Origin of the sequence: Bacteroides hominis (genome assembly GCF_033042785.2) — a bacterium.
Lineage (GTDB): Bacteria > Bacteroidota > Bacteroidia > Bacteroidales > Bacteroidaceae > Bacteroides > Bacteroides hominis.
In genome coordinates this window covers 4,550,782-4,608,452 of sequence record NZ_CP178829.1, presented here as the reverse complement: position 1 = coordinate 4,608,452, position 57,671 = coordinate 4,550,782, and the positions used below count along the sequence as shown (strand labels likewise).

Below are 57,671 nucleotides of genomic sequence, written 5' to 3'. Positions count from 1 at the left end.
CCAGATGACTGAGACTGAGAAGGCGCATTGGAAAAGTGTCGGATACTTCTTTCGTTCATACCGCTATTTTTCATTACTGTCTGCTTACGGCGGCGTACCTTGGATAGACCGAGTATTAAGTGATAATGATACAGAGTTGATCAACGGTCCCCGTGCTTCCAGAGACGAAATCGCGAAGCATATTCTTGAAGATTTGCAATATGCCGAGCAGCATATCAACGTCAATGGTGATGGCAGTAATACGATTAACAGAGCCGTCGTACAGGCATTTATGTCCCGTTTCTGTCTTTTTGAAGGAACATGGAGAAAATATCATGGGTTGAATGATGCCGAAACTTTTCTGAAAGAATGTAAACGGGTGTCTGCCGAGGTTATGAACAGCTATCCTGAAATTTGCAGTAACTACGATGATCTGTTTTGTTCACTCGACCTGAAAGATGTACCGGGAGTCATACTCTATCGGGAGTTCTCGAATGCGGAAAACGTAGTACATGATACCAGCATTCAGGGAACAACCGGATCGTCCTACTATAACCCGACTCGTGACTTGGTGGACAGCTATCTCTGTTCGGATGGGAAAACCCGCTGGAACAGTCCGTTGTTCCAGGGAGATAAGGATATGTACAGTGAGTTCAGTTGCCGGGATCATCGACTCTGGCTGCAAGTGACTCCTCCATACAGAATTGACCGATCGGCTTCTACCGATGCTTGGGGGAATAAGTGGGAGTTTACCGATGTCGCTAAGGACAGGAGCTTTATCGATAGCCTGAATATCCGGTTGGGAATAGGGTATGGAAGCGGCAAAGAGAGACAGAAGACGTTACCTTTCCGCCAGGGTTATGACGGAGGTATTCTGGGAGCAGTTCCGCATTTCGATTTCTATTTGGAAAATCAGCCTTGGTACAAATCGGCTTTCGGGTATAATAACTGGAAGTATTATTGTACTTATTTGTCGATGGGATCGCAGCGAAATGAAGAGACCGATATGCCCATCTTCCGGGTAGAAGAGGTGATGCTGAATTATGCTGAAGCAACGTGTGAGTTGGGTGAATTCGATCAGTCCGCGGCCGATCAGACAATTAATAAACTGCGTATCCGTGCTAACGTGGCACCTATGAAAGTGGCGGAAATCAACGCCGCTTTCGATCCTAAGCGCGATCTGGGCGATCCTGCTTATCCGGGTGACTATGCTGTCAATCCTTTGTTATGGGAGATTCGCCGCGAACGGCGTATCGAGTTATTCTCCGAAGGGTTCAGGTTCGACGATCTGCGGAGATGGAAGAAGTGCCATTACGCGTTAAAGAAGAAGTTGGGTATGTATGTCAAGACATCGGACTTTCCCGCTGGAACGAAGGTGACGATTGACGGAGGTGGCGCAGAGGGATATCTTGAATTCCATCCTGTACAAACCCATACTTGGCCCGAATATTATTACTTGAATCCTATTCCACGTAATGAAAGGGTGCTGAATCCTCAGCTTGCTCAAAATCCGGGTTGGGATGACGGAGTAGAGTAGCCCCTTCCTGATTGATAAATGGTTTTAACCGTGTGATAAGAAACTGTCCCGAGAAATTCTTATCTTTGGACAGTTTCTTGTCACACTATAAATACTATGTTTAGATGAAATACCTGATTTTAATACTGCTTTTCCTCGGTTCGCACGCCGTCCGTCTGTGCGGACAAACGATCTTACCTACACCTGATTACCTCGAAAAAGCCAATGGACAGTTGCAACTCCAAGGCAAGATACGGATGCATGCTCAAGATGCTTCCGCTTCTTTCCTGCATTTGTTTTATGAAAAACTGATACCGAAAAGTGCCGTGGAATGGTGTAGTGAAAAGGGGCACAGCCAAATCTCCTGGGAGAAAGATGCCACACTTCCCGCAGAGGGTTATCGCATTCTTGTTACTCCCGAGAAAATGACTGTTCGTGCGGCAGATAACGCCGGTTTTATTTATGCCGTTCAGAGCCTGAGACAATGGGGTACACGGGAAGGGGACAAACTTATATTTCCTTGTGCGGAAATCACTGACTTTCCACGGGTGAAATGGCGTAGCTTTATGCTGGATTCGGGACGCCAGTATCAAAAGGTCTCTACCATCAAGAAATATATCGATATGGCTTCGATGCTGAAAATGAATTATTTTCATTGGCATCTGACCGAGGGTCTCGGTTGGCGTATCGAGATAAAACGCTATCCGCTTTTGACACGGATCGGAGCTTTCGTAGGACAGGGACCGGAGCAACAGGGATTTTATTCCCAGGAAGAGGTAAAGGAGATTGTCAGCTATGCGGCAGACCTCGGTATCACGGTTGTTCCCGAGATCGACATGCCCGGACATGCGGAGGCCGCACTTAATTCGTATCCGCGGTTGGGATGTTTCAACATTCCGGTGAAAGTGCCCCAAAGCGGTTTTACACAGAATATTTTTTGCGCCGGCAAAGACAGTACACTCACCTTCCTGCAGAATGTACTGGACGAAGTGTGCCGGATGTTTCCATCCGCTTATATTCATCTCGGAGGTGATGAGGCTCCTAAGGGAAACTGGGATAAATGTACGGATTGTCAGGCACGGATTGCGAAAGAAAAACTGAAGGACAGCCATGACCTGCAATTATGGTTTTCGGCTCGAATGGCAAATTACCTGAAACAGAAAGGACGGAAGGCTATCTTTTGGGGCGATGTGATTTATAAGGATGGTTATCCGTTGCCGGATAATGTGGTTATACAGTGGTGGAACTGGAGAGGGCACAAGGATCTGGCTTTGAAGAACGCTGTCAGGCATAATTACCCGGTGATTTGCGGTACGAACTATTACAGCTATCTGAACTTCCCGCTCACTCCTTGGAGGGGATATACCAAAGACCGCACTTTCGATCTGGAAGATGTGTATCTGCATAATCCCTCTTACAGGCCACGGGAAGAAAACCCGCTTATCCTCGGAATGAGTTCTGCACTGTGGACAGACGATGGAGTAACGGAAGATAGGATCGACCGTCGTGTCTTTCCGCGTATTCTTGCGCTTGCCGAACAAATGTGGTATTCCGGCAAACCGTTGAGTTTCGATGAGTTTTACGGTAAAGTTCTTCTGAAGCAACCATGGTTCGAACAACAGGGGTATTCATTCGGCCCTGCCTTGAAAAAGGAGGTAGACGTAAATTATAAATGGGATTAAAAAAAGAAACTTAGCATGAAAAGAATAGAAATCTATATCGGACTATCCGTATTTGCTTTATCGGCAAAAAGTCAGGTTAAAGAATCTCAACCCAATATCATCTATATTATCATGGACGATTTAGGGTATGGGGATATTGGTTGTTATGGTTCCGGAAAAATAGAAACTCCGAACATAGACCAGCTGTGTAAAGACGGCATCAGTTTCACCCAGCACTATACCGGATCGCCTGTTTCGGCACCGGCACGCTGTGTACTGATGACAGGTATGCATTCGGGACATGCACAGATACGGGCCAATGATGAAATGGCATACCGGGGAGCCATCATGAATTATGACTCCATGTATGTGCATCCGAATCTGGAGGGACAGTATCCTCTGAAGGCCAATACAATGACTATCGGAAGGATGATGCAGCAGGCGGGATATGTCACCGGATGTTACGGGAAATGGGGGTTGGGTGCTCCGGGATCGGAGGGCACTCCCAATAAACAGGGATTCGACAGTTTTTACGGATATAACTGCCAGCGGCAAGCGCACAGTTACTATCCGGCCTTTCTGTATAAGGATGAAGACCGTGTATATCTGAACAATAAAGTGCTCGACCCTCACACTGCCCGGCTGGATCCCGGAACAGATCCCCGCGATGAAGCCAGTTATGCCAAATTTTCACAGAAGGAGTATGCTAATGATCTTATTTTTGATGAACTGATTTCGTTTGTCGGACAGAACAAGAAGAAGCCTTTCTTTTTGATGTGGACTACTCCGCTTCCGCACGTGTCATTACAGGCACCGGAGAAGTGGGTGAAACACTATGTCGAAAAGTTTGGAGACGAGGCGCCTTACACCGGGAAAGCCGGATATATGCCTTGCCGGTATCCACATGCGACTTATGCTGCCATGATCAGCTACTTCGACGAACAGATCGGTAGACTGATAGAGAAACTCAAGGCAGATCATTTGTATGATAATACCATTATCATGTTCACTTCCGATAACGGTCCAACCTTTAACGGCGGAAGCGATTCACCGTGGTTCGATAGCGGAGGCCCTTTCAAGTCGGAGTATGGCTGGGGAAAATGTTTTGTTCATGAAGGGGGAATACGGATACCTGCCATTGTTACCTGGCCCGGAAAGATCAAACCTTCCACTCAAAGCGATCACATTTGCGGATTTCAGGATGTAATGCCTACTTTGGCGGATATTGCGAAGGTTGATTGTCCGCCGACTGACGGAATCAGTTTCCTGCCCACTTTGCTCGGCAAGACCGGACAGCAGAAAGAACATGCATATCTGTATTGGGAATATCCCGATCCGGTGATCGGTCTGAAAGCCATTCGTATGGGTAAGTGGAAGGGAATTATCGACAATATCCGGAAGGGAAACTCTACAATGAAGTTATATGATCTGGAGAAGGATCTCAGGGAAGAGCACGATGTGGCAGGCGAATATCCGGAAATTGTCCGGAAACTGACGAAGTTGATGGAAGAGTCGCATACCGAACCGGAAAACCCTAAATTCAGGTTCTGACCGGCTACGATTGCCCAATACTACGATTTTTTTTACTCTTATTCTGTCTCTTTGTGCGGATTTTGATATACTTTTGCTCCGCCTAATAATGAAATAGGATAATGGAACAATACACATTCAGTATAGCGGGTGGCGTAGCACGCAACCCGCTTGTACGTTTGGCACAACCTGTCACAGCACAAATCGCTGCCGGCGAACACATTGCTATCGTAGGTCCCAACGGCGGAGGGAAGAGTTTGTTTGTAGATACGCTTCTGGGTAAATATCCCTTGCGTGAAGGTACGGTGAAATACGATTTTTCTCCTTCTTCTACTCAGACAGTATATGATAACGTGAAATACATTGCTTTTCGTGATACATACGGTGCAGCAGATGCTAACTATTATTATCAGCAACGCTGGAATGCCCACGATCAGGAAGATGCCCCCTCCGTGCGGGAGATGCTGGGGGAAATCAAAGATGAACGGCTGAAGGAGGAATTGTTTGAACTCTTCCGCATCGAGCCGTTGTTGGACAAGAAGATCATTCTCCTTTCCAGTGGGGAGTTGCGCAAATTTCAGCTGACTAAAACTTTGCTGACTGCCCCCCGGGTACTGATAATGGACAATCCTTTTATTGGTTTGGATGCACCGACCCGTGAACTGCTTTTCTCCCTGCTCGAACGCCTCACCCGGCTGTCGTCTGTGCAAATCATCCTTGTGCTTTCGATGCTCGATGATATTCCTTCGTTCATTACCCATGTGATTCCGGTAGAAGACTTGACTGTGCTTCCGAAAATGGAACGAGGGGCTTACCTGGCTGCATTTCGTGTGACCGATGTAGCCGTGACTCTGGACGTATTGCAACAACGTATAGCCGGATTGCCTTATGACGGAACCAACTATGATTCCGGGGAAGTGGTAAAATTAAATAAGGTCAGCATCCGTTATGATGACCGTACCATCCTGAAAGAACTCGACTGGACTGTCCGTCGGGGCGAGAAGTGGGCATTGAGCGGAGAAAACGGTGCCGGCAAATCTACGTTGCTTAGTTTGGTTTGTGCGGATAATCCTCAGTCGTATGCCTGTGACATCAGCCTTTTCGGACGCAAGCGGGGTACAGGTGAAAGCATTTGGGAGATAAAAAAGCATATCGGTTACGTCAGTCCCGAAATGCACCGTGCCTATCTTAAGAATCTGCCGGCCATTGAGATTGTAGCTTCCGGGTTGCATGACAGCATCGGCTTGTATAAGCGTCCACAGGAAAGCCAGATGGCCACCTGCGAGTGGTGGATGGATGTGTTTGGCATTGCCGCTCTGAAAGACAGACCTTTTCTTCAACTCTCGAGTGGTGAACAGCGCTTGGCATTGCTGGCCCGTGCTTTCGTGAAAGATCCGGAATTACTTATTCTGGACGAACCGCTGCACGGACTCGATACGTACAATCGCCGGCGGGTGAAAAAGATCATCGAGGCCTTCTGCTGCCGTGAAGATAAAACGATGATTATGGTAACCCATTATGAGTCGGAACTGCCCTCTGTCATTACCGATCGCCTTTTTCTAAAGAGAAATCGTTGATATTCAAACACAGAGCACACAGAGTTATCTCTTACTTCGAAAGAATGGTCTTTTGCATTCTCTGTGTACTCTGTGGCAAATTTACAACTCACTTTCATCATTTTTAGGTATTGACTGTTCCTTTTACTTTCGTGAACTTTGTACTCAATACAAATGTTCTATAATAAACACCTAAAGAAAGGAGAGTTGAATGAAAAAGATTGTGTTGCTCCGTCATGGAGAAAGTGCATGGAACAAGGAGAACCGTTTTACCGGCTGGACCGATGTCGATCTGACAGAAAAGGGAATTGCCGAGGCCTGCAAAGCGGGTGAACTACTGAAAGAAAATGGATTTAATTTCGATAAAGCTTATACTTCGTACCTTAAACGAGCGGTGAAAACGCTGAATTGTGTGCTCGACCGGATGGATCAGGACTGGATTCCGGTGGAGAAGAGTTGGCGTCTGAATGAGAAGCATTATGGCGATCTGCAAGGATTGAATAAAAGCGAGACGGCTGCCAAATACGGTGACGAACAGGTACTTATCTGGCGCAGGAGTTATGATATAGCTCCCAATGCCCTGTCGGAAGACGATCCGAGAAATCCACGTTTTGAGAACCGCTATCGGGAAGTGCCCGATGCAGAACTTCCCCGGACGGAATCTTTGAAAGATACCATCGACCGCATCATGCCTTATTGGAAATGTATCATTTTCCCGAATCTGAAAACCGCTGATGAAATTCTGGTGGTTGCCCACGGCAACAGTTTGCGGGGCATTATCAAGCACTTGAAGCACATCTCCGATGAAGAGATCGTGAAACTGAATCTGCCGACTGCTGTTCCTTACGTATTTGAATTCAGTGACGAACTGAATCTGGAAAAAGACTATTTCCTGGGTGACCCCGAAGAAATCCGGAAACTGATGGAAGCGGTTGCCAATCAGGGAAAGAAAAAATAAGATAAGAGGAAACCCCTCATTACGGAATAAAAATGAATATTATTCACCACAGAGTACACGGAGGACACAGAGTTTTAATCTCTTGTTTATTAAGATGTTTAAGAGAAAGATATTCTCTGTGTTCTCTGTGTACTCCGTGGTGAATAAAACTCAAAACCATTACAATTATGAATAAAATTATAGAACTATTGGGTAATCAGGCTGAATACTACCTGAACCACACTTGTAAAACCATTGATAAATCACTGATTCACGTGCCGTCACCGGATACGATCGATAAGATATGGATCGACTCGGACCGTAACATACAGACCTTACGCAGCTTGCAGACTTTGCTGGGACATGGTCGTCTGGCAAATACGGGATATGTGTCCATTCTTCCTGTCGACCAGGATATTGAGCATACAGCCGGAGCTTCGTTCGCTCCGAATCCCATCTATTTTGACCCGGAAAATATTGTAAAACTGGCCATTGAAGGCGGATGTAATGCCGTTGCTTCTACTTTCGGTATTTTGGGGGCTGTTGCCCGTAAGTATGCTCACAAAATTCCGTTTGTAGTGAAACTGAACCATAATGAACTGCTGTCTTATCCCAATTCGTATGATCAGGTGTTGTTTGGCACCGTCAAGGAGGCATGGGAGATGGGAGCGGTGGCTGTGGGAGCTACTATCTATTTCGGTTCCGAGCAAAGCCGTCGTCAGTTGGTAGAGATTGCCGAGGCTTTTGACTATGCGCATGAATTGGGCATGGCCACTATCTTGTGGTGTTATCTGCGCAACAATGATTTTAAGAAAGACGGGGTAGACTATCATGCTGCCGCCGACCTAACCGGGCAGGCAGACCGTCTTGGAGTTACCATTAAAGCGGATATTGTGAAGCAGAAATTGCCTACTAATAACGGTGGCTTCAAAGCAATTCATTTTGGAAAGACAGACGAAAGAATGTATACCGAACTGACTACCGATCACCCGATTGATCTTTGCCGTTATCAGGTAGCCAACGGATATATGGGACGTGTCGGTTTGATTAATTCCGGTGGCGAATCACATGGAGCTTCCGACCTGAAAGACGCTGTTGTTACGGCGGTAGTGAATAAACGTGCCGGTGGTATGGGGTTGATTAGCGGACGTAAAGCTTTCCAGAAACCGATGAAAGAGGGAGTGGAATTGCTCAATGCCATCCAGGATGTATATCTGGATGCATCTGTCACCATTGCTTGATTGAGTTTGATTGTTAGAATGGAGAATGGGGTATGGCTGTGTCGTACTCCATTTTTTATTCAGTGAAGTTATATTCGGATAAGAAATATGCTGGGTCCGAAAGGGTGTAGCTATCCGAGGCATAGGGTGTAGCCATGTACTCCGGATGGTTATACCCTATGCATCGGATGGCTACACCCTATTGCTTTTTCCTTATTTTCTCTTTATACTGAGTCGGTGTCTCTCCTGTATATTGCTTGAATGAAGTACTGAAATAACGGGATGTTGTAAATCCTATTTTTTCCGCTATCTCTGTAAAGGTGAGATCGGTGGTTGAGATCAGTTGGATGGCCTTTTCCATGCGGAATTTATTGATGTAATCGTTGGCGCCCATGTTGGTCATGGCCTTTAACTTGTTGTAGAGTGAGGCACGGCTCAATCCCATTTCCGTACAGAGGAAGGTGACGTCCAGTTCGGGACTGTCCAAGTGGTCGGTGATTAGCCGGTTCAGTTTTCGTAGGAAAGTCTCGTCCGGTTGGCTGAGTTCGCTCTTTTCCTCTTTGGGGATATTTTTAATGTCGGTGTCCGTTTTACTTTTCTCTCCGTTACGGAGCCGGTTTCGTATCAGCTCTACGATTTGCAGTTCTCTTTCACCCGTCTCGGTGAACGAGGGGAGGAGTTCGTTGCTGACATTGACAAGGAATCGGATTTTTTCTTCATATTCCTGTAACTCCCGCTCTTTTAGTTCCCATTTCAACCGGTTTTGCCTGCGGCGCAGAATGGTGAGAATGACGGCAGCAATAGCACCCGATGCAATAAGCAATACACAGATGATGAACCATCCGCTCCGGTACCAGGGAGGTAGTATGGTGAGTGACAGGATAGGACGGAAGGGAGTCCAGTCGCCATTCTTGGTACTGCATGCGGCCAATATCCGATATTTGCCTGCCGGAAGTGAACGGATAATCAGTTCCGGATCGTACGACTCAATCGGTTCGTCGTTCAATCCTTCTATCTGATAACGGTATCTTTTTTTACGGAAAATATCTTGTTCGTGGGACATTATGCGTAAGGTTATGGTCCGGCTGTCCTGCGGGAGGGTCAGTTTCTCCGGCTGTCCTGTTATCTGCTTAATGGCCGGTTCGCCGTTTATGTATACGTCGGTCAGTTCCACTTCCGGAAAGTCGGATGGAGCTGTCGAAAAACGGTTATCGATGCAGAGCAGTCCGTTTGCGCCTCCCATATAAACTTCTCCCTTGCCGGAGACAAGCCGGGGCTTTGCCAGATATTCATTCGGAATAACTCCGTCCGATTCGCCGAAAAGGATGAACTTCCGGGATTGCAGCATCCAGGCAAACAACATGTGGTCTGCCCCGATCCATACTTTTCCCCGATGATCGCAAATGACCGAACTCACTTCACCGAACAGGGAAGTTGGCAACGGATGATACCGGTTGGTCGACGGCGTATACTGTCCCAGTCCGGTGTTGCTGCCAATCCAGAAATCACCTTTCTCGTCCATCGAAACAGAATATAATAATGTATCGCCCGTACAGCTGAAAAGTCTTTTCAGACAGTTGTTTGTCCGGTCCAGTTCGTAGAGGGTACGGCTGTCGTTGAGGTAGGTGAAACGCTCGTTGTGGGCAATGGCATTCATGCTGCCGGCAATCTCCATACCTTCTTCTTCATTCACTACGCGTATTTTCTGCGAGCCGGTGTCGTATCGGTAAATATGTCCTGCCAGCAAGAGGACGCTGCCCGGTTCGTCCTGATAGACATTTACCGCCATTCCGCTGTAGTAGAGATATTGTTTGAGGCGGGGATGGTCGATGGTCAGTAACTGTTGCTCTCCATTCGCTTTGTTGTAAACAAACAATCCTTTTGAAAAGACAGAGAGTAAGAGCGTTTCCCGGGTGAAACCGGCGATAGAGACTACTTTGTCTCCCCAGGTAGACCGGTCGTGACGGAACTCTTCCGTGTCGGGGTCAAGACTGTTGATACCTCCGCCGTCTGTACCGATCCAGATCCGTCCGTCCGATTCGTCCTGATAAAGACTCAGTACGGCGGGATCACTCAGCCCTTTGCTACTTCCAGGAAAGACATCGGTATAGGTCTTCATGGATACTTCACGGATATTGATCAAACCCTTGCGAATGCTTCCGGCCCACATATTGTTATAGGTATCGTTGTAGAGCGATAGGATAGAGTTGACGGGAAGTGAATAGTTATCTCCGGGAATATGTTCAAGAACGCTGATCTGATGGTTGTCCGGACGTATGATATTGATACCTCCTCCGTCTGTTCCTACCCAGATGTGCGAGTCCCGTTCGGCTATGCTAAGCACCACGTTGTTGCTGAGGCGGGAGTTTGCGGTAGTGTACGAGGCTAACAATCTGCCTTCGGGACTGAAGCAGCGCAAGCCTTCATTGTAGGGGGCCACCCAGATGCGGTTGTGCGAGTCGATCAGAAGTGCCATGATCTCTTTCCCACAGTCGAATGGAGGGAGACGGCGTTCTCCCGAACGGAGATTGATCAACCTGAGACCTTGCCATCGGCTGCAACATAGCAGCGTCTCTTCGTCCCATCGGCTGATGGCGGAGATGGCGAAGTAAGGGTCGGAACTGAAGTCCAGCAGAAGTTTTACGGAACGGTTTTCGTAATCGTAACGATAGATGCGGTTGCGGCCGCCGAAGATCACCCCCTGTTCCGTCAGGCAAGCGGAATAGGCGAGGATGGAATGTCCCTGTTCGTCTTGTGGAGTTGTAAAATCGTCGCTTTGCCTGCGATACTGCGCTATTCCGTCATCGGTCAGTACCCAGATGTTGTGTTGATTGTCTTCAATGATCTGATGGATGTAATTGTGTGGCAACGAGTGTGCATCTTCTTTCCGGTGGATATATTTCTTCAGCTTTTCTCCGTCGAACCTTCCCAATCCCGCATTGGTGCCTATCCATACGAAACCTTTGGGTTCGGTATAGACACATCGCACGGTAGAAGGGAGTCCCTCCTTCAGGGAAATCTGTTTATAGTAGTAATGGCCGGCTTTCAGCGGGAGGCAGCAGACTGCCAGAAGTATGGTCAACCAACAGAGAAAGCCGGTATATGGGTTGTTTTTCATGGATGCATATCTATCACGTTAACGGCAAAAGTAACAGTTTGCATAGACGTGACCAAAAAAATGGAAATAAAATCTTATCTTTGCCGAAATGAATAACATTAACCACAGAGTACACAGAGTCCCATAGAGCCTATCTTCTATGCTTCCTTCCTCTATGGAACTCGGTGTGACTCTGTGGTGAGCAAATCAAAACACTATGAACAAAAGATTATTATTCCGTTTAGCTCCCGGTTTGTTGGCCGTTGTGCTATTCTGTGCCTGTCGCCCCGCAGTTATTGAAAAGGGGAATCTGGACGTAATTCCTCAGCCGCAAGAGATTGTCCTTGCCCAAGACACTACACCTTTTGTTATCAACCACAGTACTACGATCATCTATCCGGCAGCTAATGAAAAAATGCATCGTACTGCCGATTTTCTGGCTACCTTTATAAAAGAGATGACCGGAACCGAAGTCCGTGTGTCCGATAAAGAGAAGGGCAGTAACGCCATTATCCTTGCTGTAGATACGACAATGACTCACCCCGAAGGTTATAAACTTGAGATCACCCCCGAGAAGGTTCTTCTCACCGGAGGCAGTGAGGCCGGAGTATTCTACGGTACCCAAACCATCCACAAAGCCCTTCCGATTCTGAAGGACGGAAAAGTGGCGGCAGCTCTTCCTGCCGGGACGGTTACCGACTTTCCCCGTTTCCGTTATCGTGGATTCATGATCGACGTAGGTCGCCATTTCTTCCCCGTCAGCTACCTCAAACAGATGATTGACCTGATAGCATTGCATAACATCAACTATTTCCATTGGCACCTGACCGAAGACCAGGGGTGGCGAATTGAAATCAAAAAGTATCCCAAACTAACGGAAATAGGTTCCAGACGAGATTCTACCATTATTGACTGGGAAACCAAGAAGTTCGATGGAAAGCCTCACAGTGGTTTCTATACACAGGATGAAGCCCGTGAGATTGTCCGTTATGCGGCCGATCGCTTCATTACGGTAGTTCCCGAAATAGACCTTCCGGGACATACTACAGCCGCTCTGGCTTCTTATCCGGAACTGGGTTGCACGGGTGGTCCCTATAAGGTGCTTTGTTCATTTGGTGTATTTTCCGATGTGCTTTGTGCCGGTAACGAACAGACACTTCAGTTTACTAAAGACGTGTTGGACGAGATTATGGATATTTTCCCTTCCGAATACATTCATATCGGTGGAGACGAGTGTCCGAAGAGCCGTTGGGAGAAATGCCCTAAATGTCAGGCTAAAATTAAGGAACTGGGTATCAAAGCGCTGCCTAAACATTCGAAAGAGAATCAGTTGCAGACCTATTTCATGTCTGAGCTGGAGAAAGAGATCAACGCCCACGGACGCCGTATGTTGGGATGGGACGAAGTATTGGAAGGCGGTCTGACCCCGAATTCTACCATCATGTCATGGAGGGGTATTCAAGGAGGCATCGAAGCTGCGCGCCAGCATCACGATGTCATCATGACTCCTATCCAGCGGCTCTATTTCAGCAATCCGCGCATTAATAAGATGACCGGATTCGAATGGATGAATCGTGTATATAACTTCGAACCTGTTCCTGCCGAACTGACCGATGCCGAAAAGAAGTTTGTAATCGGTACTCAAGGTTGTATCTGGACGGAGTGGACTGCCGATTCAACCAAGATGGAGTGGCAGATTTTACCTCGAATGGCTGCTTTGTCCGAAATACAATGGACATTGCCGGAACATAAAAATTTTGACCGTTTCATGGAACGTCTGCCTGAGATGTTGAAGATTTATTCCGACCTGGGGTATGGCTACCGGAAAGATGTCTTTGCGGCAGATACGGTGGCAGTGAAGCAATAACTGCAAGTTATTAATAATTATAGAGGGCACAGAGATTTTCCATTGAAAGAAATTATCTCTGTGCCCTCTGTGTATTCTGTAATGAAGTAAAAGGTTTCTTCTTATTTTTCTCCCGGTAACAGTGGGAAATTAGGATTTGGCACATGTGCAGCCTGCATGATGCCTTTCAGTTCGGCCACTTTTTCCGGGAACTGGTTCAGTACATTGTGGCGTTCCGACGGATCGGAATTCAGGTTGTAGAGTTCGAAATACGGGTTTTTGCCGCGAACGTTCATGTGAACTAACTTCCACGGGCCTTTACGTACGGCCTGGCGTCCGTTCATCTCCTGGAACTCAAAATACAGATATTCGTGTTCTTTCTGTCCTTTGCGGTTTTCAAGTAGTGGTAACAGACTCACACCGTCCATCTGTTGGTTCTTGGCTTTCGGGTTCAATATTTCACGGAAAGTGGGCATTACATCCCAGAACGAACACATGAAGTCGGTTTGGGTGCTGGGTTGTACACGTTCCGGCCAAGAGATGATCATCGGTACACGGATTCCTCCTTCGTAGAGGTCGCGTTTATATCCGCGCCAGATGCCGTTGCTATTGAAGAAGTCCGGATCGGCTCCGCCTTCCATGTGCGGTCCGTTATCGCTGGCAAAGATGATGATGGTGTTGTCATAGATACCCATATCTTTCAGCTTCTGTACAATCTGGCCTACATATACGTCGAGGCGGTAAACCATGGCTGCAAACGTTGCGTGAGGGTAGAACTGAGAGCAGTATCCGCCTTTACGGAATGCCGGGTTACCCGGTTCGGTGCCATGGAAAGGCTTCTCGGGATACTTGCCGCGGAACTTTTTGATAATGCTGTCTTCGGGCACGATCAGTTCGGCATGAGGGATGATGGTAGGATACCACATGCAGAACGATTCTCCGCTTTTTCCCATCCGGTCAAGGAAGTCGAGTGCCTTTGAGTGGATCAGGTCTTGTGAGTAAGTACCTTTGCCATACTGCACATCCAGTGTGTTGTCTTTCAACTCTACTCGTTTGTCATTGTCCCACAAGTGATCGGGATAGTAGCTGTGTGCCAGCAATTGGCAGTTGTAACCGTAGAATTCGTCGATTCCCTGTTTTTTCGGATCGCCTGTAGAGCCGATGAATCCCAGTCCCCATTTACCGAAAGCGCCGGTTTTGTATCCTGCGTTCTGAAAATCGTGGAAGATGGTCTGTGCATCTGCCGGCAGAGGGAATTGTCCTTCCGGATCGAGTTCGACGTTACCACGGATAGCCGTATGTCCGCTATGAGTGCCTGTCAGCAGGCAAGAGCGTGAGGGGGCACTTACCGTTGTTCCCGAATAACATTGGGTGAAGCGCATTCCTTCCTGGGCCAGTTTGTCGATGTTGGGAGTTTCGAACTTCTCTTGTCCGTAGCAACTCAGGTCACCGAATCCGAGGTCGTCGGCCAAAATGAAAACTACGTTCGGCTTTTTGGGGTCCTGAACTTTTTTCTTTTGTGCAAACGCTTGTTGTGTTCCGGCCATGCCGACAAGCAGCGCACTGCTGAGCAATAATTTTTGATTCATAAAAAGAGTTTGTTGATTAGGTTTGTATTTAGTTCATTCAGTATTGGTTTTGAGTTTTATTCACCACAGATTACACAGATTTCCACAGATAAATGATTTATTTCATTGAGAATTAGATTAAAGAATCTGTGCTAATCTGTGTAATCTGTGGTGAACTCGATTCGTTTCTATTCCATTTTGTCAGGCTTCTATGTCTGCAAATATACAAATTTCAGTTAAGACTCGTTCACGACAGGCTTCCGATTTTGTCTATCCGATGTTCAAAAACGTCTATAAATGCCCTTTTTATTCCATTATTAGACGTTTTCAGAAGAATCATAGTTGTTTTTGAACTCTATGGGGTGTTAAAACTCTTTATATTTGTACCACTAATTAATCCCTAATAGAAAAACTACTTTATGATGAACAACCTATCTTCCGGAATTCTCTGCTCGCTGACAGGTGCGGCGGCAGTAGCTTCTTTGGCTTCATGTGCCACAGGCAAACAGAAAGAAGAGCAAAAACCCCTGAACATTGTTTATATTATGACGGACGACCATACGGCACAAATGATGAGCTGCTACGATACCCGTTATATGGAAACTCCGAACCTCGACCGTATTGCCCGTGACGGCGTGCGTTTTACAAATTCCTTCGTTGCAAACTCTCTGAGCGGTCCCAGCCGTGCTTGTATGATCACAGGCAAGCATAGTTGTGCCAACAAGTTTTATGACAATACTACCTGCGTGTTCGACAGTGCCCAGCAAACTTTCCCGAAACTGCTTCAGAAGGCCGGCTATCAAACTGCACTTGTAGGCAAGTGGCACCTTGAGAGTCTGCCCTCAGGATTCAATTATTGGGAGATCGTGCCCGGACAAGGTGACTATTATAACCCCGACTTTATCACTCAGGACAACGACACCGTTCACAGACATGGGTACATTACCAACCTGATTACCGATGACGCTATCGATTGGATGGAGAACAAACGTGACGAGAGCAAACCGTTCTGCCTGCTGATTCACCATAAAGCTATCCACCGCAACTGGATGGCGGATACCTGTAACCTGGCTTTGTACGAAGACAAAACCTTCCCGCTGCCCGACAATTTCTTTGACGATTACGAAGGCCGTCCGGCTGCCGCAGCGCAAGAGATGAGTATTGTGAAGGATATGGATATGATTTATGACCTGAAGATGCTTCGCCCCGATAAAGATTCACGTTTAAAATCGCTCTACCAGAGATTTCTGGGACGTATGGACGAAGGACAACGTGCGGCATGGGATAAATTCTACGGTCCGTTGATCGATGACTTCTACAAGCAGAATCTAAGTGGGAAGGAACTTGCCAACTGGAAGTTCCAGCGTTACATGCGTGACTATATGAAGACAGTGAAGTCGCTGGACGACAATGTGGGACGTGTGCTTGACTATCTTGAAAAGAAAGGATTACTGGATAACACCCTGGTAGTCTACACTTCTGACCAGGGCTTCTATATGGGCGAACACGGCTGGTTCGACAAACGCTTCATGTACGAAGAATCGATGCGCACACCGCTGATCATGCGTATGCCGAAGGGCTTTGACCGTCGTGGCGACATTACCGAAATGGTTCAGAACATCGACTATGCACCTACGTTCCTTGAATTGGCCGGTGCTCCCGTTCCTGCCGATATTCAGGGTGTATCTCTGTTACCGTTGCTGAAGGGTGAACAACCCAAAGACTGGCGGAAGGCACTGTACTATCATTTCTATGAGTATCCCGCCGAACATATGGTGAAACGCCATTACGGGGTACGTACCGAACGCTATAAACTGATTCATTTCTACAATGACATCAACTGGTGGGAACTTTATGATATGCAGGCTGATCCGACGGAGATGCATAATCTGTACGGGCAGAAAGAATACGAACCTGTAGTGAAAGAACTCAAAGAGCAGATGCTGCAACTTCAGGAACAGTATAATGATCCGGTACGTTTCTCGCCGGAGAGAGATAAAGAATAAGTGGAAATCCCGGATATATGAAACACATTATAATATGCATACTCCTGCTGACGCTCTGCCCCCTTGCGGCGTTGCAGGCCGATGACTTAACACAAACAGTTTCTATAGTCCCCTGCCCGGTACAAATGGTATCGGGCACCGGGCATTTCCGTTTTTCGGGAGGTACTACGCTGGTTGTGGAAAATGCCGAACAGGCGAAAGTGGTACGGAATTTTATAAACCTCTTCACCAAAGCTGCCGGGTTTACTCCCGTACTGAAAACGGGAGAGATGAAAGGCGATGTACGTTTCGTCACCGACAAGTCATTGAAAAGCGAAGCCTATCGGTTGGATATCATTCCAGAACAGATTACGGTCAGAGCATCGGATGTGAAAGGGTTTTTCTATGCCTTGCAGACCATCCGCCAGTTGCTTCCTCCCGATATTGAAAATCATCATACAGTCAATGCACTGTGGACGGTTCCTTGTTTGAGCATTCAGGACGAGCCCCGTTTCGGTTACCGGGGGCTAATGCTTGATGTTTCCCGCTTTTTTCTTCCCAAAGAATATGTGTTGAGAATCATCGATTGCATGGCTATGCTGAAGGTGAATAAACTCCATTTCCATCTGGTGGACGATAATGGGTGGCGGCTTGAAATTAAGAAATATCCCCGGCTGACCGAGGTCGGTGCCTGGCGGGTGGATCATACCGATGTGCCATTCCATTCGCGCCGGAATCCGTTGCCCGGAGAACCGACTCCCATCGGTGGCTTTTATACCCAGGAGGATATGAGGGAGATGATAGCTTATGCTGCCGACCGTCAGGTAGAGATCATTCCCGAGATAGAGATGCCGGCACATACCAATTCGTCACTGGCTGCTTATCCGCATCTGGCTTGTCCCGTGGTAGACCGGTTTATCGGTGTATTGCCCGGTCTGGGTGGAGACCATGCAGGAATCATCTACTGTGCCGGAAACGATAGTGTATTCACTTTTCTGCAAGATGTCATTGATGAAGTGGCTGCGCTTTTTCCTTCACATTACATCCATCTGGGTGGCGACGAAGCGCAGAAAACTTATTGGAAAAAGTGTCCTCTTTGCCAGGATCGTATGAAGAAAGAACACATTGCCCATGAAGAGGACCTTCAAGGCTATTTCATGAAGCGGATAGGCGACTATGTGCGCAGTAAAGGTAAAGAGGTGATGGGATGGGACGAGTTGACAAACAGCTTCATCCCCGAGGGAGCCGTTGTCTTCGGTTGGCAAGGGATGGGCAACGCTGCCCTGAAAGCTGCTGCGCAGGGACATCGCTTTGTGATGACTCCGGCCCGTGTGATGTACCTGATCCGTTATCAAGGACCGCAATGGTTTGAACCACTCACTTATTTTGGTAACAATACGCTGAAAGACGTTTATCAATACGAACCTGTGCAGAAGAATTGGAAGCCCGAATATGCTTCGTTACTGATGGGCGTACAGGCATCGTTATGGACGGAGTTCTGTAACCGTCCCGAGGATGTGGACTATCTCGTCTTCCCCCGTCTGGCAGCACTTGCCGAAGTGGGATGGAGTCGCCCGGAGCAGAAAAACTGGGCTTCGTTTCTGAAAGCGCTGGATCGTTATAACGAACACCTTGCCGTCAAAGGGGTGGGATACGCCCGTTCTATGTACAACATACAACATACGTCTACTCCAGTTGATGGTACATTGCAAGTGAAACTGGAGTGCATGCGTCCCGATGTGGAAATCCGTTATACAACCGATGGCGCCGAGCCGGGAGCAGCTTCTGCTCTCTATACTCAGTCACTCATGTTCCGTACCGCACAGACCTTGAAGTGTGCCACTTTTGCCGATGGGCGGCAGATGGGAAAGACCCTCGTGTTGCCTTTGTCATACAATAAGGCTACTGCGAAACCGGTATTCACCCGGGGGGCTTCCGGTGTTCCGGTTTTAACCAACGGAGTGCGTGGCAGCTTGAAACAAACCGATTCCGAATGGTGCTCGTGGACAGACAATGATAGTATTTCTTTTACGATAGATTTGCAAAAAGAAGAAAATATCCATACTTTTACGCTGGGTTCTATTACAGTGTACGGAATGGCTGTGCACAAACCGGAGTCCGTCAGTGTTGCGTTGTCTTCGGATAACATTAGTTTTACGGAAGTGGGAGAGAAGCGATTTACTCCCGAAGATATTTTCCGTGAAGGAACTTATGTGGATGATTTGAAATTCGATCTGGGAGCGGCAAAGGCCAGATATGTGCGCGTTACAGTTCGTGGAGCCGGAAAATGTCCTCCTGATCATGTGCGTCCCGGACAGGAAGCGCGCGTCTTTTTTGACGAAGTTATGATCGAATAGGATCCGTATTTACCTTTAAAAATCAAAGGGGGATGTGTCAAAAGTCTTCTGTGGCGAGTTTTGACACATCCCCCGAGAAAGATAATTGAATATTAAATACCTGATAAACAATGAACAAACCTATCAAACTAACCTTTCTACTGATACTGGCCTGTCTGGTTATGGTGCCCGCAAAGGCGCAGAAGACTCCCGAATGGCAGAGCCAATATGCGGTAGGCCTGAACAAGTTGGCCCCTCACACCTATGTGTGGCCTTACGCAGATGCTGCCGATGTGAAAAAAGGGGACTATGAACAGTCTCCCTATTATTTGAGCCTGAACGGCAAATGGAAATTCCATTGGGTGAAGAATCCCGACCTCCGTCCGAAAGACTTTTATAAACCTTCGTTCTATACCGGAGGGTGGGCAGACATTAATGTACCCGGAAACTGGGAGCGTCAGGGATATGGAACTGCTATTTATGTGAACGAGACTTATGAATTCGATGATAAGATGTTCAACTTCAAGAAGAATCCTCCTCTCGTACCGTTTGAAGAAAACGAAGTTGGCTCTTACCGCCGAACTTTCACTGTGCCTGCCGGATGGAAAGACCGCCGGGTGGTTCTCTGTTGTGAAGGTGTCACCTCTTTCTATTATGTATGGGTGAACGGCCATTTCCTCGGTTACAACCAAGGCTCAAAGACGGCAGCCGAGTGGGACATTACTGACAAGCTGGAAGAAGGCGAGAATACCGTCGCACTTGAAGTCTACCGCTGGAGTTCGGGCTCTTACCTGGAATGTCAGGATATGTGGCGTTTGAGCGGCATTGAACGTGATGTATATTTATATAGTACTCCGAAGCAGTACATTGCCGACTATAAAGTAAATGCCACCCTCGAGAAGGAGCGTTACAAAGATGGTATCTTCGGACTCGATGTTACCGTTGAGGGACCTGCCAATGGAGCGGTATCTGTAACTTATACTCTGAATGATGCAGCCGGACGTCCCGTACTTTCGGGCGAAATGCCTGTCAAATCACGTGGGTTGAGTAACTTCATCACTTTCGGTGAACAACGCTTGAAAGACGTGAAGGCTTGGAGTGCCGAGCACCCCAATCTCTATACGCTCGTGTTGGAACTGAAAAATGCGGGAGGACGGGTGACGGAAGTTACCGGTTGCGAAGTGGGTTTCCGTACTTCGGAGATCAAGGACGGACGTTTCTGCATCAATGGTGTACCTGTGCTGGTGAAGGGAACCAACCGGCATGAACATTCGCAATCGGGACGTACTGTCAGCAAAGAGCTGATGGAGCAGGATATCCGATTGATGAAGCTGCACAATATCAATACCGTGCGTAATTCACATTATCCCACTCATCCGTACTGGTATCAGCTTTGCGATCGCTACGGACTTTATATGATCGACGAGGCCAACATCGAGTCGCACGGTATGGGATACGGTCCTGCTTCGCTTGCCAAGGACAGCACTTGGCTGACAGCACACATGGATCGTACACACCGTATGTACGAGCGTTCGAAGAACCATCCTGCCATCGTCATTTGGTCGTTGGGTAACGAAGCCGGAAACGGAATTAACTTCGAACGTACCTATGACTGGTTGAAATCGGTAGAAAAGAATCGTCCCGTTCAATACGAACGTGCCGAGCAGAATTATAACACCGATATTTATTGCCGGATGTACCGCAGTGTCGATGAAATCAAAACCTATCTGGCACAGAAAGATATTTACCGTCCGTTCATTCTTTGCGAATACGTGCACGCCATGGGCAACAGCGTAGGTGGCCTGAAGGAGTATTGGGATGTGTTCGAAAATAATCCGATGGCACAAGGCGGTTGTGTGTGGGACTGGGTAGACCAGTCGTTCCGTGAGATAGACGCGAATGGGCGTTGGTATTGGTCGTATGGTGGGGACTACGGTCCCAAAGGAGTTCCGAGTTTCGGTAATTTCTGCTGCAACGGGTTGGTAAGCGCTGACCGTGTCCCGCATCCGCACTTGCTTGAAGTGAAAAAGATTTATCAGAACATCAAGTGTACCTTGCTCAATAAGAGCAATCTGACCATAAGAGTGAAAAACTGGTTCGACTTCTCCAATCTGAACGAATATATCCTGCATTGGCAGGTGGTGGGCGATAACGGACAAACGGTCACAGAAGGAACAAAAGAAGTGAATTGTGCGCCACATGCTACGGTTGATATGACATTAGGAAAAGTTGTCTTGCCTGCCAATGTGCGTGAAGGATATCTCAACCTGAGCTGGACTCGTAAAGAAGCTTCACCGATGGTGGGTACTGATTGGGAGGTGGCTTACGACCAGTTTGTATTGCCCGGAACAAAGAACAGTACGGCTTATCTGCCTGCCAAGGCCGGACAGACTGCTTTTACGCTGGATAAGGCGACTGGTGCTTTGAACTCTTTTACACTGGACGGGCAGGAATTGCTGGCAACTCCTGTTACACTGAGTCTTTTCCGTCCCGCTACGGACAATGATAACCGCGATCGCAACGGTGCTTATCTTTGGCGTAAATCCGGACTCGATCAGCTGAGCCAGAAAGTGGTGTCACTGAAGGAGAGCAAGAGTACCGCTACTGCACGAGTAGAAGTCCTGAATGCGAAGGGAACTAAAGTGGGGGATGCCGATTTCATTTACTCACTGAATGCTGCCGGGGCTTTGAAGGTGAAAGTGACTTTCCGTCCCGATACGGCTGTGGTGAAATCAATGGCACGCCTGGGGCTGGCCTTCGAGATGAACGATACGTTTGGCAATGTGGCTTATCTGGGACGCGGTGATAACGAGACTTACGCTGACCGTATGCAGTCGGGCAAGATAGGGCTGTATCGGACTACTGCCGAAAGGATGTTCCACTATTACGTGACTCCGCAGTCTACCGGAAATCGTACGGATGTCCGCTGGATGAAATTGGAGGATGAAGCCGGACAAGGAATCTTTGTCGATTCGAACCGTCCGTTCCAGTTCAGTGTCGTTCCGTTTACTGACGATGTGCTGGAGAAAGCCCGCCACATTAACGATCTGGAACGTAACGGCCGTATCACTGTTCATCTGGATGCCGAACAGGCAGGTGTAGGGACAGCAACCTGTGGTCCCGGTGTACAACCGCAATACCGTGTGCCGCTGACGGAGCAGAGTTTTGAGTTCACGCTGAGAGGAGTGAAATAGACAGAATATTTAACGTGGAATAGAAAAGGATACGGTTTACCACAGAGTTTCAGAGAGTTTTTAAGTTCTTGTTAATAGGATATTGAAGAGAGGAAAATCCTTTGTGAGAGACTCTGTGTTACTCTGTGGTAAATCAAACTTAAAACAATACATTTATGAAGAAACTTATTTTATCGACGGTTCTGCTTGCAGCTATCTGTACAGCCGGACAGGCCCAAAAAAAAGACGACTACTATGTGAAGCACGTGGAATTTCCGCAAGATGCTACCCTTGAGCAGAAAGTCGATATGGCAGCGCGTCTTGTACCTACTCCGCAACAGCTGGCGTGGCAACAGATGGAACTGACTGCTTTCCTCCATTTTGGTATCAATACTTTTACCGGGCGTGAGTGGGGAGACGGAAAAGAGGATCCCGCACTCTTCAATCCCTCCGAACTTGATGCGGAACAATGGGTGCGTTCACTCAAAGAGGCGGGTTTCAAGATGGCTATCCTGACCGCCAAGCATCATGATGGATTTTGCCTGTGGCCTACCAGGACTACTAACCACTCCGTGGCCTCTTCTCCTTGGAAAGGCGGAAAGGGTGATGTGGTGCGTGAACTCCGTGATGCCTGTGATAAATACGGTATCAAGTTCGGTGTTTACCTCTCTCCCTGGGATCGGAATGCATCTTGTTATGGGGATTCTCCGAAATACAACGAATTCTTTATCGAACAGCTGACTGAACTGCTTACCAATTATGGTGAAGTACACGAAGTCTGGTTCGACGGAGCCAATGGTGAAGGTCCCAACGGAAAGAAACAGGAATATGATTGGACCGCCATCCTCTCTACCATCCGTCGTCTTCAACCCCATGCAGTGACTGCCATTATGGGTGACGATGTACGATGGGTAGGCAACGAACGCGGACTGGGACGTGAAACGGAGTGGAGTGCCACCGTATTGACTCCGGGCACTTATGCCCGTTGTGAAGAGCAGAACAAAGCGTTAGGTGTAAAAGCGACTTCCAAAGATTTGGGCGGACGCGACATGTTGGTTAATGCCAGAGAACTCTTCTGGTATCCTTCCGAGGTGGATGTATCGATCCGTCCGGGATGGTTTTATCATCAGCAGGAGGACGGTAAGGTGAAGAGCCTCAAGCATCTGACCGATATTTATTTCAAATCTGTGGGTTACAACTCAGTGTTGCTACTCAATATCCCTCCCGATCGGCGCGGACGCATCAGCGATGCCGACGTTAACCGTCTGAAAGAGTTTGCCGACTATCGCAAAGAAATTTTTGCCGATAACCGTGTGAAAGGCGGATTGAAACCATGGGCTGCCAAACCGGGTGATACCCATACCTATCAGCTGAAACCGAAATCGGAAATCAACGTGGTGATGCTACGTGAGGATATCTCGAAAGGACAGCGTACAGAAGCTTTTACTGTCGAGGCACTGACTGCCGGAGGATGGAAGGAGATAGCCAAAGGTACTACCGTGGGTTATAAACGTCTGATACGTATTCCGGCTATCGAGGCCACTCAACTGAGAGTGAAGATTGATGCTTGCCGTCTGACGGCTAATATCAGCGAAGTGGCTGCCTACTATGCCCGTCCGTTGGAAGAGGCGTCTGCGAAAGAAAATTGGAACGATCTGCCTCGTGCTGCATGGAAACAAGTGACTGCCTCTCCGTTGGTGATTGATCTTGGAAAAGCCGTAGAGATGGCAGGTTTCGTATATGCTCCTGCCAATGCGGAAGCGAAGCCGACAATGGCTTTCCGTTATAAATTCTATGTAAGTACCAATGGTGAAGACTGGAAAGAAGTGCCGACTACCGGGGAGTTCAGCAACATTATGCACAACCCTGTTCCGCAGACCGTTTCGTTCGGCAACAAGGTCAGTGCCCGCTACATCAAACTCGATGCCACTACACCGGACGCTACTCCGGCAAAGGTCGCTTTGAACGAAATCGGTATCCGTTTGCAGAAGTAAGTCGTTCTATTGAACAACTGCTCCGGGTTATCTGTTTGAATATAAGATATTAAACACTATTAGGTATGAAATTCTTTATTGATACGGCTAACTTGGAGCAAATCCGGGAAGCACACGATTTGGGAGTCTTGGACGGAGTAACGACTAATCCTTCTCTGATGGCTAAAGAGGGGATAAAAGGAGTCGGGAACCAGCGGAAGCATTACGTGGAGATATGTAACATCGTGCAAGGCGATGTCAGTGCCGAAGTGATCGCTACTGATTACGAAGGAATGATTCGGGAAGGAAAAGAGCTGGCAGCCCTCAATCCCCACATTGTGGTGAAGGTGCCCTGCATTGCCGACGGCATCAAAGCCATCAAGCACTTTTCCGAACAGGGCATTCGCACCAACTGTACGCTGGTCTTTTCTGCCGGTCAGGCTTTGCTGGCTGCCAAAGCGGGAGCTACGTATGTTTCTCCTTTCGTAGGACGCCTGGATGACATTTGTGAAGATGGTGTCGGACTGGTTGCCGATATTGTGCGGATGTACCGTTTCTACAATTATCCTACTCAGGTGTTGGCGGCCTCCATCCGTAGCACCAAGCATATTATGGAATGTGTGGAAGCCGGTGCCGATGTGGCGACTTGCCCGTTGAGTGCCATTAAGGGGCTGCTGAATCATCCGTTGACAGATGCCGGGCTGAAGAAATTTCTGGAAGATTATAAAAAGGTAAATGGATAAGGATTTCTGGTAACAGATGAAGCTGGCTGTATTGAAAATACCGTTTTTCAATACAGCCTTTTTTATTTGGGCTAAACCTAAAGCCCATTCAGATGTTATTTTGATAAAGTGAACATGTTAAAATAAAGACGATAGTTATGATAGATTTAGGAAGTTGGATGAATAAAATCCTTATAGGTTGGGGAGTGGACCCGAAAATAGCGAATACCTTTGATGAAACGATTATTGCCATCCTGATGATTTTTATTGCGGTCGGACTGGATTATCTTTGCCAGGCCATTTTTGTGGGTGGAATAAAGCGTCTGGCACGGCGGACTCCTTATAAATGGGATACATTGATGGTCAAACATAAAGTGATTCACCACCTGATCCATATTCTGCCGGGTATTCTGATGTATATGCTTTTGCCTATGGCATTTGTACACGGAAAGACTTTGTTGCTGGTTTCGCAGAAAATTTGTGTTATCTATATGATCTTTGCCTTGTTACTGGCTCTCAACAGCAGTCTGCTGATGTTGCTGGATATACTCAATGGAAAAGAAAAGTTGAAGAATCGTCCGATGAAAGGCTTTATTCAGGTATTACAGGTTCTTGTCTTCTTTATTGGCGGCATTGTGATTGTCTCCATAATTGTCGATAAATCTCCTGCTACGCTGTTCGCCGGGTTGGGGGCTTCTGCCGCTATTCTGATGTTGGTCTTTAAAGATAGCATTCTGGGGTTTGTGGCAGGCATTCAGTTGTCTGCCAACGATATGATACGTCCCGGTGACTGGGTGACCATCCCTTCAACCAATGCAAACGGCATTGTGGAAGAGATTACATTGAATACCGTTAAGATTCAGAATTTCGATAATACTATTTCTACCGTTCCTCCCTATTCTTTGGTGAACGGCTCGTTCCAGAACTGGCGGGGAATGACGGAATCCGGAGGACGGCGGGTGATGAAGAGCATTTTTCTTGATCTGACAACTTTGAAGTTCTGCACCCCCGAAATGCTTGATACCTTTCGCAAAGAGATACCTCTGTTGGCAGATTATCAGCCGGAGGAAGGAGTGGTGCCTACAAATTCGCAAGTATTCAGGGTATACGTAGAACGTTATCTTTGCAGTTTGCCTGTGGTAAATCAGGATCTCGACCTGATTATCAGCCAGAAGGAAGCTACTGAATACGGGGTACCTATTCAGATTTATTTCTTTTCACGTAACAAGGTTTGGAAAGAATATGAACGTATCCAATCCGATATTTTCGATCATTTTTTTGCTATGGTACCCAAGTTTGAACTGAAGGTATATCAATATTCGGATTGATTGGTTTCGAAATCGGTATATACAGGTAAGTGATCACTGTATCCTCCCTGGTATTTCATTCCGATGTAGGTGCGGAAAGGCTGCATGCCTCCGTATTTTTCATCTTTTATCAGAAGGAAAGGCAAACGCAGTACGCTTGCCTTTTTTTCCTCGGTAAAAAGCGTACCGGAAGTATCAAGCAGCGTACCGGATACAATCAGGTGATCCAGCAATCCCCATTCACCCTGATATTTATAGGAACCGAAGTTACGGTTCTTGGCTTTTCGCGCCAGTAAGTGGTACAGTTGTTTATGGTCAGGATTCTCTTCGGGAGAAAGGGCTTTCAGGACTTGTTTTACAGATTTGTCAGTGGGATAATCATTAAAATCTCCCATAATAATCAATTTGGCAGAACGGCGGACACACATTAGGCTGTCTGCCGCATTTTTCAGTTTTTGTGCCGCAAAAAGGCGATAAGGTTCTGATTGACGTGCTCCGCCCGAGCGGGAGGGTAGATGTGCCACTAATACATCCAGTGTATCACCTGTCAGCAATAATCCGCTGACGTGCAGGATATCCCTTGTCGGACGATGATTCTCAAAATTGCCGACAGGGATGGAAGAACAGGTAAGGAGTTTGAACCGGTCGCGTTGGTAAAGCAGTGCTACGTCGATACCGCGCTGGTCAGGAGAGTGTGTCATCACATAACGATAATCTGCCTCCTTAAGTGGAGAATAAAGCGTGAGATCGCGCATAACCGTATCATTTTCCACTTCACACAATCCTATCAATACCGGAAAGTTCCATTCTCCGACTGCTGCAAGAGTGCGGGCCACATTATCTATCTTCTTTTTATATCGGCTATAGCTCCAATGCCGGAGCGAATGGGGCAGAAACTCCCTGTCATTTTTGAGTGAATCGTGCCGGGTATCGAAGAAGTTTTCGGTATTCCAAAAGACGACACGAAAAGGAGGCTGATTTTGTGCAGAAAGAAAAAGTGAAGTGGAGGAAATCAGCAATAAAAAGAAAAGACGGAGCATAGATTTTAGTTCTCGTTTTGATTCACCACAGAGCACACAGATTTTTAATTTTAGAATTATCAAGTGAATTCTTCTTTGTGTCCTCTGTGGTGAAATTGATTTAGTTCTTTGCCGGAATATGTGCCAATACATCCAACAGATGCTTCCAGAATTTATCTACTGAAGGAATATGCATCCGTTCGTCCGGAGAGTGGACTCCTGTCAATGTAGGACCGAAGGAAATCATGTCCAATGCAGGATATTTATCAAGGAATAAACCACATTCCAGTCCGGCGTGAATTGCTTTCACTTTGGCATCTACACCGAACAGACGTTTATATGACTCTTCAGCTACTTTCAGGATTTCCGAGTCCGGATTGGGTTTCCATCCGGGATATCCGTCACCCCAAGTCACTTGCGCGCCTGCCAAAGTAAATACTGCACGTACAGTGTTGGCTACATCGTCGCGTGAAGAAAGAATGGAACTGCGCTGGCTGGTTTCGATACGGATAGTATTTTCCGGTTTCATCTTGACAGATGCCAGATTGGTCGATGTTTCCACCAGACCCGGGATGTCATGGCTCATGGCATAAACTCCGTGCGGGCAGGCATACAACGAAGTGATCAGGCGATAGGCTGTACTTGGGTCGATAGCCCAGTCACGACGAGGTTCCGTTTCAAGAAGAATACTCAGATCCGGTTCTATCTTATGAAGTTCGTCTTCTATTTCTGCAATAAAGACATTCAAGGCTGTGCGCACATCGTGCTTATAATGTTCCGGTACGGAGAATACAGCTGAAGCTTCACGCGGAATGGCATTTCGCAGGTTACCTCCGTTGAATTCGAAGAGGAAGAAGTCTTCCTGATAAGTATTCTGCATCAGGTACAGGAAGCGATTCAGAATCTTGTTGGCATTGCCGCGTCCCAGATGGATATCTCCACCGGAATGCCCGCCTTTCAGACCTTTCACGGTGATATGGAAGCAAAGGTGGCTGATGGGTGTCATCACCGTTTCGTATTTGAATTGGGCAACCGAGTCGATACCACCTGCACAACCGATGAAAAGTTCACCTTCATCTTCCGAGTCGAGGTTTAATAGGATTTCCCCGTTCATGAACCCCTCTTTCAGGGCAAAAGCACCGGTCAGACCTGTCTCTTCATCTACAGTGAACAGACATTCGAGAGGACCGTGCTCAATGCTGTCGTCGGCCAGAATGGCCAACTCAGTAGCTACACCGATACCGTTGTCAGCCCCCAGAGTTGTTCCTTTTGCCTTCATCCATTCCCCGTCAATCTCCGTTTCGATAGGGTCGGTCAGGAAGTCATGCTCCGTATCGTTATTCTTTTCGCACACCATGTCTACGTGTGATTGCAAGATCACTGTCTTCAGGTTTTCTTTACCCGGAGTAGCCGGCTTCTTGATAAGTACATTACCGGCTTCGTCCACTTTTGTCTCTAAATTATATTTTTCTCCGAACGCTTTTAAATAAGCGATTATCTTTTCTTCCTTCTTTGAAGGACGGGGCACCTGGCAGATTTCGTTGAAGAAGTGAAATACGCCGGCCGGTTTCAGTTCTGATTTTTCCATTCTCTTTTCTTTTTATGGAATTAAAAATTCAATTTTAACCCCTTATTGCTAAATATGGTTAATTTGCTTGCGAATTTTGAACCCGTTTCTCTTTTTTTATGGTAAAAAAGGAGGCTTAGTCAGTACAAAAGTCTATATTTGCACCCACAAAATTAATAGAAATGCTCTATACAATACTGATAACTCTGTTAATAGTTGCTATTTGCCTTGGTTTATTAGGCATAAAAGTCTTCTTTACAAAAGGCGGAAAATTTCCCAACGGGCACGTCAGCGGCAATAAAGCGTTAAGGGAGAGAGGCATAAGTTGTGCACAGTCTCAAGATCGGGAAGCACAAAAGAAACGGCGCTTTTCTATTGATGAAATTGAGAAAACCTTAAACGATAGTATGAACTAATTAATTAAAAAACTATATTTTACAAGTATGAAGAGAATGAATTACCTCATTAACGGATTTGCTGCTCTTGCATTCCTCTTTCTTTTTTCACAATGCGCTGGTAAAGCCGACAATGCTGCTCCCGCTGCTTCCGGAAATGCAAATGGCACTTCTGGTCTGAAAATCGCTTATGTAGAAGTAGATACATTGTTGTCTCAATATAATTTCTGCAAAGATCTGAATGCTGATATGATCAGTAAGGAAGAGAACAGCCGTATGGTATTAAATCAAAAAGCTAACGAACTGCGTAAATCACAGCAGGAATTCCAGAAAAAATATGAAAGCAATGCTTTTATTTCTCAGGAAAGAGCACAACAGGAATATGCACGCTTAGGTAAATTGGAGCAGGATTTGCAGGCATTGCAAAACAAACTGGCTACCGAAATGGCATCTGAAAATGCTAAAAACAGCCAGATTCTGCGTGACTCTATCAATGCTTTCCTGAAAGAATACAATAAGACTAAAGGTTATAACCTGATTATCAGCAATACCAGTTTTGATAATCTGTTGTATGCCGACAGCACACTGAACATCACAAAAGAAATTGTAGACGGACTTAACGCAAGATATGCTCCTGTGGGTAAGAAGTAAAATCCGGTTTATCATATTATGAAATAGGAGAGGCAATTCTGAAGAGGATTGCCTCTTTTTGTCTTTAAGATTATCTCTCGATTTATAGCTGTCCGTTCGATATTTTATATTATTTTGCAACAAGAGTGAAAAACAGAATACAAATGAGAAATCATTGGAGTGAAAAAATACGAAGATACCTGCAAAGTCCTTATCCGGTTGTGTATCAAAGATGGAAGGTGGTATTGATTTCTTCGTTGGTCGTATTCCTTATATTACTGGTTTTACAGCCTTTCGGAATATCGGGCATTGAGGGGCATAAGTTTTGGATACTTTTGGGCTTTATGGGTGTGACAGCAGTATTTCTGAGCATCCCCGTGTATCTTTTTGCCTGTCTGTTTCCGGAGTTTTACAAAGAAGAGGGGTGGACTGTATGGAAACAGATAGTCAATCTGTTGATGGTAATCTTATTTATTGCTGTCGGTAACTGGCTTTATTCAACATTTGTTTTTGGCTGGGGGCTGCGTTGGGATGTCTTTTGTGTTTTTGCATTGTTCACTTTGGTTATCGGACTTTTCCCTACAGTACTTTTCATTTTATTGAATCAAAACAGGTTGTTGGCTATCCATTTAGAGGAAGCGACGGAGATGAACCTCCATTTACAGCGGCCAGTATCTGCGACGGAATCTATAGAAACAACTGAAATAGTTTCTTTGCTTTCGTTCCAGGGCGGTACCAGGGAATCTTTGGAATTGGACTCTAAGGACTTGTTGTATATAGAGTCCGATGGAAACTATATCCGGGTGAACTATCAGAAAGGAGGCAGAAATATGCAGTGTCTGTTGCGGACGACCATGAAGCAGGCGGAGGAAGTAACCGGTGGGTCTCCGTTGGTGGTGAAGTGCCACCGTGCTTTTTTGGTCAATCTCCGTAAGGTGGTAAAGGTTAGTGGAAACTCACAGGGCTACCGTTTGCTTTTGGAAGGTTGTCCGGAAGAGATACCTGTATCACGGGCCTATTCCAAACAGGTTAAAGAGCTGATGGAAACTATAGTCGGCAAATAACCGTTGGTCACAAAAAGATGCAGTTCGTCACATAGGACGAGCTGCTTGTCACATATCCGGGCTGTCTGTCCCGGATATTTTTTTGCTTGGAACCGATCCTTTATGTTTGCCGGTGAAAATGTTAGCAAACAGACCACAATGAAGAGATTCTATGTAACAGTGATTGGAAGCTTGATGCTTCTCCCGGTTTCACTCGTAGCCCAAAACGTAACTACGGATACCATTTTTTTCACGACTTTAGGTGATAGTATATTGTTGGACGAGGTAGTCGTCAAAGCACATAAAACTCCCAGGGCTAACAGCCGCTGGAGCGATTTGCGACCGGTCGATCTGGTAACGGTAGGAGGAGCTAACGGAGATTTATATCGGGCTTTGCAAACCCTTCCGGGGGCTCAAATTCAGGGTGAAAGCGGTCGTCTGTTGGTGCGTGGCGGGAGCAGTAACGAAACACAGACCTATATAGACGGCATGCATGTGTTGAATCCTTATACTACAACCGGAGCGGATACTCCTGCACGAGGACGCTATTCCACTTTTATGTTCAGTGGTGTCAATCTGGCTTCCGGCGGACAGTCACAGGAGTATGGAGAGGCCTTGTCTGCTGTACTTCCTCTGGAAACCAAGGACCATAGTACGGTCAATAAACTGGGGATGAATGTTTCTACCGTCGGGTTGGGAGGAGGTGGTACGCGGGCTTTCGGGCACTCTTCACTTTCGCTGAATCTCGATTATCAGAATCTGTCACCTTATTATCGGGTTTATCCTTCCCGGACTGATTTCAAGCAGCCATACGGTATGTTTTCCGGTGCTGCCCAATATCGGTACACGCCGGATGAAAGGACTGTATTCAAATTATATGCAGGGTATGACCGTACTTCCTTTTCGAATTATGCAGATGCAGACCGTCATCTCTTCGGTTTGGGTGAAAACAATGTTTATCTGAACACTACCTTCCGCAAACGTGCCGCTTCCGGTTGGAATTGGTTTTTCGGGGCTGCGTATTCTTTTTATGACCGGCGAGTGGGAGGTACAGTGACAGGCGGGGATGCATGGAGTGAGCGGCAGCAGGAACTTCATTTGAAAGTCAGGTCCTTCCGGCAATTTACTCCTTGGCTACGTCTGGATGCGGGAGTTGAAACTTTTATCCGGTCATATCGGGATTATTATCGGTTTGAGTTGCTCTATGATGAAAACCGTATGTACCCCACGATCTGTGCAGGATTTCTTTCGTCCATTTTTTATCTGTCGGAACACTTCAAAACAGAACTGTCTTTCCGTCCGGAGTATGTTTCATTGAACCGGCGGATGAACTGGTCTCCCAGAGCTGCTGTCAGTTATGCGTGGAATCGTTTGTCAATCTCGGTTGTGGCAGGACAATACACTCAATTACCGGAAAATAAATACCTGATAAAAAACACTGCTTTGCCCTCTAATATCTGTAGGCAGACTCTCTTCAGTCTCCAATACGAACAGAGCGGGCGATTTTACAAAGCGGAGTTTTATTACAAAAATTATAAAAGGCTGGAATTGTCTGTTCCCCAAGGTATGGTTCCCGATGGATACGGATATAGTAAAGGCATTGACCTATATTTTTGTGACAATGCCCTATGGAAGAATTTTGAATACCGTTTGTCCTATTCTTATAATCTTTCAAAACGGAAATACCGGGAATATACTGAACTGACCGTTCCGCAATACGCTACCCGTCATAATGTGTCATTGGTACTGAAATACAGTGTTCCCCATCTGCGAACCATCTTCAGCGTGACCGACCGGTTGGCAAGTGGGCGTCCTTATCATAATCCGGAACTGCCGGGGTTGATGAATGATGAAGTAAAACCCTGTCATTCTTTCGATTTGGGTATCACTGTGCTGGCGAGTAAGAAGGTTATCGTACATGCCTCTGCCACTAATCTGACGGGGCGTAAGAACGAATATGGACGGATTAACGGACAGGCCGTCCGTGCTTCCAGTGACCGTTTCTTCTATCTGGGAGTTTATATCACTTTAGGTAAGAAAGTAGCTTATGATGTTTCTAATTTTTAAATATTTACCATTATGAAAACAATGATTATTTTGCTGTTTGCAGTACTAACGAGTGTGTCCGTAGCGGGTCAGAATCTGACATTGATTGTCAAAGACGTGGAGCATGTGGACGGATCTGTTTACGTGGCTATCTACTCTTCCAAACAGACCTTTATGAAGAAGCCTGTTTTCGGTTTGCGGGTAGGAGTGAAGGACCGGACGATAGAGATACCTTGTAAGGGAATTCCTGCCGGTACTTATGCCATTTCCCTCTTTCAGGATGAAAATGAAAACGGGAAGTTGGATACCGGTGCATTCGGGCGTCCTTTGGAAAAGTTCGGGTTCAGCAATGATGCCGAAGGAGTCTTGGGAGCTCCTTCGTTTGAAAAATGCTGTTTTGAACTCAAACGGGACACTACGATGGTTATTCATTTAAAGTAGTGTATCATTCGGTTTCAATTGCTGATGCAAGTGGAAGGTAGAGAGGAAACTTTGAAAAAGGGGAGCTCTTTTTTATTTAGAGAGCTCTTTCTCCTCTTCCTGCGGAATGCGAAAAGCTGTATAAAGTTCCAATATAGCTGCTATGGTGAGGCAGGCAATCCATTCGTTGCCGCGTGTGGTGAACATGAATGCACCTGTCAGTATCAATGCCAGTGCGCCGAATATCTGCTGAATGCGCAGGCGGCGGAGTGTTTTGCTTTTTGCCCGGAGCGGAGTGTTGACCTGGGCCAATGCCACAAAGCCTGCCCCGATGGTATATATATAAGGTGCATACACCCATCCGGTGATAAAGACGGCGGCTCCTACGAGAGCCATCACGGCGCCTACGGCGAAAAGTGCGGGTATCAGTTGTTTCATTCGTTCTCGTCAAATACGTAAATGTCTTCGTTGGGCTTTTTCATCAGATATTTTTCGCGCGCTATCTGTTCGATGGCTTCAGGATTGGTGCTCAACTCGTTGAGGCGCTCCGTGTTTTCTTCATACTCTGCGCGGTATTTATCAATCTCTCCCTGCAAGCGGCTGATTTCGCGTGCATAGCCGATGCGGCGGATCATACTGTTTTCGTCCAAAAAGCCGATGATGACTCCGAATGCCAGGACGGTGATCCAGTATTTATGTCTGCCTATAAACTCCCAGATTGTGATTAATTTGCCCATGATTTTCTCATTAATTCCAGATGCAAAGATAAAACTAATAACTTAAAACGTAGCATTTCCGCTCTAAAACTTATTCCGCTTCCTTTTTTCTCCTTGCACTTTTTTGCGTACATTTGCACAAACTCAAAAAACAGAGATCATCCGGAATATGGAAAACTATATCGTATCCGCCCGTAAGTATCGTCCTTCCACCTTTGAGTCGGTCGTGGGGCAACGGGCACTGACCACTACACTGAAAAATGCTATCGCCACCCAGAAACTGGCGCATGCTTATCTGTTCTGCGGACCGCGCGGAGTGGGTAAAACTACTTGTGCACGTATCTTTGCCAAGACCATCAACTGTATGAATCTTACGGCAGATGGCGAAGCCTGCAACGAATGTGAGTCGTGTGTCGCTTTCAACGAGCAACGTTCGTACAACATTCATGAATTGGATGCGGCGTCCAACAACTCGGTAGACGATATTCGCCAACTGGTGGAACAGGTGCGTATTCCGCCACAGATAGGTAAGTATAAAGTGTATATCATTGACGAGGTACACATGCTGTCGGCCTCGGCTTTCAACGCTTTCCTGAAGACATTGGAAGAACCTCCCCGCCATGCCATTTTCATTTTGGCTACAACGGAGAAGCATAAAATCCTTCCCACCATTTTGTCTCGTTGTCAGATTTACGATTTTAACCGTATCAGTGTGGATGATACCGTGAATCATCTGTCTTATGTGGCATCGAAAGAAGGAATCACGGCCGAACCTGAAGCCTTGAACGTGATTGCGCTCAAAGCGGATGGAGGTATGCGTGATGCACTTTCCATATTCGACCAGGTAGTAAGTTTCACCGGAGGTAATATCACCTACAAGAGTGTGATTGAGAATCTTAATGTGCTGGATTATGAATACTATTTCCGCCTGACAGACTGCTTCCTTGAAAATAAGGTAAGTGATGCTTTACTATTGTTCAACGATGTACTGAACAAAGGATTCGACGGTAGCCATTTCATCACCGGACTTTCATCACATTTCCGTGATTTGTTGGTGAGCAAAGATGCTGCTACACTCCAGTTGCTTGAGGTAGGTGCCAGTATCCGCCAACGTTATCAGGAGCAGGCACAGAAGTGCACATTGCCGTTCCTGTACCGGGCCATGAAACTTTGCAATGATTGTGATATGAACTATCGTACCAGCAAAAATAAACGTCTGTTGGTGGAACTGACCTTGATACAGGTTGCTCAGCTTACCGTTGAGGGGGATGACGGCAGTGGTGGGCGTGGCCCTAAACAAGCCATAAAACCCGTCTTCACGCAACCCGCCGCTGCACAGCAGCCTCAGGTAGCACCTGCCGCTTCGCAATCTCAGAGTACGAATGTCGCTGCACCTGCTGCTCCGCAGGCTGCACCCCAACAAGCCACTGCCTCTCCGGCTGTCAACATACGTCCGGGCGGAGCGGTTTCTCCACCGGGAGCTATGCCCGATGCGGTACGGATGGCGCAGTTTAAAGAAGAAAAGAAGATTCCTGTGATGAAGAAATCCAGTCTCGGACTTTCCATCAAGCATCCTCAGAAGGAGGAAGAGCAGCAGGGATCGGGAGCGGTCCATACTGTCCAGGCGCAGACACAGCAGATTGAAGAAGATTTCATCTTCAATGAACGCGATTTGAATTATTACTGGCAGGAATACGCCGGACGTATGCCGATAGAACAGAAAGCGATTGCCATGCGTATGCAGAACATGCGTCTGTCATTGCTCAATGATACGACTTTTGAGGTGGTGGTAGACAATGAAATCATTGCGAAAGATTTCACGGCACTGATTCCCAACATACAAGCATATTTGCGTGGTTCATTAAAGAACCGCAAAGTGACAATGACCGTTCGTGTCAGCGAAGCGACGGAGAATGTACGTGCCGTCAGCCGTGTGGAAAAGTTCCAGATGATGGCACAAAAGAACAGCGCATTGTTGCAACTGAAGGAAGAGTTCGGTTTGGAACTGTATTAAGGAAAGCAACCATCCGTTTTTTTGCAAGAAATACAGGTTTCTGTGCAACGTTCCGGATACTTGTTACGTCTAATAGCTATAATCAAAAAATAGAATGAATATGAAAACAATTCGTAAGAGAGGGATCAGTGCATTTCTTTTTCTGTCTTTGTTGATGTCGGCAACGTTGGTAAGTGCCCAAGGAGCGATTGTGGCAAGTGGTAAATACATAACGAAGAACGTTAAAGTGTCGGGATTCGATCGGATTCAGCTGAAAGGAAGTCCGACCATTGAATACACACAGTCGTCGGGAGGAACCAAGGTTCAGGTTACAGGATCGGACAATCTGGTCGATTTGATAGAATGCCGGGTAGAAGGAAGTACGCTGATAGTGAATATGAAGCCACATACTAATATTTCTTATGGTAAAGCGGGACGGCTGAAAGTCCTGGTTTCCAGTCCGTCTTTAAGAAGTGCTTTCCTTCAGGGGTCGGGCGATATCTATTTAGGTAATCTGAAGGCAGAAGAACTTGAGGTATCATTGGCCGGTTCGGGAGACATCGTTGCGGGAGATGTAACATGCAATGGTGATTTTTCTGCTTTGTTGAAAGGTTCCGGAGATATTGATGTGAAAGGACAGATTCGTGCTAAAAGTGTGAGTCTGACTTTGCAGGGTTCGGGTGACTTGAATGTTGTCGGTGTTACCGGGAGCGAAATCAGTGCAATGCTTCAGGGATCAGGTGATCTGAAAGTAAGAAGTGCTTATACCACATCGACCGTAACGGCAAAATTGAGCGGATCGGGTGATATGGATGTATTGGGTATCCGTGCCAATAATGTGGCGGCACAATTGGCCGGTTCGGGTGATATGACTCTGTCCGGTTCTACCCGCGATGCCACATTGGTGCTGAGCAGGTCGGGAGAACTTAATGCGCGTAAGTTGGATGCAGAGAATGTAACAGCCCGTGTCAACGGTTCCGGAGATATTACCTGTGTAGCTACAAAGACACTTGTGACTAATATTCAAGGAAGTGGTGAAGTTTCATACAAAGGAAATCCGAGTGTGCGGTCGACAGGTAAGAATCACCTGAACAGACTTTAAACACTTTGTATCCTACCTGTCGGGTAGAATACACGAAACGCCCCTTAACAATATATGTTATTCCGATTACATATATTGTTAAGGGGCGTTTCATATATTGTTATTTCATAGGGGTATATATTGGATCAAGCTTCCTGTGAGGTAAGCCGAAATAGGAACGTCCCGTATTTGACCGGATGTTATCTATATATAAAGGTGCTTGGAGGAAGATAAGGACAGTAAATAAAAAAGAGTCATAGCTAATGCCAGAATGGTAATCCTATAATAGAAAGATTTCATCAAAGGTGATTTTACATTGATAAAGATTAGGTAAAACAACTAAATGTAGGTATTGTGTTTGCATATAGATACAATATTATACCTAAATTTTGGTATTGTCCCCGCTGTGGGTATATTGTACTTTTGCGAGCTAATAGAAGGTGAGATGATTCGTAAAATTGCATATATACTTTTTTTATTTATAATTTGCTGTAATGTGTCTCGTGCGTGGGGGCAGACGTTTGTATTCCGGGGTACTGTATTGGATGAACAAACTCATAAAGCATTAGATTATGCCACCATTCAGTTGTTTGTGGAGAAACAGTTTGCTTATGGCGGAATAACAGATGCAAACGGACATTTTGAACTTCTTCATATCAAGCCCGGGACCTATCGGATCGTCGTATCTTATTTAGGGTATGATTCTACCGAAAAAGAGATTAAAGTGCTTGGAAATACTTCAGAAATCTTTCATTTAAAGCCCTCAAACATGGCGTTGAACGAAGTGGTAGTGACTGCTTCCGAATCAAAGCGTGCTACCAGTGCTTCCATAGTCGACCGTACTGCCATGAAACATCTTCAACCCAGTAGTTTCAGTGATTTGATGGAACTGATACCCGGGGGAAAATCGGCTGATCCTCAGATGGGACAGGCCAATCTGATTCGTATACGTGAAACGGGTAAGACGGAAGATATCTCTTCATTGGGAGTTGGATTTTACATTGATGGTATTTTTCAGAATACGGATGCCAATCTGCAGTATATGCCGAGTAGCACTTCTGCTGTAAATGCGACGAGTACGATGTCAAAGGGACTGGATATGCGTACCATTCCGACTGATAATATTGAAAAGGTGGAGATCATTCGTGGTATTCCCTCTGTAGCTTATGGTAACGTGGCAAACGGCGCTGTGATTATCCAGCGTAAAACCAGCGAAAGTCCGTTATCTGCACGCTTCAAGGCTGATAAGACCAGCAAACTGTTTTCAGTGGGCAAAGGATTCCGGTTGGACGGGAACGGACGTTATGTTTTGAATGCCGATTTGAGCTATCTGGATTCAAAAATAGATCCGCGCAACAGCGTGAAAAACTATACCCGTCTCACAGCCTCCACCCGTCTGGATGGAAAATGGTTATGGAATGAACGTAATATTCATTGGAATATCAGTACCGACTATACCGGATCGTTTGATGATGCGAAGCGGGATAAAGATGCAACCGTAAAGGAGGACTCTTATAAATCAGACTTCAGTAGTTTGAAGATGGCAGGAAAATGGAACTTGAAATTCCCTAACCATTCGTGGATTCGTGAGATTAGCGCGGCAACTTCTGTCAGTTGGCAGTGGGAGAAGATGCGTGAAACGAAATCTGTGTCTCTGAATCGTCCGGCCGCTATTGCTACTCAGACAGAGACCGGAGAATCTGATGGCATCTATCTGCCTTATAATTATGTGGCGCAGATGGAAATTGACGGTAAACCTTTATATGTTACGGCTTCTGCCCGTACGCAATTGGCTTTTCCACTGGGGATGCTGCAAAATGCAATGAATATAGGGGTGGAATGGAATTATCAGAAGAATTTGGGAGAAGGCCAGGTATTCGATGTGACACGGCCCATCAGTGAAAGTTTGAGTACACGTCCGCGCCGTTTTAAGGACATACCGGGGCTGCAACCTTTCGCCTTCTATGCCGAGGAGGTGTTGAATCTTCCTGTAAATAGACATAAATTGGCTTTTACGGCCGGTATCCGCTTGCAGTCCTTATTGGGGCTGGACACTAAATATAAGATGCAGGGTAAGATATATCCCGATCTCCGTCTGGACTTGCAATGGAGTTTGCCGGTATCAAACGGATGGAATGTTGCCTTTTCGGGAGGTTTGGGCTGGATCAGCCGTATGCCGACCACCGCACAGCTATATCCGGATTTTAAGTATGTAGACTTGATCCAGCTGAATTATTACCATACTAACCCGGATTATCGCCGTATCAATATGATGACGTATAAATGGGATAATACAAACTATCAGTTGGAACCGGCACGTAACATGAAATGGGAACTGCGGGCCGACGTCAGCTATAAGGGAAACCGTCTGTCGATGACTTATTTCCGCGAACGGATGAACAATGCTTTTGATGATATCACTTATTATAAATCATTGGCGTATAAGCTATATGATCCTGCAAGTATCGACGGCTCAGCTTTGACGGCTCCTCCCCAACTTTCTCAGTTGACTTATGCAAATGAATATAATCTGGATGTGTATTCCACACAAGGCAATGTAATGAAGGTGCGTAAAGAAGGAGTGGAGTTTCAGTTCGCTTCCAAACGAATCGAATCGCTCAAGACCCGCGTCACTATGTATGGAGCCTGGATAAAGACAGTTTATAATTCGGACTCTCCCAAATATAAGGCCTCTTCTATATTGTTGGACAACAAACAGTTGAAATATGTGGGGTTGTATAATGGGGACAACGGAACAGAAAGCCAGGCATTCAATACGAACTTTATGTTTGATACCTACATACAGCGTTTGGGGCTTACTTTCTCCACGTCGGCACAATGCACTTGGTATACCAACAGACGGAACTTGTGGAATAATGGCGTGCCGGTAAGCTATATCGATCAATCCGGTGAAACGCATCCGTTTCGCGAAGAAGATAAAAACAATATTCAGTTACAGCATCTGGTGGAGAAATATTCAGCCACTTATTTTGAGCGTACTACTGTGCCTTTTTATATGGATATCAATCTGAAGGCGAGTAAACGGATCGGTAAGTATCTGAATCTGGCTTTTTATGTAAACCGGCTTTTGGGTATTTATCCTGATTATACGTTACGGGGCGTACTGCAACGGAGAACGTCCGAATCGCCTTATTTCGGCATGGAAATGAACTTGACTTTTTAGTAAATGAATAATAAAACAAAATAGAAATGAAGATGAAAAAGAATCAATTGACAATCGCAATCCTTTTTGCGACAATGCTGGGATTTACCGCATGTAGTGATGATGATAAAGTGAGCATATCCACTGTAGGTATTACCACTACTGTAGATACAACTATCGAGGGTCTGCAACTGACCGGTGGAACCTATACTTTTGAAAATGTAAATACATCTGTCAAGACAGACATTGCCTATCCGGCTCAAAGTATTGAATTGGCGGACGGGTTGTATAATGTAACTTTCATTGGTAAGGGAACTTACTCACAGAATGGAACTCCGGTGGAAGTCGATGTACAGGGAGTGCAACAGAATGTGGCCGTATCCGGAGGGTCATACAAGTTGGAACTGAAAGTTCATGTACTCAATACAGGTGACCCCGATTTTGTGATTGCCGAGATATTTATTCCCGGAACCTATAATGAAGCAGGCAAGCAATATAATGGCGACCAGTATGTACGTATCTATAATAACTCGGATAAAGTTTTGTATGCGGATGGATTGATATTTATGGAATCACAATTCCAAACTACCCAGAAATATCAGTCGGTAGATCCGGATATTATGAATGAAGCTATTGCGGTAGGCTCTGTTGTAGCGGTGCCGGGCAGCGGAACAGATTATCCGGTACAACCGGGAGAGTCCTTTATCCTTTGTGACAATGCGATCAATCATAAAGAGGCTAATCCGAATTCTATAGATTTAAGTAAAGCCAATTTTGAGTGGTATATTGAATCGAAGCAAGATGTGGATAATCCGGCTGTTCCCAATCTGGATGTTTATTATTGTTATTCCAAAACTATCTGGGTGTTGAATAAACAGGGAAATCGCGCCTATGCTATCGGCAGATTACCCAAAGGCATGACTAAAGAAAAGTATATTTCAGACTATGCATACAACTATACGTATATCATGCAAAATGGAACAGCCAGTAAGCCGCAAAGCAAATATAAGTTCCCCAATGAATGGGTGATTGATGCTGTAAATGTAGGTGCTTCCAATGAATGGCAGTGGAATGTTACCTCTACCGGGTTGGATATGGGGCATACTTATATCGGTGTGAACAATACCGTTGCAGAAAACATCGGAAAGTGCGTAATGCGTAAAGCTGCCTATAAGGATGGTGATCGGGAAGTATTGCAGGATACAAATAACTCTACCGTTGATTTTACACCTGCGGCTACTCCGAGCCTGTTTAACAAATAATTGAATCCATCCTATTGATATATAAATCTTTATTATTCATGATGCGAATCCGAATTATCATTACGTTGCTGATTGCTTTATTTGTGGAGAGTCGGCAGGAAGCCTTCGGGCAGACTGCCGACACACTCTCCCTGTCCGATAAGGTAATCCGTACCGCTTCATTCGCGACCGGATTTCGTGGTGAGGTATGGCGGAATCCGGCACTTTATTATTACTATACTCCGTATACATGGACAAGGCTGGACGTAAATGGAGCTTATCATGATAAAGGAAAAGCATCTTTGAAACAGGAAGGTGATAAGGATACCCGTATCGGGGTAGATGTCAACTCTTTCGTCATTCTTTCGGAACGTGATCGTGTATTCGGTTCAGCAGGATACAGAAGTGAGAAGCAGGAGAATGTGTTATGGAATGAAAATATAGACTGGAAACTGATCGCTCCTTACGTGACCGGTGATTCCATTGGCGGTTTCCTGAAAGGAGAAACTTATTATTTCAATGGAGGTTACGCCAGTGAGTCGGGTTCCTGGACGTGGGGAATCACCGGTGGTTACAGGGCGTCTCATAATTATCGGGATAAAGATCCGCGTCCGCGTAATACAGCTTCCGATCTCTCTTTGGCTTTGGGAGCAGGATATCGTCTGGGGACATATCGTTTGGGAGTTTCCGCAGATTTCCGGCTTTATCAACAGAAAAGTGAGATTTCATTCCTTGCAGATAAAGGTTCCACTTCGGTATACCATATGTTGGGATTGGGCATGGATTATGTGCGTTTTGCCGGAAACCAGACCGGAACGAAGCATCAAGGCACCCGGTGGGGAGGAAGCATAGGCATTCTGCCGGCTGATACGGAGAAGGGGATATCGGCCACAGTCTCAATTGACCGTATGTCGATGGACAAGAAATTGAGCAATGCCAATAATCTCACTTTGCTGGAATTGAATACGACTGATTTGAAAGGAAACGTGACCTGGATGCGGGAACTTCAGCAGGCAGAACACCTTGCAGTGAAACTGGATGCAGGCTATACAGTCCGTAAAGGAACGGAGAATATTTACGGAGAGGCGGGCGGAAGCTCCTATGGAGCATTAATCAGCACATCTCCGGGAATGAAGGTCACGAATAGTCGGATTGCCGTAAGTGGTTTGTGGGAGAAGCTTTTGACCGATAAAGGTGTATGGGGAGGAGCAATTGTTCCAAACATAATCTACCATCGGTTGGAGACGGATTACAACGCCGTATCCCGGTTTGTTCACCTGTCTGCTCTGGAGGGTTCTTTGCGTGCCCGTTTGCAGTATCAGAAGAGGCAGCTGCGATTGACCGCAGAAGCAAACGGTGGATATTATGCCAATTTATCGGCTGAATATTCTTTACCGGGATTGGATGCCGCGAAGTCGTCCGCCCGGACTTTGTTGGCGAATATTGACTATTTATCTGATAGCTACAGTATGGTAGGGATTCGTCTGCAAGGGGATTATCCCATCATGAAACAGTATAACCTGTCTTTGTCTGTTCAATGGCAGACTGCATATTATAAAAAATGCGGAACGGCCCGGTATGCCGCTTGTTCACTGGGCATCTTTTTCTGAAAAAATAAAAACAGTTAGCATATGAAAATTAAGTTTATGGTCGCTGCAACCTTAATGGCAGCTTTAGTAACTACTACTTCTTGTGGAAACAGTAACAAACAGAGTCAGTCCGAAAAAACGGAGCAGGCGGCTCCGGCGGCATTGAGCGTCGATAACCTGCTGGCGCATGCCGATTCACTGGCTAACCGGGAGGTGACTATAGAAGGAATCTGCACACATACCTGCAAGCACGGAGCTACAAAAATATTCCTGATGGGCAGTGATGATACCAAAACGATTCGTGTGGAAGCCGGACCTTTGGGTTCGTTTGACACCAAATGTATCAATGCCATTGTCACAGTGACCGGAACGTTAAAGGAACAGCGGGTAGATGAAGCTTACTTGCAAAACTGGGAAGCTAAACTGAAAGCCCAGACCGAAAAATCTCATGGAGAAACTGCTGCCGGATGTGATTCGGAAAAAAAAGCACGCGGCGAAACAGCCAACACTCCTGAAGCCCGTATTGCAGACTTTCGCGCAAAGATAGCAGAAAGAAAAGCTGCTACCGGAAAAGATTATCTGTCATTCTACTATATGGAAGCCAGTTCTTATGAGATCGCAGAATAAAGGTGCTGCATTCCGCAAATGGAGCCGGATTATCCACCGTGATCTGTCTTTCTTCTTTGCAGGAATGATTTTGATTTATGCTATTTCGGGTATCGTAATGAACCATAGGGATAGCATAAATCCCCATTATACAGTGACACGAACGGAATATAAAATAACAGAGGACCTGTCGGACAAGAATAAAGTCAATGAGAAGATGATTTTGGCTTTGTTGGAACCACTGGACGAAGCCGGAAATTTTACTAAATATTATTATCCGAAACCGGATCGGATTAAGGTTTTTCTGAAAGGAGGTTCAAGTCTGGTGATTAATACCCGGACAAAAGATGCTGTCTACGAGGGGGTGAAGCGTCGTCCGCTGATCTCTTCCATGGTACAACTCCATTTCAATCCGGGCAAGTGGTGGACTTGGTTTGCCGATGCCTTTGCTGTCTGTCTGATTATTATCACTGTCAGCGGTATGGTGATGATAAAAGGTCCTAAAGGATTGTGGGGCAGAGGGGGAGTCGAGTTGGTGGCCGGTATTCTGATTCCTATTCTTTTCCTGACGTGTTTCTAATAACAAACGAAAAATGATTTATAAAGCATGAGTGCAATTATAGAATGTAAGAACCTGACTCATTATTACGGTCAACGTAAAATTTATGAGAACTTGAGTTTTGAAGTACCTCAAGGGCGTATCTTGGGATTGTTGGGTAAAAATGGCACAGGGAAAACGACAACCATTAATATATTGAGCGGTTATCTTCAGCCACGTTCGGGCGAATGTCGCATCTTTGGTGAGAACATTCAGACCATGGACCCTGCTTTACGCAGGAATATCGGCTTATTGCTGGAAGGTCATGTTCAATATCAGTTTATGAATATCACACAGATAGAAAAGTTTTATGCTTCTTTTTATCCGGGACAATGGAAAAAGGAGGCTTATTATGACTTGATGAATAAACTGAAGGTAGCTCCGGGGCAACGTATCTCAAGAATGTCGAACGGACAGCGTTCGCAAGTGGCATTGGGACTGATCCTGGCACAAAATCCGGAGTTGTTGATTCTGGATGATTTCTCTTTAGGACTTGATCCGGGTTATCGCCGCCTTTTTGTGGATTATTTGCGTGACTATGCCCGTTCCGAGAACAAGACTGTTTTCCTGACTTCCCATATTATTCAGGATATGGAGCGGTTGATTGATGATTGTATTATTATGGATTATGGTTCTATCCTTATTCAACAACCTATTGAAACGTTGATGAAAGAGCTGAGAAGATATACTTGTACTGTACCCGAGGGTTATCAGCCTCAGTTGCCGGCAACTTGCTATCATCCGGCTGTCATCCGTCAGACCTTGGAGACGTATTCTTTTTTGCCTCCCATGGATGTGGAGAAACTATTGAAGGAAAGTCAAGTTCCCTTTACTGGTTTGCAGCACGAAAATGTAAGTCTGGAAGATGCCTTTATCGGTCTTACCGGAAAGTATTAATATGTAAATAAATAGAAGAAATATGATACAAGCCATATTTTATAAAGAGTGGATAAAAACGCGTTGGTATTTGTTGCTGGCAACTCTTTTTATGATAGGAATCACAGGATATTCCATGCTTCGTATTGGCCGCACCATTGCCATACAGGGAATCGATCATTTATGGGTGGTAATGGTTCAGAAGGATGCTATATTTATTGATTTGTTGCAATTTGTCCCTTTACTTATCGGTATTTTGCTTGCTGCCGTACAGTTTTTTCCCGAGATGCAACGTAAGTGTTTGAAACTTACTTTGCATTTGCCTTATTCACAGAAGAAGATGGTCATGTCGATGTTAGCTTATGGTGTACTTGCACTGGTTACCTGTTTTGCTATGAGTTTTATTATTATGGGAGTTTATCTGCCACAACATTTTACAAGTGAGTTGGTGCAGCGTATCTTATTATCTGCAGCTCCATGGTTCCTTGCCGGATTTGCCGGTTATTTGCTTGTTTCATGGATTTGCCTGGAGCCCACATGGAAACGCAGGGTTTTGAATCTGATTATTGCGGCATTGATTTTCCGTGTCTACTTTCTGGCTCCGGGAGCGGAGGCTTATAACAGTTTCTTGCCCTGGCTGACACTTTATACGCTGCTTATCGCTTCTCTTTCGTGGATTTCTGTGGTACGGTTCAAGGCCGGTAAGCAAGACTAACTGAATGTTTATTACTAAAAAATCAAACAAACATGATTCGATTCAGCAAAATATTTTTTTATGTTACTGTGGCTGTCCTGCTTGTATGGCAGTTGCCTTGGTGCTATGCTTTTCTCACACTGAAGCCTGTCAAAGCTCCTTTTACTATGTATAGTTCCGTACTTGGTGATTTTGTTATTACACAACTGGATGAGAATAAGCAACTTCACCGCTATGATACAAAAGGCAATACATATACACAGCAGCAGGTGGACAGTTTATTGCCTTCTCTCTATGTACGCCAGCTTACGGCGGACGAACGTTTCCCTGATACCATTTGTGGCAAGGCGGTTAGTCCGAAAGATATTCAATTGACAAACTTTACTTTCAAGAGTGTGCCGTCAGCCATCAATGCTCCTCAGACAGGACTTTATTTCCTGATGGAGTCCATGTCCAAACGGGTGGATTTAAAAATGCCCGAAGATGCATTCCGTTTTACCGATAAAGGTATGGAATTTATTCGTATGGAGACGAATCGTATAGATGAGGCGAAGAGCAAATTGTTTACGGATATGCTGGTTCAGAAAGGGTTTGCTTTTCCCGCAAGCTATGCTTCGGGCAATCCGACTACCCGTAAAGACTATGATGAGGGATATCTGGTTTTAGATGCCAACCATAAACTGTTCCATCTGAAGTGCACCAAGGGACGTCCGTATGTGAAAGCTATTCAGTTGCCTGAAGGAGTCTTGCCGGAATATGTGTTTATTACTGAGTTCCGTAGTCGCCGGACTTTGGGGTATATGGTTGATAGCAAGCATCATTTTTATGTTATCAATAGTGATGGAAGTTTGGTGAAATCAGCTCTCCCCGGTTTCGATCCGGCAAAAGATGAGTTGACCATCTTTGGAAATATGTTTGATTGGACTGTAAAGTTATCGACAGATAAAGATGATTATTACTATGCCCTGGATGCTACAGATTATTCACTGATTAAAGAACATGCCTATAAAGATATGCGTCGTTCTGTTCCGGGATTGTCCTTTACATCTCCTGATGATAAGTTTGTCATGCCGCGTTTTTAAATGCGGCCTGATAAAATATATTTCATTTTAATGACTATATATTACTTTAGAGGCAGGGCTTTGACCCTGCCTCTAAAGTAATATAATTTTCTGGAAAGCCTGATATATAACGAAGAAGAGGAAATTCATTATTGAATTTCCTCTTCTTCGTTGGGTGGAAGACCGGACTCGAACCGGCGACATTCAGAACCACAATCTGACGCTCTAACCAACTGAACTACATCCACCATGTTAGCATCTCTCTCAAATGCGATGCAAAGGTAGCGATTCTTTTTAAATCTGCAAACATTTCGCGAACTTTTTTCTTCAAAAAATGTATTCATTAATTCCGCGGTTATACTTGCGGAAGAGTTCACGCGTGTCATTAATAAAGATTTTCAGGCGGTTACGTTCTTCTGCCGATAAAGAGTCTGTCGGAATACTTGCGGGATATAAAACGTAATTTTTCTTTTTGGAGAGTATGGGGCGTGCCGTCCATACCAGACCATATCCGCAATTACTGACAGATATGCCCGTGCTGTCTTTCATTAATTCGAGTTTAAATAGCAGTCCGCCGTCTGTTTTACGGGCAGACATGTTCGAAATAAAATTGCCTAAAGAGTAGAGGACTACATTCTGCCGACCGGTGAGGGTATCGGTCCGCAGCTCCATGGGTTGCACTACATGGGGGTGGGAACCGATCACATGGGTGACTCCTTGACTAAGTAGCCAGTCGGCCAGGGAGGTCTGCTCCTTATTGGGCAGTGACTGATATTCGATCCCCCAGTGCATGCAGGCAATCAATACATCCGGATGCAGAGCCTTAGCAGCTTCAATGTCCTGTGTCATGACAGCCTTGTCGATGTAGTTGACTATGTTTGGGTGAGAAACTTTAATGCCGTTGGTGCCGTATGTATAGTTGAGCAGGGCAATCCGAAAGCCGTTCTGTTCCAACAATAGTGGATAGCGTGAAGCGCGGGCCGTACTGTCAGTGTAAGTTCCGGCATAAGGAATTTGTAGCGAATCCAGCATCAGGATGGTTCGTTCCAGCCCTTTTTTGCCCCGGTCGAGACAATGATTATTGGCGGTTATCAATACATCGAAGCCGGCGTCTTTTATGGCGGACAGATATTCGTCGGGAGCACTGAAAGCGGGATAACCCCGGTAAGGTTTTCCTCCGAGAGTTACCTCCAGGTTGCCGATGGCAATGTCTGCTTTACTGATTTCTTCTTTTACCAGTTTAAAGTAGTCCGTGTAGTCGTATCCCTTGGTGGTCCGGGCTGCATCTATCTGTGCCTGATGCTGCATTAAGTCGCCTGCAAAGAGGAGTGTAATCTTCTGCGCAGATATCGTATCGGGCGCCGGGACAGGGACGGGCTGTTCTTGTGCATTGCTGCTGCAAGATACAGAGCAGAAAAACAGGGAAAGAAGAATCAGATGTTTCATAAGCAACAGGTATTAAAGTTCTTTCTGAAGAATGTGTTCCACCTCTTTCGCTCTCCGTTTCCTCTCACAGAAAAAGAGGAAACGGGGGCAGAGAGGATTATTGATAGATTGCTTTCTTGCCTGCCAGCAGAGTATTCTTCATCAGAGAGACGATGGTCATCGGGCCTACACCTCCCGGAACAGGGGTGATGTAGGAGCATTTCGGAGCTACCTCATCGAACTTCACGTCACCTGTCAGTTTAAAGCCCGATTTCTTGCTGGCATCCGGTACGCGGGTAGTACCTACGTCGATTACCACAGCACCCTCTTTCACCATTTCCGCTTTCACGAAGTTGGGTTGTCCCAGTGCGGCGATGATGATATCCGCTTCCCGGCACTCTTTCACCAGATCTTTCGAACGGCTGTGGCATACGGTTACCGTTGCGTCTCCCGGATAGGCCTTCTGCATCATCAGTGCTGCCATCGGTTTACCGACAATGTTACTGCGTCCCAGTACGACGCATTTCTTACCCGAGGTCTCTATCTGATAACGTTTCAGCAGTTCGAGGATGCCGTTCGGGGTAGCTGATACATAACAAGGCAGTCCGATAGACATACGTCCTACGTTGATCGGATGGAATCCGTCTACATCTTTGCGGTAGTCAATGGTTTCAATTACCTTTTGTTCCGAGATATGTTTCGGTAACGGAAGTTGTACGATGAATCCGTCTATATCTTCGTCATCATTCAGTTCACGTACTTTGGCGAGCAGTTCGTCTTCCGTCACGTCGCTTTCGTAACGAATCAGTGACGACTTGAATCCGCACACTTCGCAGGCTTTCACTTTAGCGGCTACATATGTTTCGCTGCCTCCGTCGTGTCCTACGAGGATGGCTGCCAGATGCGGGCGTTTGCCACCCCGGGCTACTATTTCTGCCACTTCGGCTGCAATCTCCTGTTTTACTTGTTCGGAGATGGCTTTTCCATCAATTAGAGTCATTTCTTATCTGTTTATTGGGTTATTTAATATTGAGTACTTCAGTCACTTTCTTTATCATGGCTTCACCCCTGAGGTCACGTGCGATGATTGTTCCGTCCGGTCCGAAGAGGATAATGAACGGGATGCCGTTAACGCCGTATAGGTCCATGGGTGTCATGCCGGTATCTATTATCTGCGGCCAGTTGATATTGAGTTCTTTGATTGCTTTTTTCGTGTGTTCCGGTTTATCCCAGACGGCTACTCCCAAAACTGTAAGTCCTTTATCTTTATATTCATTGTAGAGTTGGGCTACGTGAGGTGATTCGGCGCGGCAGGGCCCACACCAACTTGCCCAGAAATCTACCAATGCATATGTGCCTTTGCCCACATAGTCAGAGAGGGAGACTTCGGAGCCATCTACAGCCTTGCCGCTAAAGTCGGTAAACTTCTGTCCTATGGCCGTGGCCTTCATTGCCTGGCATTGTTTTTCGATGCGCTTGTAGGTCTGGAGCGATTTCAACCAAGGACCGGCAGTAGCGAAAATGGGTTCCATTTCTTCGGGAGAAGCGGACATGATAAGACTTCTGATGGCGTATTCCCCTAATGCATTGTCCGGATTATTCATGAACAACTCTTTGTATAGCTGGGTGTAAGCTGCATGCCAGTAAGTTTGGCTATATTCTTTTTTAAGCCGGAGTTGTTCCGCTTTGTCTTTTGTTTGCTGTTCTATTTCAGAATGTTTGCTTTTCAGTGTGGCTACCATTTCAGATGTCCTATCGTGTATACGGGAGTATTCCTCGTTCATGGGTGTACCTTTCGGATCGTTATGGGTCAGTACATTGACTTGGATATTGCCGCCTTCGAGGATGAAGTTGGCATATTCTCTTCCTGCATCGATGCGGCAGAAATAGGGGGTATCTGCCTTTCCGGTGAATTTAAATTGCCCGTTTGCCACTTGCGTACTGTCTACTTTCATTCCGTCGTCGTAGCGGCTGATGTAGAGAGTCTGTCCGTTTAGAGTAGAGTCGTTTATCAACCCTTCTACCGTGTAGGAGTGTCCATTTTGTTGTGCGTTGACCATCCCGGCTACGGAAGCAAGCGCCAGAGTGAAGAGAATGTGTTTCATTGATTCAATGTTTTTATGGTATCAGACAAAAGTAATATCATTTACCATCTCCTGTTTTTTGTCAAGAGTAGCTTTATAGATTATTAACAGGAGGAGGGGAGTGGGCGAAAGCAGGGAGGTACTTTTCGGGATAGAGCCTCGGTCCGATACAAGTAGAGCCGGGGTTTTGCCGAAATGCAGTAAGCATTTGGAGGAAATGCAACCGGCATTCGGGAGTATAGCAACCGTCTTCGGAGGCTTAAGCTGCGGGCTGTAGGTTCTCCTTTCGGTTAGGTGCATAAAAAAAGGAGGAACCACGGTTTCCTCCTTTTATTGCATTCTGATTGAATCTATTGAATGATTACATTGACAAAGATACATCATCCCAAAGCCAAAGTCAAGCTTTCGGGACGAAAAGTGCAGTTTTATTTCATCTTCGGCATCATCTTGCCCATTTTGCTGCTGGTTACCATCTTCATCATTTTGCGGGTCTGGTCGAATTGCTTCAGCAAGCGGTTCACTTCCTGGATAGTCGTACCGCTACCTTTGGCGATACGTGTACGGCGCGAGCCATTCAGGATAGCCGGATTGCTGCGCTCTTCCGGAGTCATGGAGTAGATGATGGCTTCAATGCTCTTGAAAGCATTGTCGTCAATGTCGATGTCTTTGATAGCCTTGCCTACACCCGGAATCATCGATGCAAGCTCTTTCAGGTTACCCATCTTTTTGATCTGGCCAATCTGGCTGAGGAAGTCGTTGAAGTCGAACTGGTTCTTGGCAATCTTTTTCTGAAGGCGTTTGGCTTCTTCTTCATCATATTGTTCCTGCGCACGTTCCACCAGCGAAACAATATCACCCATACCTAAGATGCGGTCGGCCATACGGGCGGGGTGGAATTGGTCGATGGCATCGAGTTTCTCGCCTGTACCTACAAATTTGATGGGCTTGTTCACAACCGAACGGATAGAGAGGGCGGCACCACCACGGGTGTCACCGTCGAGCTTCGTCAGCACTACGCCGTCGAAGTCGAGGCGCTCATTAAACTCCTTGGCGGTGTTTACGGCATCCTGACCGGTCATGGAGTCTACCACGAACAAAATTTCGTTCGGTTGGATGGCTTCCTTGATGGCTGCGATTTCATTCATCATCTGCTCGTCGACTGCCAGACGTCCGGCCGTATCGACAATTACCAGATCGTAACCTTTGGCACGTGCCTCCTTGATGGCGTTTTGAGCTATGGCAACGGGATCTTTGCTGTCGATTTCTGAGTACATCGGTACATCGATTTGTTCGGCCAATACGCGAAGCTGTTCGATGGCGGCAGGACGGTAAACGTCACAGGCAACGAGCAACGGGCGCTTGTTCTTCTTGGTTTTCAGCATACGTGCCAGCTTGCCTGAGAAAGTAGTCTTACCCGAACCTTGCAGACCGGACATCAGGATGACTGCCGGTTGGCCTTTGGTATCTATCTCGACAGTCTCTCCACCCATCAGTTGAGTCAGCTCGTCGTGAACGATCTTCACCATCAATTGGCTTGGTTTTACGGCTGTGAGCACGTTTTGTCCCAATGCTTTTTCCTTCACCGTATCCGTGAAGCCTTTGGCTACTTTATAGTTAACGTCGGCATCGAGCAGTGCCTTGCGCACGTCTTTCAGGGTTTCTGCTACGTTGATTTCGGTGATTTTGCCTTCACCTTTCAGAATCTTAAACGACCTTTCGAGTCTTTCGCTTAAATTGTCGAACATATCTTTGAATTATGAATTACTAATGATGTGTAAAATCCACCACGGATTACACGGATTAACACGGATTTTGTATTTGAAATAGAGAGTATCTGTGCTAATCTGTGTAATCTGTGGTGAAATCAGCCGCAAATGTACAAAAATCTCTTGTACTTTATATCTTTTTGTTCTGCCATTTTGCTTTTTTGAAGTAAATATAGCTTGTGGCGAGCAACAGTGTATAGTACAGTATCTCAATTGTAAAGCACCATTCGATGGGAGCTTTTACCCACATTCCGATGAAAATGATATACGATCCGTAGATTGCGATGGTGATGGCTTCGAGCATCAGTGCCGCCTGAGTATTGCCTGTGCCCGATATGCCGTTGAATACCACATTGGCTACCGAAGCAATCAGCATGGCCGCGCAGATAACGTATACCGATGGTACGGATTCATTGATCAGCGCTGCCTCGTTGGTGTATACCGAAAGCAATGCCTGTGGGAAAAGGGCGGTTACGATGACCAGTCCCAGCATGATCAGGAAAGAGAAACGCCCGATTTTGTTTATCAGGGGCATCACGTGTTCGATGCCTCCCGCGCCGATGGCGTTGCTCACCAGGCTGTTGGTGGTGGTTGCCAGTGCATTTACCGGAATCAACATGACGATGTAGATACTTCGTACGATGTTGGCAATGGCGAGTTCACGCTGTCCCAACCTTTCCACAGCCACGAAGAAAATGAACCAGGTGGCCATTGACAGAAAATACTGCAACATGGTGAAGCACGATATGCTGAGGATGCGCATCAGCAAAGCCGGGTCGAACGAGCGTAAACGATTGAGACCGTATCTTTTCAGGTCGACGGTGATATACGTATAAATCAGGAAGAACAGCAGAGAAGCCGCTTCGGCTATTACCGAGGCGATGGCGGCTCCTTTGATGCCCATCTCCGGCAATCCGAAGTGTCCGAATATCAGGGCATAGTCCAGTACCACATTGGTCAGAGCCATTACTACCGCATTGATGGTAAGTACCTTGGTGCGGGTGATTCCGATATAGAGTGCCCGGAACATGACGTTGACAAACGAGAAGAAAAAGCCGAAAATGCGCCAGTCGAGAAATTCCATCGTGGCGTCATAAATGCTTTCGGAAGATACCAGCAGGCGCATGATGTTGCCACCGAATGCTTTGGTAAAGCCGAAAAGCAGAAGAGCCATGGCAAGCAGGAACAAGACTCCCTGGATCATGACAGGCCCCACGTCGGTATAACGCGCTTCACCGTTGCGGCGGGCAATGACGATCTGTGAACCGGTGCTGAATCCGAAGGCAATGGTGAAAATACAAATATAGAAAAGCCCGCCCATGGCAGAGGCACCAAGAGCTATCTCACTGACGCGTCCCAGAAAGGCGGTGTCGGTGACATTTATGACATTTTGCGCAAGCAAGCTCAGGAGAATCGGGTAACTGACACTCCAGATCTGTTTGTTGGTATACATAAATAAGGATTTTAGTTTGCAGGCCGCAAAGATACAACTTTCTGCAGAAGTTGACGAGTCACCGGGAAAAGAAGTCAATTTTTCCCCAACGGATAGGTGAAGAGGATGGTCGGTTTTTCACCTGCGTTTGCCTGTACTTTATAGCTTCCTCCGAAATACTCCAGCAACAACCGGTTAATTTCGTGGCGGATGTATACCTCCTGTGAGGTAAATCTTTCGTCGGCCAACGGGGAGTTAATGATGCGGAAACGGATCATGCTCTTTTCTGTGTCATGGGTCACTTTGAAGTCGATCTCCCGTTTTTCTTCACACTTCTGCGGATAAGTTAAAGTACTCAGCAGCGCTTGGCTGAAACGGGCCGTATCGATACGGATGTCCAGGTCGGGGGCTGTTTCGTTTCCGAGCCGGATACAGATGTTCTCTTCGTTGCGCATACGCGCCATGTAGAGAGCTTCGTTACAGAGTTCGGTTAGTCCGTATTCCTGAATATTGAACTTCATCATGCCTGCTTCAAGCCGCGATAAATCGAGTACATCATTGACCAGGCGCATCAACTCTTCCGAATTTTTCTGGATGATGGAGGAGTATTCTTTCCGGACTTCGTCGGTCATGTTGGATTCGGAAGCTATCAGTTGCGAGAAGCCCACTACGCCGTTCAGCGGGATACGGATGTGGTAACTCATGTTCGACAAAAAGCGGTTCTTCATCTCGTTGGCTTCTTCCGCCATACGGGTTGCCTTCCGTGTCTCTTTTTCCGATAGCTCCAATGCTTTACGAACGTGCGAGATACGAAGCATGAAGACAATCAGGATTGCCAGGACAATGCCGACAATGACCAAAGCCGTCAGTTGGATATCGCTTTTCAACTGTTCTTCTTCCAAAGCTACTTTGTCGATATTGTATTTGGCCTTTATCTGCTGCATCTGTTTATCGAAAATAGTCGTTTCGATGGAGTCTTTCAGGTGGAGTGTCCCGATATACAACGGAAGAGCTTCCGCACTCCGCCCGGCTTCTACCAGAAGATCGGCTTTAGACAGCTGCTGGTGGATATAATTGCTGTTCCGGTCTTCCTGTAATAAAATGACGGTAGAGTCCATCTTCGCAAGTGCTTTGTCATACTCTTTTCGAGTTCGGTAATAGGCTGCATAGGCATCGTAATAGAGCACCCGGTACATGAAGAAAGTATTGGGAGTAAGATATTTCCCGGCTTTTTCCAGACTTTCGTGTGCCTGTTCCGATTGGCCGGTATTCAGATAATAATAGGTGTAGTACACCTCACCGAACAGATAAACATCATAAAATGCCTCTTTGAGCATCGGGTTTGTGGCAGTGTGCTGTTGCAAAGTCTCTTTTAACTTTCCGAGGTATTCGGACAGCTGTTTGTTGTTCTGTTTATCCTTGGCTACCGCAATCAGTTGGCAAAGGATCGAGATCCGTACCACGGCATTGTCTGTTCGCGAAGATAGTTGATAGGCTTCTTCCAATGCTTTCATTCCCTCGTCCCATCGCTCCGTGCCGATATAGGCATTGCCCAGACATTGTTTGGCTCCGATCAGTCCGCGGACACAGTCCACTTTCTTTGCCCTTTCGAACATCTGGTTTGCCTCGTTGATGGCAAGTTCATACTGCTCTTCATAAGTGTAGAGGTCTGTCTGGAAGCGGAGAGCGTCGAAATACAGATCCCAGGTTTTCGACTTCCGGGCATAAGGCTCCATAATGTCCAGCCATTTCTTTACACTGTCCCGGTTGCTTTGGTTATAATAGTACACTGTGTGCAGATAGGCGGCTATGGTGTTGTATTTATCGTTATTCTGTAGAGTTGCTTCTTCTCTCAGCAGGTTTGAATATGTGATACATTTGGGTGTCAACTGTTCTATTTGTGCCAGTTTCTTGAGCATTTCCAGACGTGTGGAATCATGCGGAAGTGTCTGTGCCACCCGATACAGGCTGTCGGCTTCTGTTTGTCCGTCCGCGTACGCTCCTGAGGCCAGACAGCATGCTATAAGGATCAGTATGAATCGTTTCATCCTTCTGCCTCCTCTTCTTTTGTGGGTCCGATGGGGTGTGTAAACCGGAAGCGTGCACCTCCGGTGTACTCCGGGTCAATCCATATCTTTCCTCCGATTTGTTCGATGATAAGCTGGCAAATGGAGAGTCCCAGTCCTGTTCCCTGTGCCCCTTCATTCAGCTTTTCGAAACGGTTGAATATCTGATTCTGTTTTTCCGGGGGGATGCCGCATCCGGTATCCGTTACTGTGAACAGGGCCATGGTCTCTGACTCTTTCTCCAGTGTCAGGGTGATGTTGCCTTCGGTGGTGAATTTGGTGGCATTGATCAGCAGATTGATCAATACCTGTTGCAGACGTGATTCGTCGGTACGCAAAGTCAGTTTGTCCAGTGAAGTGATGAAACTGACTCCGGCCTGGGTTTGTTTCACCTTTTCTACAGTATCGATTACGTTGCGGCATATATTGACTGCATCACATTCCTTAAAGTTGAAAGTCAACTTACCCGGGTCGAGACTCGACAGATCTATCACGTCATTGATCAGCTTTAACAGCAGCTCGGAATTCTGCTGGATGATGTCGTTGCATTGACGTCGTGTATCATTGTCGATAGACTCTTCGGTCAGGATGGACGAAAATCCGGAAAGGGCATTCAGCGGTGTCCGTATTTCGTGGCTCATATTGGATAGGAACAGGCTTTTGGTATGTATGGCGTTTTCGGCATACTTGCGTGCAATCTCTAACTCTTCTTTGGAATGGAGAAGGCGGTTGGCTTCCTGCCGGATGCGGACGATCAGCAACAAAATAAGCACTAATATGAAAATGGAAGCTATGATAACCCACAGGGTGATCTGGTTGCGTTGTATCTGGTTCCGGATTTCCATCTGGTCTATCTGGTACATGCCTCTCAGGTCATTGATTTGCCGGGCATAACTCAAAGCGTTCAGCGAGTCTTTTTGTTCGTTGGCCTTTTGGTAGATCAGGCAGGCTTCTTCTGTCCTTCCCATCTTAGTCAGTAGCTGCGCACACTCCAACTGCAATCCGATGTGTTTGTTGGGAGCGGGTGCTTTAGGGGTATTTATCAGGCGTTCATATTGTTGCAAGGCGAGTCCATACTCACCGATAGCCTGGTAGTATTGTCCCAATATGTAGTTAAAGATACTGCGGAGATAGAGGAATTTCAATTGGTCACTGATTTTCCTTGCTTCGTCCAAACTGGCTTTTCCTTTCTCCGGATTGCCTGCTTCAATGTCATAGTAAGCTTTACACGTACATAAAAAAAAGTGGAATGTAGGAGTTGGAGCGGCGGTATGCAGGTTCTCGAATCTTTTCAGATAGGTACGTGCTTCGTCCATGTGTGATGTCTGGATCAGGGTCAGAATGAATTTCGGAAGTATTTCCTGTTCGAGGATTTCGCTGCCCGGTATCTTATCCAGCAATTCCAGGGCTTCCTTATAGGATTCAATGGCAGGTTCCTGCATGTTGGCGTTGAGGTAAGCATCCCCGATGGCGCGGCTGGAAAGGGCAATGCCGATGGGGTAATTCAGTTCTTTGGCTTCCTTGTACATCTGGCGGGCATGGTCGATGGCCATGTTCATGTCTCCGCGTGTGGCATAGGCAGTCGCAATAAGCTGTTTCAACTGGAAGAGGGTTTTGTACTCTTTCTGTTTTTTCAGGATAGGAGCCAGTTCATGACCCCATTGGATGATACTGTCGTTGGGAGCTTCTTTACTATAATTGAGGCTGTTGTCAATCAGGTTTTGGAGTGCTGACACGTGCATTGTTGCTTTATT

At 46.3% G+C, this 57,671-nt stretch carries 41 protein-coding genes and 1 tRNA gene (1 of these 42 running past the window's edge); 28 read left to right on the top strand and 14 right to left on the bottom strand.

Going from position 1 to position 57,671, the window contains the following annotated elements:
* From R3O62_RS19505 to R3O62_RS19480, 6 genes are all read left to right on the top strand, one after another.
* Positions 1–1,516 carry the 3' portion of a RagB/SusD family nutrient uptake outer membrane protein gene (locus tag R3O62_RS19505; RefSeq protein ID WP_032531681.1) on the top strand. 350 nt of this gene lie to the left of the window's left edge, so the window shows 1,516 of its 1,866 coding nt (coding positions 351–1,866); the start codon falls outside the window, past its left edge; its stop codon occupies positions 1,514–1,516.
* Between the two features lie 104 nt (positions 1,517–1,620).
* Positions 1,621–3,177 (top strand): beta-N-acetylhexosaminidase, encoded by a 1,557-nt coding sequence (locus R3O62_RS19500; RefSeq protein WP_317472805.1) that lies wholly within the window; start codon positions 1,621–1,623, stop codon positions 3,175–3,177.
* Positions 3,178–3,192: 15 nt separating this feature from the next.
* Positions 3,193–4,707 (top strand): arylsulfatase, encoded by a 1,515-nt coding sequence (locus R3O62_RS19495; RefSeq protein ID WP_122296190.1) that lies wholly within the window; start codon positions 3,193–3,195, stop codon positions 4,705–4,707.
* Positions 4,708–4,808: 101 nt separating this feature from the next.
* Entirely contained in the window at positions 4,809–6,263 is a 1,455-nt protein-coding gene (locus R3O62_RS19490; protein WP_175636800.1) for an ATP-binding cassette domain-containing protein, read from the top strand.
* Between the two features lie 190 nt (positions 6,264–6,453).
* Positions 6,454–7,200 carry a 2,3-diphosphoglycerate-dependent phosphoglycerate mutase gene (gene gpmA, locus R3O62_RS19485; RefSeq protein ID WP_005807593.1) on the top strand — a complete coding sequence of 249 codons (747 nt, stop codon included), beginning with the start codon at positions 6,454–6,456 and terminating at the stop codon, positions 7,198–7,200.
* A 167-nt stretch (positions 7,201–7,367) separates the two neighbouring features.
* Positions 7,368–8,420, top strand: coding sequence for a class I fructose-bisphosphate aldolase (locus R3O62_RS19480; RefSeq protein WP_005780549.1), 1,053 nt, complete (start codon positions 7,368–7,370; stop codon positions 8,418–8,420).
* A 178-nt stretch (positions 8,421–8,598) separates the two neighbouring features.
* Here R3O62_RS19480 and R3O62_RS19475 read toward each other — a convergent pair whose 3' ends face one another.
* A complete protein-coding gene (locus R3O62_RS19475) occupies positions 8,599–11,517 on the bottom strand; it encodes a ligand-binding sensor domain-containing protein (RefSeq protein WP_269109998.1) in 2,919 nt (972 codons plus the stop codon).
* 196 nt (positions 11,518–11,713) lie between these two features.
* Between R3O62_RS19475 and R3O62_RS19470 the strand changes: the two genes are divergently transcribed.
* Complete coding sequence (locus tag R3O62_RS19470) at positions 11,714–13,363, top strand: beta-N-acetylhexosaminidase (protein ID WP_269109999.1); 1,650 nt, start codon at positions 11,714–11,716, stop codon at positions 13,361–13,363.
* Between the two features lie 101 nt (positions 13,364–13,464).
* Here R3O62_RS19470 and R3O62_RS19465 read toward each other — a convergent pair whose 3' ends face one another.
* Entirely contained in the window at positions 13,465–14,931 is a 1,467-nt protein-coding gene (locus R3O62_RS19465; protein WP_005807589.1) for an arylsulfatase, read from the bottom strand.
* A 398-nt stretch (positions 14,932–15,329) separates the two neighbouring features.
* Between R3O62_RS19465 and R3O62_RS19460 the strand changes: the two genes are divergently transcribed.
* The 6 genes from R3O62_RS19460 to R3O62_RS19435 all read left to right on the top strand — a co-directional run bounded on the left by R3O62_RS19460 (position 15,330) and on the right by R3O62_RS19435 (position 26,427).
* Positions 15,330–16,916 (top strand): sulfatase family protein, encoded by a 1,587-nt coding sequence (locus R3O62_RS19460; RefSeq protein WP_005780539.1) that lies wholly within the window; start codon positions 15,330–15,332, stop codon positions 16,914–16,916.
* Positions 16,917–16,933: 17 nt separating this feature from the next.
* Positions 16,934–19,252 (top strand): family 20 glycosylhydrolase, encoded by a 2,319-nt coding sequence (locus R3O62_RS19455; RefSeq protein ID WP_234070652.1) that lies wholly within the window; start codon positions 16,934–16,936, stop codon positions 19,250–19,252.
* A gap of 110 nt (positions 19,253–19,362) precedes the next feature.
* On the top strand, positions 19,363–22,425 hold the full coding sequence (locus tag R3O62_RS19450) for a glycoside hydrolase family 2 TIM barrel-domain containing protein (protein ID WP_317472804.1): 3,063 nt from the start codon (positions 19,363–19,365) through the stop codon (positions 22,423–22,425).
* 155 nt (positions 22,426–22,580) lie between these two features.
* Complete coding sequence (locus R3O62_RS19445) at positions 22,581–24,398, top strand: alpha-L-fucosidase (RefSeq protein WP_005807581.1); 1,818 nt, start codon at positions 22,581–22,583, stop codon at positions 24,396–24,398.
* A gap of 65 nt (positions 24,399–24,463) precedes the next feature.
* Positions 24,464–25,120 carry a fructose-6-phosphate aldolase gene (fsa, locus tag R3O62_RS19440; RefSeq protein WP_005780531.1) on the top strand — a complete coding sequence of 219 codons (657 nt, stop codon included), beginning with the start codon at positions 24,464–24,466 and terminating at the stop codon, positions 25,118–25,120.
* Positions 25,121–25,257: 137 nt separating this feature from the next.
* Positions 25,258–26,427 carry a mechanosensitive ion channel family protein gene (locus R3O62_RS19435; RefSeq protein WP_005780530.1) on the top strand — a complete coding sequence of 390 codons (1,170 nt, stop codon included), beginning with the start codon at positions 25,258–25,260 and terminating at the stop codon, positions 26,425–26,427.
* On the opposite strand, the gene R3O62_RS19430 is transcribed toward R3O62_RS19435, so the two are convergent.
* Together R3O62_RS19430 and R3O62_RS19425 are read right to left on the bottom strand one after the other, a co-directional pair.
* Positions 26,412–27,446 carry an endonuclease/exonuclease/phosphatase family protein gene (locus R3O62_RS19430; protein WP_122200284.1) on the bottom strand — a complete coding sequence of 345 codons (1,035 nt, stop codon included), beginning with the start codon at positions 27,444–27,446 and terminating at the stop codon, positions 26,412–26,414. The genes R3O62_RS19435 and R3O62_RS19430 overlap by 16 nt on opposite strands.
* A gap of 100 nt (positions 27,447–27,546) precedes the next feature.
* Positions 27,547–29,013, bottom strand: a complete 1,467-nt coding sequence (locus R3O62_RS19425; protein WP_005780526.1) for an aminoacyl-histidine dipeptidase — start codon at positions 29,011–29,013, stop codon at positions 27,547–27,549.
* A gap of 161 nt (positions 29,014–29,174) precedes the next feature.
* Here R3O62_RS19425 and R3O62_RS19420 point away from each other — a divergent pair, with 161 nt between their 5' ends.
* The 5 genes from R3O62_RS19420 (at position 29,175) to R3O62_RS19400 (ending at position 33,547) form a co-directional block, all read left to right on the top strand.
* Positions 29,175–29,408: a hypothetical protein gene (locus R3O62_RS19420; RefSeq protein ID WP_005807575.1), complete on the top strand. Its 234-nt coding sequence runs from the start codon at positions 29,175–29,177 to the stop codon at positions 29,406–29,408.
* Between the two features lie 27 nt (positions 29,409–29,435).
* Positions 29,436–30,038 (top strand): OmpH family outer membrane protein, encoded by a 603-nt coding sequence (locus tag R3O62_RS19415; RefSeq protein ID WP_022011999.1) that lies wholly within the window; start codon positions 29,436–29,438, stop codon positions 30,036–30,038.
* A gap of 143 nt (positions 30,039–30,181) precedes the next feature.
* Positions 30,182–31,081, top strand: coding sequence for a LytTR family DNA-binding domain-containing protein (locus R3O62_RS19410; protein WP_032540100.1), 900 nt, complete (start codon positions 30,182–30,184; stop codon positions 31,079–31,081).
* A 102-nt stretch (positions 31,082–31,183) separates the two neighbouring features.
* A complete protein-coding gene (locus R3O62_RS19405; protein WP_317472803.1) occupies positions 31,184–33,127 on the top strand; it encodes a TonB-dependent receptor plug domain-containing protein in 1,944 nt (647 codons plus the stop codon).
* Between the two features lie 12 nt (positions 33,128–33,139).
* Positions 33,140–33,547: a DUF2141 domain-containing protein gene (locus tag R3O62_RS19400; RefSeq protein ID WP_195316931.1), complete on the top strand. Its 408-nt coding sequence runs from the start codon at positions 33,140–33,142 to the stop codon at positions 33,545–33,547.
* Positions 33,548–33,619: 72 nt separating this feature from the next.
* Here R3O62_RS19400 and R3O62_RS19395 read toward each other — a convergent pair whose 3' ends face one another.
* Together R3O62_RS19395 and R3O62_RS19390 are read right to left on the bottom strand one after the other, a co-directional pair.
* The gene (locus R3O62_RS19395) at positions 33,620–33,964 is read right to left on the bottom strand and encodes a hypothetical protein (RefSeq protein WP_005807567.1); all 345 of its coding nucleotides are present in this window, start codon (positions 33,962–33,964) and stop codon (positions 33,620–33,622) included.
* On the bottom strand, positions 33,961–34,263 hold the full coding sequence (locus R3O62_RS19390; protein ID WP_005807565.1) for an FtsB family cell division protein: 303 nt from the start codon (positions 34,261–34,263) through the stop codon (positions 33,961–33,963). Before R3O62_RS19390 ends, R3O62_RS19395 begins: the two co-directional genes overlap by 4 nt.
* A 148-nt stretch (positions 34,264–34,411) precedes the next feature.
* On the opposite strand from R3O62_RS19390, the gene R3O62_RS19385 reads away from it, so the two are divergent.
* The 10 genes from R3O62_RS19385 (at position 34,412) to R3O62_RS19340 (ending at position 47,165) form a co-directional block, all read left to right on the top strand.
* Positions 34,412–36,256, top strand: coding sequence for a DNA polymerase III subunit gamma/tau (locus R3O62_RS19385; RefSeq protein ID WP_317472802.1), 1,845 nt, complete (start codon positions 34,412–34,414; stop codon positions 36,254–36,256).
* A gap of 100 nt (positions 36,257–36,356) precedes the next feature.
* Positions 36,357–37,337: a head GIN domain-containing protein gene (locus R3O62_RS19380; RefSeq protein WP_032531706.1), complete on the top strand. Its 981-nt coding sequence runs from the start codon at positions 36,357–36,359 to the stop codon at positions 37,335–37,337.
* Positions 37,338–37,761: 424 nt separating this feature from the next.
* Positions 37,762–40,500, top strand: a complete 2,739-nt coding sequence (locus tag R3O62_RS19375) for a TonB-dependent receptor (RefSeq protein WP_223126624.1) — start codon at positions 37,762–37,764, stop codon at positions 40,498–40,500.
* A 26-nt stretch (positions 40,501–40,526) separates the two neighbouring features.
* Entirely contained in the window at positions 40,527–41,741 is a 1,215-nt protein-coding gene (locus R3O62_RS19370) for a DUF4876 domain-containing protein (RefSeq protein ID WP_005780509.1), read from the top strand.
* 38 nt (positions 41,742–41,779) lie between these two features.
* Positions 41,780–43,330 (top strand): DUF6850 family outer membrane beta-barrel protein, encoded by a 1,551-nt coding sequence (locus tag R3O62_RS19365; RefSeq protein WP_317472801.1) that lies wholly within the window; start codon positions 41,780–41,782, stop codon positions 43,328–43,330.
* Between the two features lie 21 nt (positions 43,331–43,351).
* Entirely contained in the window at positions 43,352–43,936 is a 585-nt protein-coding gene (locus R3O62_RS19360) for a hypothetical protein (protein ID WP_005807551.1), read from the top strand.
* Positions 43,920–44,495, top strand: coding sequence for a PepSY-associated TM helix domain-containing protein (locus R3O62_RS19355; RefSeq protein WP_005807549.1), 576 nt, complete (start codon positions 43,920–43,922; stop codon positions 44,493–44,495). Before R3O62_RS19360 ends, R3O62_RS19355 begins: the two co-directional genes overlap by 17 nt.
* A gap of 27 nt (positions 44,496–44,522) precedes the next feature.
* On the top strand, positions 44,523–45,410 hold the full coding sequence (locus R3O62_RS19350) for an ABC transporter ATP-binding protein (protein WP_005807547.1): 888 nt from the start codon (positions 44,523–44,525) through the stop codon (positions 45,408–45,410).
* Positions 45,411–45,432: 22 nt separating this feature from the next.
* Positions 45,433–46,104: a hypothetical protein gene (locus R3O62_RS19345; protein WP_005807545.1), complete on the top strand. Its 672-nt coding sequence runs from the start codon at positions 45,433–45,435 to the stop codon at positions 46,102–46,104.
* A 32-nt stretch (positions 46,105–46,136) separates the two neighbouring features.
* Positions 46,137–47,165, top strand: coding sequence for a DUF4857 domain-containing protein (locus R3O62_RS19340; protein WP_005821108.1), 1,029 nt, complete (start codon positions 46,137–46,139; stop codon positions 47,163–47,165).
* A 152-nt stretch (positions 47,166–47,317) separates the two neighbouring features.
* Here the strand turns inward: R3O62_RS19340 and R3O62_RS19335 are convergent.
* The 8 genes from R3O62_RS19335 to R3O62_RS19300 all read right to left on the bottom strand — a co-directional run bounded on the left by R3O62_RS19335 (position 47,318) and on the right by R3O62_RS19300 (position 57,659).
* Positions 47,318–47,393 (bottom strand) — tRNA-His (locus tag R3O62_RS19335).
* A gap of 78 nt (positions 47,394–47,471) precedes the next feature.
* Complete coding sequence (locus R3O62_RS19330; RefSeq protein WP_317472800.1) at positions 47,472–48,590, bottom strand: CapA family protein; 1,119 nt, start codon at positions 48,588–48,590, stop codon at positions 47,472–47,474.
* Positions 48,591–48,687: 97 nt separating this feature from the next.
* Complete coding sequence (gene folD / locus R3O62_RS19325) at positions 48,688–49,569, bottom strand: bifunctional methylenetetrahydrofolate dehydrogenase/methenyltetrahydrofolate cyclohydrolase FolD (RefSeq protein ID WP_005807539.1); 882 nt, start codon at positions 49,567–49,569, stop codon at positions 48,688–48,690.
* A 19-nt stretch (positions 49,570–49,588) separates the two neighbouring features.
* Positions 49,589–50,674 (bottom strand): TlpA disulfide reductase family protein, encoded by a 1,086-nt coding sequence (locus R3O62_RS19320; RefSeq protein ID WP_317472799.1) that lies wholly within the window; start codon positions 50,672–50,674, stop codon positions 49,589–49,591.
* A gap of 404 nt (positions 50,675–51,078) precedes the next feature.
* A complete protein-coding gene (gene ffh / locus R3O62_RS19315; protein WP_005780411.1) occupies positions 51,079–52,398 on the bottom strand; it encodes a signal recognition particle protein in 1,320 nt (439 codons plus the stop codon).
* Positions 52,399–52,549: 151 nt separating this feature from the next.
* Complete coding sequence (locus R3O62_RS19310; protein ID WP_032540090.1) at positions 52,550–53,872, bottom strand: MATE family efflux transporter; 1,323 nt, start codon at positions 53,870–53,872, stop codon at positions 52,550–52,552.
* Positions 53,873–53,946: 74 nt separating this feature from the next.
* The gene (locus tag R3O62_RS19305; protein WP_317472798.1) at positions 53,947–55,899 is read right to left on the bottom strand and encodes a HAMP domain-containing sensor histidine kinase; all 1,953 of its coding nucleotides are present in this window, start codon (positions 55,897–55,899) and stop codon (positions 53,947–53,949) included.
* Positions 55,896–57,659 (bottom strand): tetratricopeptide repeat-containing sensor histidine kinase, encoded by a 1,764-nt coding sequence (locus R3O62_RS19300; protein WP_269110041.1) that lies wholly within the window; start codon positions 57,657–57,659, stop codon positions 55,896–55,898. The genes R3O62_RS19305 and R3O62_RS19300 overlap by 4 nt, the downstream gene beginning before the upstream one ends.
* Positions 57,660–57,671: the final 12 nt, after the last annotated feature.

What these genes read in the sequence shown, in the direction of transcription:
- R3O62_RS19390 (WP_005807565.1), bottom strand. Translation starts at nt 34,263, where the DNA reads ATGGGCAAATTAATCACAATCTGGGAGTTTATAGGCAGACATAAATAC.
- R3O62_RS19405 (WP_317472803.1), top strand. Translation starts at nt 31,184, where the DNA reads ATGTTTGCCGGTGAAAATGTTAGCAAACAGACCACAATGAAGAGATTC.
- R3O62_RS19475 (WP_269109998.1), bottom strand. Translation starts at nt 11,517, where the DNA reads ATGAAAAACAACCCATATACCGGCTTTCTCTGTTGGTTGACCATACTT.
- R3O62_RS19500 (WP_317472805.1), top strand. Translation starts at nt 1,621, where the DNA reads ATGAAATACCTGATTTTAATACTGCTTTTCCTCGGTTCGCACGCCGTC.
- R3O62_RS19465 (WP_005807589.1), bottom strand. Translation starts at nt 14,931, where the DNA reads ATGAATCAAAAATTATTGCTCAGCAGTGCGCTGCTTGTCGGCATGGCC.
- R3O62_RS19365 (WP_317472801.1), top strand. Translation starts at nt 41,780, where the DNA reads ATGATGCGAATCCGAATTATCATTACGTTGCTGATTGCTTTATTTGTG.
- R3O62_RS19310 (WP_032540090.1), bottom strand. Translation starts at nt 53,872, where the DNA reads ATGTATACCAACAAACAGATCTGGAGTGTCAGTTACCCGATTCTCCTG.
- fsa (WP_005780531.1), top strand. Translation starts at nt 24,464, where the DNA reads ATGAAATTCTTTATTGATACGGCTAACTTGGAGCAAATCCGGGAAGCA.
- R3O62_RS19400 (WP_195316931.1), top strand. Translation starts at nt 33,140, where the DNA reads ATGAAAACAATGATTATTTTGCTGTTTGCAGTACTAACGAGTGTGTCC.
- R3O62_RS19300 (WP_269110041.1), bottom strand. Translation starts at nt 57,659, where the DNA reads ATGCACGTGTCAGCACTCCAAAACCTGATTGACAACAGCCTCAATTAT.
- R3O62_RS19350 (WP_005807547.1), top strand. Translation starts at nt 44,523, where the DNA reads ATGAGTGCAATTATAGAATGTAAGAACCTGACTCATTATTACGGTCAA.
- R3O62_RS19340 (WP_005821108.1), top strand. Translation starts at nt 46,137, where the DNA reads ATGATTCGATTCAGCAAAATATTTTTTTATGTTACTGTGGCTGTCCTG.
- R3O62_RS19430 (WP_122200284.1), bottom strand. Translation starts at nt 27,446, where the DNA reads ATGCTCCGTCTTTTCTTTTTATTGCTGATTTCCTCCACTTCACTTTTT.
- R3O62_RS19360 (WP_005807551.1), top strand. Translation starts at nt 43,352, where the DNA reads ATGAAAATTAAGTTTATGGTCGCTGCAACCTTAATGGCAGCTTTAGTA.
- R3O62_RS19460 (WP_005780539.1), top strand. Translation starts at nt 15,330, where the DNA reads ATGATGAACAACCTATCTTCCGGAATTCTCTGCTCGCTGACAGGTGCG.
- R3O62_RS19490 (WP_175636800.1), top strand. Translation starts at nt 4,809, where the DNA reads ATGGAACAATACACATTCAGTATAGCGGGTGGCGTAGCACGCAACCCG.
- R3O62_RS19355 (WP_005807549.1), top strand. Translation starts at nt 43,920, where the DNA reads ATGAGATCGCAGAATAAAGGTGCTGCATTCCGCAAATGGAGCCGGATT.
- ffh (WP_005780411.1), bottom strand. Translation starts at nt 52,398, where the DNA reads ATGTTCGACAATTTAAGCGAAAGACTCGAAAGGTCGTTTAAGATTCTG.
- R3O62_RS19495 (WP_122296190.1), top strand. Translation starts at nt 3,193, where the DNA reads ATGAAAAGAATAGAAATCTATATCGGACTATCCGTATTTGCTTTATCG.
- R3O62_RS19375 (WP_223126624.1), top strand. Translation starts at nt 37,762, where the DNA reads ATGATTCGTAAAATTGCATATATACTTTTTTTATTTATAATTTGCTGT.
- R3O62_RS19305 (WP_317472798.1), bottom strand. Translation starts at nt 55,899, where the DNA reads ATGAAACGATTCATACTGATCCTTATAGCATGCTGTCTGGCCTCAGGA.
- R3O62_RS19470 (WP_269109999.1), top strand. Translation starts at nt 11,714, where the DNA reads ATGAACAAAAGATTATTATTCCGTTTAGCTCCCGGTTTGTTGGCCGTT.
- R3O62_RS19480 (WP_005780549.1), top strand. Translation starts at nt 7,368, where the DNA reads ATGAATAAAATTATAGAACTATTGGGTAATCAGGCTGAATACTACCTG.
- R3O62_RS19420 (WP_005807575.1), top strand. Translation starts at nt 29,175, where the DNA reads ATGCTCTATACAATACTGATAACTCTGTTAATAGTTGCTATTTGCCTT.
- R3O62_RS19425 (WP_005780526.1), bottom strand. Translation starts at nt 29,013, where the DNA reads ATGGAAAAATCAGAACTGAAACCGGCCGGCGTATTTCACTTCTTCAAC.
- R3O62_RS19380 (WP_032531706.1), top strand. Translation starts at nt 36,357, where the DNA reads ATGAAAACAATTCGTAAGAGAGGGATCAGTGCATTTCTTTTTCTGTCT.
- R3O62_RS19385 (WP_317472802.1), top strand. Translation starts at nt 34,412, where the DNA reads ATGGAAAACTATATCGTATCCGCCCGTAAGTATCGTCCTTCCACCTTT.
- R3O62_RS19370 (WP_005780509.1), top strand. Translation starts at nt 40,527, where the DNA reads ATGAAGATGAAAAAGAATCAATTGACAATCGCAATCCTTTTTGCGACA.
- R3O62_RS19435 (WP_005780530.1), top strand. Translation starts at nt 25,258, where the DNA reads ATGATAGATTTAGGAAGTTGGATGAATAAAATCCTTATAGGTTGGGGA.
- R3O62_RS19345 (WP_005807545.1), top strand. Translation starts at nt 45,433, where the DNA reads ATGATACAAGCCATATTTTATAAAGAGTGGATAAAAACGCGTTGGTAT.
- R3O62_RS19445 (WP_005807581.1), top strand. Translation starts at nt 22,581, where the DNA reads ATGAAGAAACTTATTTTATCGACGGTTCTGCTTGCAGCTATCTGTACA.
- R3O62_RS19455 (WP_234070652.1), top strand. Translation starts at nt 16,934, where the DNA reads ATGAAACACATTATAATATGCATACTCCTGCTGACGCTCTGCCCCCTT.
- R3O62_RS19320 (WP_317472799.1), bottom strand. Translation starts at nt 50,674, where the DNA reads ATGAAACACATTCTCTTCACTCTGGCGCTTGCTTCCGTAGCCGGGATG.
- R3O62_RS19410 (WP_032540100.1), top strand. Translation starts at nt 30,182, where the DNA reads ATGAGAAATCATTGGAGTGAAAAAATACGAAGATACCTGCAAAGTCCT.
- R3O62_RS19330 (WP_317472800.1), bottom strand. Translation starts at nt 48,590, where the DNA reads ATGAAACATCTGATTCTTCTTTCCCTGTTTTTCTGCTCTGTATCTTGC.
- folD (WP_005807539.1), bottom strand. Translation starts at nt 49,569, where the DNA reads ATGACTCTAATTGATGGAAAAGCCATCTCCGAACAAGTAAAACAGGAG.
- R3O62_RS19415 (WP_022011999.1), top strand. Translation starts at nt 29,436, where the DNA reads ATGAAGAGAATGAATTACCTCATTAACGGATTTGCTGCTCTTGCATTC.
- gpmA (WP_005807593.1), top strand. Translation starts at nt 6,454, where the DNA reads ATGAAAAAGATTGTGTTGCTCCGTCATGGAGAAAGTGCATGGAACAAG.
- R3O62_RS19450 (WP_317472804.1), top strand. Translation starts at nt 19,363, where the DNA reads ATGAACAAACCTATCAAACTAACCTTTCTACTGATACTGGCCTGTCTG.
- R3O62_RS19395 (WP_005807567.1), bottom strand. Translation starts at nt 33,964, where the DNA reads ATGAAACAACTGATACCCGCACTTTTCGCCGTAGGCGCCGTGATGGCT.